The organism is Streptomyces sp. 4F14, assembly GCF_048159485.1.
In the GTDB taxonomy this organism is placed as follows: domain Bacteria; phylum Actinomycetota; class Actinomycetes; order Streptomycetales; family Streptomycetaceae; genus Streptomyces.
Genome location: NZ_JBLRVY010000006.1, coordinates 1 through 56,968, shown reverse-complemented (window position 1 = coordinate 56,968; position 56,968 = coordinate 1). Strand labels below are relative to the sequence as shown.

Annotated in this window: 49 protein-coding genes and 1 pseudogene (1 of these 50 cut by a window edge); 27 read left to right on the top strand and 23 right to left on the bottom strand. The window is 71.8% G+C overall.

Translation table 11 applies throughout. The annotated features are described in order from the left end of the window. The 5 genes from ACLZOT_RS11640 to ACLZOT_RS11620 all read right to left on the bottom strand — a co-directional run. Positions 1–130 carry the 5' portion of a ferredoxin gene (locus tag ACLZOT_RS11640; protein ID WP_416968737.1) on the bottom strand. It extends 62 nt beyond the left edge of the window, so only the first 130 of its 192 coding nucleotides appear in the window; it begins with the start codon at positions 128–130; its stop codon lies off the left edge, out of view. A 132-nt stretch (positions 131–262) separates the two neighbouring features. After that, positions 263–1,486 carry a cytochrome P450 gene (locus ACLZOT_RS11635; RefSeq protein ID WP_416968736.1) on the bottom strand — a complete coding sequence of 408 codons (1,224 nt, stop codon included), beginning with the start codon at positions 1,484–1,486 and terminating at the stop codon, positions 263–265. Between the two features lie 28 nt (positions 1,487–1,514). Further along, positions 1,515–2,471 (bottom strand): alpha/beta hydrolase, encoded by a 957-nt coding sequence (locus ACLZOT_RS11630; protein WP_416968735.1) that lies wholly within the window; start codon positions 2,469–2,471, stop codon positions 1,515–1,517. A 105-nt stretch (positions 2,472–2,576) separates the two neighbouring features. Then, positions 2,577–4,346: a sulfatase gene (locus tag ACLZOT_RS11625; RefSeq protein WP_416968734.1), complete on the bottom strand. Its 1,770-nt coding sequence runs from the start codon at positions 4,344–4,346 to the stop codon at positions 2,577–2,579. 46 nt (positions 4,347–4,392) lie between these two features. Then, positions 4,393–5,349 carry a formylglycine-generating enzyme family protein gene (locus ACLZOT_RS11620; protein WP_416968733.1) on the bottom strand — a complete coding sequence of 319 codons (957 nt, stop codon included), beginning with the start codon at positions 5,347–5,349 and terminating at the stop codon, positions 4,393–4,395. Positions 5,350–5,414: 65 nt separating this feature from the next. Here ACLZOT_RS11620 and araB point away from each other — a divergent pair, with 65 nt between their 5' ends. From araB to ACLZOT_RS11595, 5 genes are all read left to right on the top strand, one after another. Further along, positions 5,415–7,118: a ribulokinase gene (gene araB / locus ACLZOT_RS11615; RefSeq protein ID WP_416968732.1), complete on the top strand. Its 1,704-nt coding sequence runs from the start codon at positions 5,415–5,417 to the stop codon at positions 7,116–7,118. Positions 7,119–7,170: 52 nt separating this feature from the next. After that, positions 7,171–9,672 carry a glycoside hydrolase family 2 TIM barrel-domain containing protein gene (locus ACLZOT_RS11610; RefSeq protein WP_416968731.1) on the top strand — a complete coding sequence of 834 codons (2,502 nt, stop codon included), beginning with the start codon at positions 7,171–7,173 and terminating at the stop codon, positions 9,670–9,672. Then, positions 9,669–12,014: a hypothetical protein gene (locus ACLZOT_RS11605; RefSeq protein WP_416968730.1), complete on the top strand. Its 2,346-nt coding sequence runs from the start codon at positions 9,669–9,671 to the stop codon at positions 12,012–12,014. Before ACLZOT_RS11610 ends, ACLZOT_RS11605 begins: the two co-directional genes overlap by 4 nt. A 212-nt stretch (positions 12,015–12,226) precedes the next feature. After that, positions 12,227–12,874: a TetR/AcrR family transcriptional regulator gene (locus ACLZOT_RS11600; RefSeq protein ID WP_416968729.1), complete on the top strand. Its 648-nt coding sequence runs from the start codon at positions 12,227–12,229 to the stop codon at positions 12,872–12,874. 19 nt (positions 12,875–12,893) lie between these two features. Then, on the top strand, positions 12,894–13,808 hold the full coding sequence (locus tag ACLZOT_RS11595; RefSeq protein WP_416968728.1) for an alpha/beta hydrolase fold domain-containing protein: 915 nt from the start codon (positions 12,894–12,896) through the stop codon (positions 13,806–13,808). 22 nt (positions 13,809–13,830) lie between these two features. On the opposite strand, the gene ACLZOT_RS11590 is transcribed toward ACLZOT_RS11595, so the two are convergent. Continuing rightward, the gene (locus tag ACLZOT_RS11590; RefSeq protein ID WP_416968727.1) at positions 13,831–14,781 is read right to left on the bottom strand and encodes an alpha/beta hydrolase fold domain-containing protein; all 951 of its coding nucleotides are present in this window, start codon (positions 14,779–14,781) and stop codon (positions 13,831–13,833) included. Between the two features lie 190 nt (positions 14,782–14,971). Beyond that, positions 14,972–16,438, bottom strand: coding sequence for an MFS transporter (locus tag ACLZOT_RS11585; protein WP_416968726.1), 1,467 nt, complete (start codon positions 16,436–16,438; stop codon positions 14,972–14,974). Positions 16,439–16,567: 129 nt separating this feature from the next. On the opposite strand from ACLZOT_RS11585, the gene ACLZOT_RS11580 reads away from it, so the two are divergent. Together ACLZOT_RS11580 and ACLZOT_RS11575 are read left to right on the top strand one after the other, a co-directional pair. Further along, on the top strand, positions 16,568–17,719 hold the full coding sequence (locus tag ACLZOT_RS11580; protein WP_416968725.1) for a glycoside hydrolase family 1 protein: 1,152 nt from the start codon (positions 16,568–16,570) through the stop codon (positions 17,717–17,719). A gap of 121 nt (positions 17,720–17,840) precedes the next feature. Beyond that, positions 17,841–18,674, top strand: a complete 834-nt coding sequence (locus ACLZOT_RS11575) for an LLM class flavin-dependent oxidoreductase (RefSeq protein ID WP_416968724.1) — start codon at positions 17,841–17,843, stop codon at positions 18,672–18,674. A gap of 25 nt (positions 18,675–18,699) precedes the next feature. On the opposite strand, the gene ACLZOT_RS11570 is transcribed toward ACLZOT_RS11575, so the two are convergent. After that, positions 18,700–19,437 carry a class I SAM-dependent DNA methyltransferase gene (locus ACLZOT_RS11570; RefSeq protein WP_416968723.1) on the bottom strand — a complete coding sequence of 246 codons (738 nt, stop codon included), beginning with the start codon at positions 19,435–19,437 and terminating at the stop codon, positions 18,700–18,702. Between the two features lie 233 nt (positions 19,438–19,670). Here ACLZOT_RS11570 and ACLZOT_RS11565 point away from each other — a divergent pair, with 233 nt between their 5' ends. After that, positions 19,671–20,015: a hypothetical protein gene (locus ACLZOT_RS11565; RefSeq protein ID WP_416968722.1), complete on the top strand. Its 345-nt coding sequence runs from the start codon at positions 19,671–19,673 to the stop codon at positions 20,013–20,015. 293 nt (positions 20,016–20,308) lie between these two features. Here ACLZOT_RS11565 and ACLZOT_RS11560 read toward each other — a convergent pair whose 3' ends face one another. After that, complete coding sequence (locus tag ACLZOT_RS11560; RefSeq protein ID WP_416968721.1) at positions 20,309–21,772, bottom strand: family 43 glycosylhydrolase; 1,464 nt, start codon at positions 21,770–21,772, stop codon at positions 20,309–20,311. A gap of 47 nt (positions 21,773–21,819) precedes the next feature. Between ACLZOT_RS11560 and ACLZOT_RS11555 the strand changes: the two genes are divergently transcribed. From ACLZOT_RS11555 to ACLZOT_RS11540, 4 genes are all read left to right on the top strand, one after another. Continuing rightward, on the top strand, positions 21,820–23,601 hold the full coding sequence (locus ACLZOT_RS11555) for a flavin-containing monooxygenase (RefSeq protein ID WP_416968720.1): 1,782 nt from the start codon (positions 21,820–21,822) through the stop codon (positions 23,599–23,601). Further along, on the top strand, positions 23,598–23,915 hold the full coding sequence (locus ACLZOT_RS11550; protein ID WP_416968719.1) for a hypothetical protein: 318 nt from the start codon (positions 23,598–23,600) through the stop codon (positions 23,913–23,915). The genes ACLZOT_RS11555 and ACLZOT_RS11550 overlap by 4 nt, the downstream gene beginning before the upstream one ends. Next, complete coding sequence (locus ACLZOT_RS11545) at positions 23,912–24,673, top strand: SDR family NAD(P)-dependent oxidoreductase (protein ID WP_416968718.1); 762 nt, start codon at positions 23,912–23,914, stop codon at positions 24,671–24,673. The genes ACLZOT_RS11550 and ACLZOT_RS11545 overlap by 4 nt, the downstream gene beginning before the upstream one ends. A gap of 160 nt (positions 24,674–24,833) precedes the next feature. Next, entirely contained in the window at positions 24,834–25,832 is a 999-nt protein-coding gene (locus tag ACLZOT_RS11540) for an alpha/beta hydrolase family esterase (RefSeq protein ID WP_416968717.1), read from the top strand. On the opposite strand, the gene ACLZOT_RS11535 is transcribed toward ACLZOT_RS11540, so the two are convergent. Further along, the gene (locus ACLZOT_RS11535) at positions 25,786–26,976 is read right to left on the bottom strand and encodes a sensor histidine kinase (protein ID WP_416968716.1); all 1,191 of its coding nucleotides are present in this window, start codon (positions 26,974–26,976) and stop codon (positions 25,786–25,788) included. The two genes, ACLZOT_RS11540 and ACLZOT_RS11535, sit on opposite strands and share 47 nt — an antisense overlap. Before the next feature lie 156 nt (positions 26,977–27,132). Further along, on the bottom strand, positions 27,133–28,590 hold the full coding sequence (locus tag ACLZOT_RS11530; RefSeq protein WP_416968715.1) for an MFS transporter: 1,458 nt from the start codon (positions 28,588–28,590) through the stop codon (positions 27,133–27,135). 275 nt (positions 28,591–28,865) lie between these two features. Between ACLZOT_RS11530 and ACLZOT_RS11525 the strand changes: the two genes are divergently transcribed. Both ACLZOT_RS11525 and ACLZOT_RS11520 read left to right on the top strand, forming a co-directional pair. Continuing rightward, complete coding sequence (locus ACLZOT_RS11525; protein ID WP_416968714.1) at positions 28,866–29,519, top strand: TetR/AcrR family transcriptional regulator; 654 nt, start codon at positions 28,866–28,868, stop codon at positions 29,517–29,519. 54 nt (positions 29,520–29,573) lie between these two features. Then, positions 29,574–29,684 (top strand): annotated as a pseudogene (locus ACLZOT_RS11520) (hypothetical protein); the annotation flags it as partial. 53 nt (positions 29,685–29,737) lie between these two features. Here the strand turns inward: ACLZOT_RS11520 and ACLZOT_RS11515 are convergent. Beyond that, positions 29,738–30,850, bottom strand: coding sequence for an alpha/beta hydrolase (locus ACLZOT_RS11515; protein WP_416968713.1), 1,113 nt, complete (start codon positions 30,848–30,850; stop codon positions 29,738–29,740). Between the two features lie 402 nt (positions 30,851–31,252). Here ACLZOT_RS11515 and ACLZOT_RS11510 point away from each other — a divergent pair, with 402 nt between their 5' ends. The 4 genes from ACLZOT_RS11510 to ACLZOT_RS11495 are packed head-to-tail and all read left to right on the top strand — an operon-like array spanning position 31,253 to position 34,903. Beyond that, positions 31,253–32,128 carry an ABC transporter permease gene (locus tag ACLZOT_RS11510; RefSeq protein ID WP_416968712.1) on the top strand — a complete coding sequence of 292 codons (876 nt, stop codon included), beginning with the start codon at positions 31,253–31,255 and terminating at the stop codon, positions 32,126–32,128. Positions 32,129–32,170: 42 nt separating this feature from the next. Beyond that, positions 32,171–33,220 carry an ABC transporter substrate-binding protein gene (locus ACLZOT_RS11505; RefSeq protein WP_416968711.1) on the top strand — a complete coding sequence of 350 codons (1,050 nt, stop codon included), beginning with the start codon at positions 32,171–32,173 and terminating at the stop codon, positions 33,218–33,220. Then, the gene (locus ACLZOT_RS11500; protein WP_416968710.1) at positions 33,207–34,019 is read left to right on the top strand and encodes an ABC transporter ATP-binding protein; all 813 of its coding nucleotides are present in this window, start codon (positions 33,207–33,209) and stop codon (positions 34,017–34,019) included. The genes ACLZOT_RS11505 and ACLZOT_RS11500 overlap by 14 nt, the downstream gene beginning before the upstream one ends. Next, on the top strand, positions 34,016–34,903 hold the full coding sequence (locus ACLZOT_RS11495) for a TauD/TfdA dioxygenase family protein (RefSeq protein ID WP_416968709.1): 888 nt from the start codon (positions 34,016–34,018) through the stop codon (positions 34,901–34,903). Before ACLZOT_RS11500 ends, ACLZOT_RS11495 begins: the two co-directional genes overlap by 4 nt. Positions 34,904–35,215: 312 nt before the next feature. Here the strand turns inward: ACLZOT_RS11495 and ACLZOT_RS11490 are convergent, their stop codons facing one another. Further along, positions 35,216–36,133, bottom strand: a complete 918-nt coding sequence (locus ACLZOT_RS11490; RefSeq protein WP_416968708.1) for a helix-turn-helix transcriptional regulator — start codon at positions 36,131–36,133, stop codon at positions 35,216–35,218. Positions 36,134–36,260: 127 nt separating this feature from the next. After that, positions 36,261–37,412, bottom strand: coding sequence for an FAD-dependent oxidoreductase (locus ACLZOT_RS11485; protein WP_416968707.1), 1,152 nt, complete (start codon positions 37,410–37,412; stop codon positions 36,261–36,263). A 131-nt stretch (positions 37,413–37,543) separates the two neighbouring features. Between ACLZOT_RS11485 and ACLZOT_RS11480 the strand changes: the two genes are divergently transcribed. Next, positions 37,544–38,137: a TetR/AcrR family transcriptional regulator gene (locus ACLZOT_RS11480; RefSeq protein WP_416968706.1), complete on the top strand. Its 594-nt coding sequence runs from the start codon at positions 37,544–37,546 to the stop codon at positions 38,135–38,137. Between the two features lie 58 nt (positions 38,138–38,195). Here ACLZOT_RS11480 and ACLZOT_RS11475 read toward each other — a convergent pair whose 3' ends face one another. After that, positions 38,196–40,499 (bottom strand): glycoside hydrolase family 3 N-terminal domain-containing protein, encoded by a 2,304-nt coding sequence (locus ACLZOT_RS11475; protein ID WP_416968705.1) that lies wholly within the window; start codon positions 40,497–40,499, stop codon positions 38,196–38,198. Positions 40,500–40,688: 189 nt separating this feature from the next. Here ACLZOT_RS11475 and ACLZOT_RS11470 point away from each other — a divergent pair, with 189 nt between their 5' ends. Next, positions 40,689–41,693 carry a LacI family DNA-binding transcriptional regulator gene (locus ACLZOT_RS11470; protein WP_416968704.1) on the top strand — a complete coding sequence of 335 codons (1,005 nt, stop codon included), beginning with the start codon at positions 40,689–40,691 and terminating at the stop codon, positions 41,691–41,693. A gap of 97 nt (positions 41,694–41,790) precedes the next feature. After that, positions 41,791–43,593 carry an RICIN domain-containing protein gene (locus ACLZOT_RS11465; RefSeq protein ID WP_416968703.1) on the top strand — a complete coding sequence of 601 codons (1,803 nt, stop codon included), beginning with the start codon at positions 41,791–41,793 and terminating at the stop codon, positions 43,591–43,593. Here the strand turns inward: ACLZOT_RS11465 and ACLZOT_RS11460 are convergent. From ACLZOT_RS11460 to ACLZOT_RS11450, 3 genes are read right to left on the bottom strand one after another with little or no spacing between them, the layout of a single operon-like run. Further along, entirely contained in the window at positions 43,590–44,117 is a 528-nt protein-coding gene (locus ACLZOT_RS11460) for a hypothetical protein (protein ID WP_416968702.1), read from the bottom strand. The two genes, ACLZOT_RS11465 and ACLZOT_RS11460, sit on opposite strands and share 4 nt — an antisense overlap. Then, positions 44,114–45,526 (bottom strand): ATP-binding protein, encoded by a 1,413-nt coding sequence (locus ACLZOT_RS11455; protein ID WP_416968701.1) that lies wholly within the window; start codon positions 45,524–45,526, stop codon positions 44,114–44,116. The genes ACLZOT_RS11460 and ACLZOT_RS11455 overlap by 4 nt, the downstream gene beginning before the upstream one ends. Next, entirely contained in the window at positions 45,523–46,209 is a 687-nt protein-coding gene (locus ACLZOT_RS11450) for a response regulator (protein WP_416968700.1), read from the bottom strand. Before ACLZOT_RS11450 ends, ACLZOT_RS11455 begins: the two co-directional genes overlap by 4 nt. Positions 46,210–46,589: 380 nt before the next feature. Here ACLZOT_RS11450 and ACLZOT_RS11445 point away from each other — a divergent pair, with 380 nt between their 5' ends. Beyond that, complete coding sequence (locus ACLZOT_RS11445; protein WP_416968699.1) at positions 46,590–47,195, top strand: DUF3152 domain-containing protein; 606 nt, start codon at positions 46,590–46,592, stop codon at positions 47,193–47,195. 6 nt (positions 47,196–47,201) lie between these two features. On the opposite strand, the gene ACLZOT_RS11440 is transcribed toward ACLZOT_RS11445, so the two are convergent. Further along, complete coding sequence (locus ACLZOT_RS11440) at positions 47,202–47,738, bottom strand: VOC family protein (RefSeq protein ID WP_416968698.1); 537 nt, start codon at positions 47,736–47,738, stop codon at positions 47,202–47,204. Positions 47,739–47,933: 195 nt separating this feature from the next. Between ACLZOT_RS11440 and ACLZOT_RS11435 the strand changes: the two genes are divergently transcribed. The 4 genes from ACLZOT_RS11435 to ACLZOT_RS11420 all read left to right on the top strand — a co-directional run bounded on the left by ACLZOT_RS11435 (position 47,934) and on the right by ACLZOT_RS11420 (position 51,564). Further along, entirely contained in the window at positions 47,934–48,743 is an 810-nt protein-coding gene (locus ACLZOT_RS11435) for an IclR family transcriptional regulator domain-containing protein (RefSeq protein ID WP_416968697.1), read from the top strand. 85 nt (positions 48,744–48,828) lie between these two features. After that, positions 48,829–50,013: a CaiB/BaiF CoA transferase family protein gene (locus ACLZOT_RS11430; protein ID WP_416968696.1), complete on the top strand. Its 1,185-nt coding sequence runs from the start codon at positions 48,829–48,831 to the stop codon at positions 50,011–50,013. A 97-nt stretch (positions 50,014–50,110) separates the two neighbouring features. Continuing rightward, the gene (locus tag ACLZOT_RS11425; RefSeq protein WP_416969053.1) at positions 50,111–50,887 is read left to right on the top strand and encodes a citryl-CoA lyase; all 777 of its coding nucleotides are present in this window, start codon (positions 50,111–50,113) and stop codon (positions 50,885–50,887) included. Next, on the top strand, positions 50,884–51,564 hold the full coding sequence (locus tag ACLZOT_RS11420) for an alpha/beta fold hydrolase (protein ID WP_416968695.1): 681 nt from the start codon (positions 50,884–50,886) through the stop codon (positions 51,562–51,564). The genes ACLZOT_RS11425 and ACLZOT_RS11420 overlap by 4 nt, the downstream gene beginning before the upstream one ends. Before the next feature lie 11 nt (positions 51,565–51,575). On the opposite strand, the gene ACLZOT_RS11415 is transcribed toward ACLZOT_RS11420, so the two are convergent. The 3 genes from ACLZOT_RS11415 to ACLZOT_RS11405 form a co-directional block, all read right to left on the bottom strand. Further along, positions 51,576–53,942 (bottom strand): NACHT domain-containing protein, encoded by a 2,367-nt coding sequence (locus tag ACLZOT_RS11415; protein ID WP_416968694.1) that lies wholly within the window; start codon positions 53,940–53,942, stop codon positions 51,576–51,578. A 104-nt stretch (positions 53,943–54,046) separates the two neighbouring features. Continuing rightward, positions 54,047–54,793: an SDR family oxidoreductase gene (locus ACLZOT_RS11410; protein ID WP_416968693.1), complete on the bottom strand. Its 747-nt coding sequence runs from the start codon at positions 54,791–54,793 to the stop codon at positions 54,047–54,049. Between the two features lie 80 nt (positions 54,794–54,873). Then, the gene (locus ACLZOT_RS11405) at positions 54,874–55,755 is read right to left on the bottom strand and encodes an RNA polymerase sigma-70 factor (RefSeq protein WP_416968692.1); all 882 of its coding nucleotides are present in this window, start codon (positions 55,753–55,755) and stop codon (positions 54,874–54,876) included. A 142-nt stretch (positions 55,756–55,897) separates the two neighbouring features. Between ACLZOT_RS11405 and ACLZOT_RS11400 the strand changes: the two genes are divergently transcribed. Continuing rightward, positions 55,898–56,143: a WhiB family transcriptional regulator gene (locus ACLZOT_RS11400; protein WP_416968691.1), complete on the top strand. Its 246-nt coding sequence runs from the start codon at positions 55,898–55,900 to the stop codon at positions 56,141–56,143. Between the two features lie 282 nt (positions 56,144–56,425). Here the strand turns inward: ACLZOT_RS11400 and ACLZOT_RS11395 are convergent. Beyond that, positions 56,426–56,968: hypothetical protein (locus ACLZOT_RS11395; RefSeq protein WP_416968690.1), on the bottom strand; the 543-nt coding region annotated here is incomplete at its 5' end.

Below are 56,968 nucleotides of genomic sequence, written 5' to 3'. Positions count from 1 at the left end.
GATCCTCGGCGGGCTCCGTGTCGAGGAGGACGACGATGCCGTCCTCGTCGCGCTGGTCGAAGACCTCGGGGGCGGCGAGGACGCAGCTTCCGGCGCCGCAGCACTTGTCCTCGTCGATGGTGACCTTCATGGTCGTTCCCTTCTTCGGAAGGCTCTCGGTGGGGGATGCCGGTCAGGCCCTCGATCTTGCGCAACTCCTCGACGGAGACGGCGAGTTCGAGGCCAGGGGCTGGGCGTTGGGGCTGCGCGTGGGGACGGGTTGTCACCAGGTCACCGGAAGCTCGTAGACCCCGTACACGAGGCCGTCCTCCTTGAAGGGGAGCTTCTGGAGGTCGGTGGCCAGGCGGAGGGTGGGGACGCGGCGGAAGAGCGTGCTGTAGACGACCTGGAGCTCCAGGCGGGCCAGGGGCTGGCCGAGGCACTGGTGGATGCCGAATCCGAACGCCTGGTGCCGGCGGGCGTCGCGGGTGACGTCGAGCCGGTCGGGCTCGGGGAAGACGTCGTCCTGCCAGTTGGCGGTGGCGCTGGGGAGGACGACGCCCTCGCCGGCGCGGATCGTGGTCCCGCCGACCTCGATGTCCTCCAGGGCGATCCGGCGGTTGCCGATGTGAATGATCGTGAGATAGCGCAGGAGCTCGTCGACGGCGCTCGCCAGGACCTTGGGGTCGTCGGTGTCGCGGACGATCGCGAGCTGGTCGGGGTGCTCCAGCAGTGCCGCGACGCTCAGCGCGATCATGTTCGCCGAGGTCTCGTGCCCCGCGCCGAGCAGCAGCAGGCCCATGGTCGCGGCCTGCGGATGGGTCAGGTCGCCGTCGCGGACCCGGGCCGCCAGTTCGGAGAGGAGGTCGTCGCCGGGGGCGGCGAGCTTCTGGTCGAGCTGGTCCGCGACGTAGTCGAGCAGCGCCTTCCGGGCAGCCGTGGACGCCTCGGGCGAGACATCGTGGCGCAGGCCCACCTCGCTCTGGTGCTGGAAGAACGCGTGGTCCTCGTACGGCACCCCGAGGAGTTCGCAGATCACGAGCGAGGGCAGGGGGAGCGCGAGCGCCCGGACGAGGTCGGCGGGGTTGGGCCCGGCGAGCATCGCGTCGACGAAGTCGTCCGTCATCCGCTGGACGGACGGGCGCAGGGCCTCGACGCGCTTGATGGTGAAGGCCCCGCTGAGCATGCGGCGGATCCGGGCGTGCTCCGGGTCGTCCAGGTTGAGGAAGGACGGCTGGACGTTCCGGGAGCCCGACTCGCGGAACGCCGGGTTCATGTACGGGAAGCCGGGGCGCCGCAGGTCGACGCTGCACCGCTGGTCGGCCAGCAGGGCGCGCTGGTCCTCGAAACGGGTGACCAGCCAGGGCGTGCTGCCGTCCCAGATCCGGACCTTCGAGATCGGGCGCCGCGTGTGCGCCTCACGTAAGGCGGGCGGCGGCGCGAAGGGGCAGCCGGAATCCCTGGGCATGGGGAAGTCGGGGACTGTCCCGGTGGGGGTGGTCGTCATCTAGCTCTCGATTCTCTCGGTGAGGGGCTCAGAAACCGGTGAGGGCGCGCAGCCGGTCGGCCCTGGCCCGGGCGACGACGTCGATGTCCGGCGCGAGGTGGTCGAAGGCGTGCGGGCAGCCGGGGTGGACATGGAGTTCGGCGGAGCTGCCGGCGGCGGCGAGGCGGCGGGCGTAGGAGACGGCCTCGTCACGGAAGATGTCCAGCTCGCCGACCTCGACGTAGGCGTCCGGGAGCCCGGTCAGGTCGCTCGCGCGGGCGGGTGCGGCGTACGCGGGGACGTCGGGGCCTCCTACGGCGTCGCCGAGCAGGGCGTGCCAGCCGGTCCAGTTGTCGTCGTACGTCCAGACGGCGAACGGCAGCAGGGCGGGGTCGGGTTCGGTGGTGCGGTCGTCGAGCATCGGGTACACGAGGATCTGCTTCGCGACGGGGAGGCCGCGCTCCCGGGCCAGCAGGGTGACCCCGGCCGCGAGGCCGCCGCCCGCGCTCTCGCCCATCACCGCGATCCGCGCGGGGTCCACGCCCAGCTCGTCCGCGTGCGCGGCCAGCGCGACCAGGCCCGCGTAGGCGTCCTCGACCGGGGTGGGGTGCGGGTGCTCCGGTGCGCGGCGGTAGTCGACCGAGAGCAGGGGGACGCGGCTGTCGGCCGCGTATCCGGCGACCAGCCGGTCGAACAGGTCGACCGAGCCCGAGACCATCCCGCCGCCGTGCAGGTAGACGGCGGCGGGTCCCCGGCCGGTGGGGTCCTGCCCCTCGGGTGCGTACCAGCGTGCCGCCACCTCCGCGCCGTCGTACGAGACGGCGTGGAGGTCGGTGCGGGTCACCGAGGGGTGCTCGGGCTTGCCCGCGTCGATCGCGGCCAGTTCGGCTTCGCCGTCGCGCAGGGCCTGCCAGTCGCCACGGGCCGGATGCCGCGACGACGCGTCCACGCTCGCGCGGCGGGCGGTGAGGGCGTTGAGGAGTTCGGCGTCGAAGGCGTACGGCACGGTGGCTCCGGAGGGGAAGACTTAATTCAAGCGGTTGATTTAATTTAGCTCCAGCGGATCCCGGATGCAAACACAGGGCACCTGAGGACCAGGGCCGGCGGAGTCCTACAGCGCTGCCAGCTCCTGCGCCAGGACCCGCAGCGTGACCGTGGGGAAGCCGCCCCCCGACAGCGCCGCCAGCGAGATCAGCGACGTCGAGCCGATCGCCTGGAGCAGTTCCGTGTCGACCAGGCTGGGTGCGTGGGTGCGCAGCACCTCGACGGCCTCGGGGTCGGCGACCAGGGCCGTGATCGGGGTGCGCAGGGAGAAGCGCCCCGCCGGGAAGTCCTCCGGCCTCGGCAGCGGTTCGGCGGCCTGCCGGGCCTGCTCCCGCTGGGCGCGCACCAGGAGGTGGGCGTCGGTGACCGGGCCCTCGGCGGGCAGACCGAGGCGCTCGTACTGGCTCGGCGGAGCGTCGTTCGCCCGCATCAGCTCGACCAGCAGGCCCGCCATCCGTAGCTCCACCTCGTCGTCCACGAACGGGGCGCGCTGCTCGGGGTCGGTGGCGAGGTCGAAGAGGAGGGTGCCGAAGCGGTAGGGGTTGAAGAAGGTGCGGCCACGGGTGCGCAGGGTGGGGACGCCCTTGGTGAAGGTGAACGGCTCGGCGAGTTCGGCGTCCTTGAGCTCCTCCGGGGTGAACCGGCCGCGCATGTGGGTCGGCATCAACGTGTGCTCGTACAGAGGGGAGTTGTCGGCGTTCGCGGGTGCGCGCATGTAGACGTACCGGCCGTCGGTGACGTTGACGTGACCGCCGTGGATCCCGAACAGGGCCGCCTCGCGCACCGGTTGCTCCTCGGCGACCGGCAGCGGGACGCCCTGCGTGTCCAAGGGCCGTTCCACACCGAAGAATTCGAGGAGCGTCGGCGCGAGGTCGATCGTCTGCACCAGCGCCTCGCGCCGCTCGCCCGCCGCCTGCGGGTGGCGGGGGTCCCACACGAACAGGGGCAGGTGCACCAGCTCGTCGTACCAGGGCTGGACGGACTTGCCCCACCACTCTTTCTCGCCGAGCAGCAGCCCGTGGTCGGTGTTGACGATCAGCAGCGTGTCCTGCCACAGGTCGTGCTCGTCCATCAGGTCCAGGACCCGGCCGAGGGAACGGTCGCACATCGACAGCAGGGCGGCGTACTCGTAACGGGCGTGCTCCACCTGCTCGTCGGTCTCGGTGACCTGGCGGTAGTCCGGCCAGTCGAAGTGCGGTCCTTCGTAGGCGTGCGGGTAGAGGTCCTTGTAGTGCTGGTGCGAGAAGAACGGCTCGTGCGGGTCGAAGGTCTCGATCTGGACGAACCAGCGGTCCTCGGCGAGGTTGGTGCGCACGAAGTCGAGGCCGGCGTCGAAGGTCAGCGTCTGATGGTGGAGATCCTCGGTCGGCATGTACGAGCGGTTGACCCAGTCCTGGCGGTATCCCTCGGCCCGCAGCTCCTTGACGTCCGCCTCCGGCATCGGCGGGTCGGCGACGTGCCCCTTCCACGGGTCGCCCTCCTGTCCCCGGAAGAACTCCCAGGTGCTGTACCGGCCGTGGTAGGTCGCGCCGCCGTCCTCCCAGTAGTGCGGGTGGTCACTGGCGAGGTGCGTGTGCACCCCCGCCCTCTTCAGCAACTCCGGCATCGAGTCGTCGAACGGCTCCATCGGACCCCAGCCGCGGTGCAGGAAGTTGTGCCGCCCCGTGTGGAGTTCACGCCGGGCCGGCATGCACGGCATCGAACCGGCGTACGCCTTCTGGTAGGTGACGGTCCGTTCGGCGAGGCGGGCGAAGTTCGGGGCGTGGGTCCAGTCGCAGCCGTACGGGGGGAGCATGTGCCGGTTCAGGCTGTCGAACATGACCATGATGGCTCTCATGGGGTGCGGCTCCTTTGGCAGTTGAGGTTTCTGGGCGTCCCGCGTTCTAGGCGTCCCGCGCGCACCGGAACCCGGTGTGGCCGCTCGCGCCGTCCGGCGAACTGGCCGTGCGGGCGGCGACGCGGTAGCGGTTGCAGTAGGACCGGTGACACAGGTGGGACCCGCCCCGGATGACCTTGTCCGTGCCCCGCGCCGGTCCCTTCGGGTCGGTCACGGTGTCCGGCGCGTGGCGGGTGGTCCACCAGTCGGCGCACCACTCCCAGACGTTGCCCGAAGTGTTGTGCAGGCCGAAGCCGTTGGGCTCGAAGGCGTCGACGGGAGCGGTGCCCCGGTACCCGTCGGCGGCGGTGTTCTCGTCAGGGAACACGCCCCGCCAGATGTTGCACCGGTACTCCCCGTGGGGGTCCAGCTCGTCCCCCCACGGGTACCGCTGTTGCTCCAGCCCGCCGCGCGCCGCGTACTCCCACTCCGCTTCGGTGGGCAGCCGCTTCCCCGCCCAACTCGCGTACGCCGCCGCGTCGTTCCAGGAGACGTGGACGACGGGATGGTCACCGCGATCCGCGACCGAACTGCCGGGACCCTCGGGCCGGTCCCACCGCGCCCCACCGATCCCGCACCACCAAGGCGTACGGTCCGGCCGGGGCGCCCCGCGCCGCAGCGAGGCGGGCAGGAACCCGGCGAACACATAGGACCAGCCGATGAGCTGGGCCTCGGTGACGTACCCCGTGTCGGCCACGAACCCGGCGAACCGGTCGTTGCTGACGGCGTGCACGTCGATGCGGAACGGGCTCAGCCGCACGGGCCGCACCGGCCCCTCCCCGTCGCCGGGGAACCCCTCGCTGTCGGCCGCGCCCATCAGGAACTCGCCGCCGGGCAGGAGAACCATGCCGTCGAGGTCGTCGCGGCGGGTGAGGCCGGGGAGCGCGACCGGGGGCGACGTCGCGGCCGTCCGCTGTCTCCGGGGTGCGCAGCAGGCGGGAGGCGGGGTAGAGCTGAGGTGCATGGGGCGACCCTAGCTACTAAAATTTTGCATGTATAGATTTACACTCTGTCGACTGGGAGAAGCGCATGGCCGGTACCCCCGAGCAGTACACCGTCGGCGTCGACTTCGGGACGCTGTCCGGCCGGGCCGTCGTCGTACGGGTGCGCGACGGCCGGGAGATGGGATCGGCCGTGCACGAGTACCGGCACGGCGTGATCGACGAACGCCTGCCCGGCGGCGGCTCCCCGCTGCCCCCCGACTGGGCCCTGCAACACCCGCGGGACTGGTGCGACGTCCTCGCCGCGGCCGTACCGGAAGCACTCGCGGCGGCCGGTGTCTCCCCTGCCGAAGTGGTCGGCATCGGCACGGACTTCACGGCGTGCACCGTCCTGCCCACCCACGCCGACGGCACGCCCCTCGCGCTGACACCCGAGTTCGCCGGCCGGCCGCACGCCTGGCCGAAGCTGTGGAAGCACCACGCCGCCCAGGACCAGGCCGACCGCATCAACGCCCTCGCCCACGCACGCGGGGAGACGTGGATCCACCGGTACGGCGGGAAGATCTCCGCCGAGTGGCAGTTCGCGAAGGCCCTCCAGGTCCTCGAAGAGGATCCCGAGGTCTACCACGCCTGCGTCCGCTGGATCGAGGCCGCCGACTGGATCGTGTGGCAGCTCACCGGCGAGGAGTCCCGCAACACCTGCACCGCCGGCTACAAGGGCATCCACCAGGACGGCGGCTACCCCTCCGAGGAGTATCTCGGCGCCCTGCACCCCGACTTCGCCGGGTTCGCCCGTACCCGCCTCGAACACCCGCTGGCGCCGCTCGGCAGCAGGGCCGGCTCGCTCACCGCCGAGGCCGCCGCCCTGACGGGCCTGCCCGAGGGCATCGCCGTGGCCGCGGGCAACATCGACGCCCACGTCGCCGCACCCGCCGCCCGCGCGGTGGACAACGGCCGACTCCTCGCCATCATGGGCACCTCGACCTGCCACATCCTCAACAGCGACCGGCTCGCCGACGTCCCCGGCATCTGCGGTGTCGTACACGGCGGCGTCGTGGACGGCGCCTTCGGGTACGAGGCCGGCCAGAGCGCCGTCGGCGACATCTTCGCCTGGTGGCTGCGCCAGGGCGTCCCCGCCGACTACCTCGCGGAGGCCGAACGCAGCGGCGAGGACCTGCACGCGCTGCTCACCCGCAAGTGCGCCGCACAGCCCGTCGGGGCCCACGGGCTGGTCGCCCTGGACTGGATGAACGGCAACAGGTCCGTCCTGGTGGACCACAACCTCTCCGGCGTGATCATCGGCCTCACCCTCGACACCCGGCCGGAGGACGTCTACCGGGCCCTCCTCGAAGCCACCGCCTTCGGCACCCGCGTCATCGTCGAGGCGTTCGAGAACGGCGGCGTCCCCGTCACCGAGTTCGTCGTCGCGGGTGGCCTGAAGAAGAACGCCCTGCTCATGCAGATCTACGCCGACGTCCTGCGCCGCCCGGTCTCCCTCGCCGCCTCGGAACAGGGCCCCGCCCTCGGCTCCGCCATCCACGCTGCCGTCGCCGCCGGGAGCCATCCGGACGTACGGACCGCCGCTGCGGCGATGGGCAGGGCCCACCGGCACGCCTACCTGCCCGACCCCGGCCGCGCGGACGCGTACGACCGCCTCTTCGCCGTCTACCGGGACCTGCACGACCACTTCGGGACACGCGGTGACCTGCTGCACCGGCTGCGCAGGCAGCGCAACGAGGCGAGGACCTCGGAGTTCGAGGGCGCGGGCATGGCAGCTAAATTTGTTAGGTGATAGATTTTCAATCACCGAAACGCCATGCCGAGCCGACACTCATGGAGTCCGTATGTTCCGCACGTCCTTCAATGACGCTTGGCAGGTCCGGGAGAAGGTCAACCCCTTCGCCGAACTGGCCGGGGCGACCGCTCCGTTCACACCGGTGACGGTTCCGCATGACGCCATGCTCGGGCGGTGGCGGACCGCGCCGGAGGGTGAGGTGACGATGGAGGGGGCGGCCGGGGCGTATTTCCCGGGCGGGGTCTTCGAGTACCGCAAGACGTTCGCGGTGCCCCAGGAGTGGCGGGGGAAGCGGATCCTCGTCGAGTTCGAGGGGGTCTACCGGGGCGCGATGGTCTACATCAACGGGGACTACGCCGGTCAACGCCCCTACGGCTACTCGCAGTTCAGGATCGACGCCGACCGGTTCCTCAGGTTCGGCGAGGAGAACGAGATCCGCGTCGAGGCGCGGGCGCATCGGGACGCCCGGTGGTACACGGGGGCCGGGATCTACCGGGACACCTGGCTGCTGGTCGGCGAGACGCTGCGGATCGAGCCCGAGGGCGTCACGGTCACGACACCGGACGTGGACGCGGAACGGGCGGTGGTCGAGGTCGTCACGCGGGTCGTGAACGACTCGATCGAGGTGCGCACAGTTCCCGTGACCACCGAACTCCGGGACCCGACGGGGGAGTTGGCGGCGCGTGACATATCGAGGGCGACCGTGCTTCCCGGCGAGGGCGCGACCGTACGGCAGCGGCTGTACGTCGTCGGCCCCGACCGCTGGAGCCCCGAGTCACCGGCGCTCCACACCTGCCACGTCGCCCTGGGGGATGTGGACGAGGAGACGGTCACCTTCGGTATCCGCACGCTGCAACTCGATCCGCGGCACGGTCTGCGGATCAACGGCGAGCGGGTGAAGCTGCGCGGCGCCTGCGTCCACCACGACAACGGGCCCTTGGGCGCGGCGACATACGCCCGCGCGGAGGAACGCCGGATCGAGATCCTCAAGGACGCGGGGTTCAACGCCGTCCGCATGTCCCACCAGCCGATGAGCAGGGCGATGCTGGAGGCGTGCGACCGGACCGGCATGCTCGTCGTGGACGAGGCGTTCGACGTGTGGACGGGCGGCAAGAGCGAGTTCGACTACAGCCTCGACTTCCCCGAGTGGTGGGAACGCGACATCGAGGCGATGGTCGCGAAGGACGTCAACCACCCCAGCGTCATCATGTACTCGATCGGCAACGAGATCCCCGAGACCGGATCGCGCTTCGGCGCCGCCTGGGGACGCCGACTCGCCGAGAAAGTACGGGAGTTGGACCCGACGCGGTACGTCACCAACGCCGTCAACGGCATGCTCGCCGTCATGTCCGAACTGGGCGCGCTCCAGCAACAGGCCCTGGAACAGGCCGCATCGGACGGCGCCGGCATCAACACGCTGATGGCGGACGCCGGGGACGCGATGAACGCCGTCAGCGCGTCGGAGCTGGTCACCGAGCGCACGGCGGAGTCCTTCGCGGTCCTCGACGTCGCCGGGCTCAACTACGCGGAGGCACGGTACGCGCTCGACCGCGAACTCTTCCCGAACCGGATCCTGCTGGGCACGGAGACGTTCCCGACGCGCATCGACGGGAACTGGCAGCTGGTCGGCCAACACCCGCATGTCCTGGGCGACTTCACCTGGACCGGCTGGGACTACCTCGGCGAGGTCGGCATCGGACGGCCCCGGTACGCGGACAGTGACACCCCGGGGCACAACGCCCCGTACCCCTACCTCGTCGCGGGGTGCGGCGACATCGACATCACCGGCCACCGCAGGCCCGCCTCCTACTACCGGGAGATCGTGTTCGGCCTGCGCGCCGAGCCCTACATCGCCGTCCGGCGACCCGAGTACCACGGCAAGCGGTGGGCGGGCTCCCCGTGGGCCTGGAGCGACAGCCTCGCCAGCTGGACCTGGCCCGGCTTCGAGGGCGCACCGGTCACCGTCGAGGTCTACTCCGACGCCGACGAGGTCGAACTCCTCGGCAACGGCAACTCGTTCGGCCGCCGGCCGGTCGGACCCGGGCACCGGTTCCGCACGGAGTTCGAGATCGTGTACGTCCCCGGCGAACTCGTCGCCGTCGCCTACAAGAACGGCACCGAGAGCGGCCGCACAAGCCTCGCCTGGGCCAACGGACCCCTACGGCTGAACGCCGAGGCCGACCGGGAGACGGTCCGTACGGGCGGGGGCGACCTCGCGTACGTCACGCTCACGCTGACCGACACGCACGGCACCGTCCACACCGCAGCCGACCGCCGGGTGACCGTGGAGGTGAGCGGGCCAGGGGAGTTGATCGCGCTCGGCAGCGCCGACCCGTGGACCGAGGTGCCGTTCGACGTGACGGAACGCCTCACCCACGAGGGCCGCGCACTGGCGATCCTGCGGCCGACCGGCGCCGGGAAGATCCACCTCACGGCGAGCGCGCCGGACTGCGAACCGGTGAGCGTCGTCGTCACCGCCGAGGGGGAGAAGTGGCCGGGGGAGAGCGCGAGTTGGAGAGGCGCGAGGCCGGGGCAGGGGAAACCGGCGTGATAGACCGCGAAGCCCTCGTCCGACGCCACACCGTCGAACTCACCCGGCCCGACCCCGCGCACGTCCTGACCGTCGGCAACGGTGACTTCGCCTACTCGTGCGACATCACCGGCATGCAGTCCTTCCCCGAGTACCACGACCAGGCCGCCGCCTTCGCCGAACAGCGCCTCGCCGTCCACAACGCCACGCTCTCCAGCTGGGGTTGGCACGAGATGCCCAACCCCGAGGGGTACGTCCTCGACGACGCGATGACGACGTACGACACCCCGCGCGGACCCGTCCGCTACCCCGACAAGTTCGACATGGCGTCGATGATGACCGGCGAACCCGCCGAGGAGTACCGCGCCGGAGCATGGCTGCACGCCAACCCCCAGCGCCTCGACCTCGGCCGCATCGGCCTCACCCTCGGCACCGACCCCACCGCGCTGGAACACCCGTACCAGTGCCTCGACCTGTGGACCGGCGTGCTCACCAGCACGTTCACGTACGCCGGTGAGGAGGTCACCGTCACCACGGTCGCCGACCCGCACCACTCCCGCGTCGCCTTCAGGATCGAGTCGCAGCTGCTGGCCGACGGCCGGGTCGGCGTCGCGCTGAGGTTCCCGTACGCCAGCGACGGCTTCTTCCAGACGTCCGACTGGGCCTCTCCCGCGCGGCACACGTCCGTACTCGAACAGCAGGGAGAGCGAACAGCCTTCGTCCGGCGCTCACTTGACGAGACGTCATATTCCGTACGGCTCGACTGGACCGACGGCGAGCTGACGGCGGCGGACGCGGCGCACGAGTTCCGGCTCAACTCCCGTCGCGCGCAACTTGAGTTGGTGGCCTCCTTCGCCCCGGACGACGAGATCGGCGGCTGTGACTTCGCGTCCGTCGTCGCGGCGTCCACCACCTGGTGGCGCGACTTCTGGACCTCCGGCGCGGCGATCGACTTCAGCGGTTCCACCGATCCGCGTGCGGCGGAGCTGGAGCGGCGCGTGGTGCTCTCGCAGTACCTGACCGCCGTGCACAGTTCGGGGGTGCTGCCGCCGCAGGAGTCGGGACTCGTCGCCAACTCCTGGTTCGGGAAGTTCCATCTGGAGATGCACTGGTGGCACGGGGCGCACTTCGCCGCATGGGGGCGCCCCGAACTCCTCGCGCGCAGCATGGAGTGGTACCTGTCGATCCTCGACTCCGCGCGGGAGACAGCTCGTCGGCAGAGCTACGAGGGCGCCCGCTGGCCCAAGCAGACCGGTCCCGACGGGCGGGAAAGCCCCTCGGACATCGGGGCGTTGCTGATCTGGCAGCAGCCGCACCCGCTCTATCTGCTCGAACTGCTCCACCGGGCGCGTCCCGACGCCGAGTTGGTCACCAGGTTCGCCGAACTCGTCGACGAGACCGCGACGTTCATGGCCTCCTTCGTCGAGGAACGCGACGGCGTCTTCCACCTCCCCGCCCCCGTGATGCCGGCACAGGAGTTCTACGACGCCCGCACCACCGAGGACCCGACCTTCGAACTCGCCTACTGGCACTGGGGCTTGGAGATCGCCCAGCGCTGGCGTGAACGCCTCGGACTCGAACGGCACAAGCGGTGGCAGCACATCCAGGACCACCTCGCCCTGCCCCACCGCGACGGCGACCGCTACACCGCCGTCGCCACGGAGCCGTACCTCCGCCGCGACGACCACCCCTCCCTGCTGTGCGCGCTCGGCGTCGTACCCCCAACTCCCCTGATCGACCCGGCAGTCATGACCGAGACCCTCGAAGACGTCCTCGCCGACTGGGACTGGAACAGCGCCTGGGGCTGGGACTTCCCAGTACTGGCGATGGCCGCCACCCGCCTCGGACGACCCGACCTCGCCGTGGACGCACTGCTGATGGACACACCGAAGAACACGTACACGGCAGTCGGCCACACCCCCCAGATCGACAGCCTCCTGCCGGTCTACCTCCCCTCCAACGGGGCGTTGCTCGCGGCAGTCTCCCTGATGGCGGCTGGGTGGGACGGTGCGCCGGGGTACGCCGGGGCCGGGGGCAGAGCCGAAGCAGCCGTCGGAGCCAGGGCGGAAGGCGAGCCGGCGGCGGAAGCTGGGGCCCGGGGCGGCCCCAGAGCCGGAGCCGAGGCCGAAGCAGATACCGCTGACGACACGGATACCGACTCTGGTCCCGGTCCCGACTCCGGTCCCGGTCCCGACCCTGGTCCCGGTCCCGACTCTGGCCTCGGCTTTGGCTCCGGCCTCGGCTCCGGCCTGGGCTTCGGCCTGGGCTCCCCCTCCGACCCCGCTCCCGGCCCCAATTGCCCCGGCTTCCCCAACAACGGCCGCTGGCGCGTCCGGCACGAGGGCTTCACCGTCTGGCCCTGACCCTGCACCCCCGACCCCACGAACAGGCCACCCCCGCAGGGGGAAATGCCCCAAACCGCCGGCCGCCGGTGCCCTGACACACCGGCGGCCGGTCCCGAAGAACACACCGACCTCTCTCCCTCCCTCCCCCCGACCTCGCACCCCTTCCCGCCCCGAACCCCCGCCCCCACGGTCACCCACCCCCTTTCCCCTCGTGAAGTACGGTCTGTCGAGTGACGGAGCAGCGAAAGGCCCCCCGAGTGACCAGTCAGCGCAAGCCGCGCGGGCCGTACCGCAAGAGCGCGGAGCGGCGGGAGCAGATTCTCCAGGCCGCGTACGAGGCGATCGACGAGCACGGCGAGCGCGCCTCGCTCCAGGACATCGCCGACCGGGTCGGGGTGACGCAGCCGGCGCTGACGTACTACTTCCCGACCCGCGACGACCTGCTCCTCGCGGTGCTGGAGCGGCGTGACGTGCTGGGCAAGACGTTCGTCAAGGAACGTCAGGAGACGAACGAGACCCTGATCGAGGGCATGGTCGCGAGCACCCGGCACACCACCGAACACCCCGGCCTCGCGAAGCTGTACGTCACGCTGTCCGCGGCGGCCACCGACCCCGAGAGCCCCGCGTACACGCACTTCCGCGACCGCTACCGCGGCCTCGCCGCCGAGGTCACCCGCGACTTCGAGGAGCAGCAGCGCACCGGCATGCTGCGGGACGACGAACCCCCGGCGCACCTCGCCCGTGCCCTCCTCGCCGTGCTGGACGGCCTCCAGATCCAGTGGATGCACGACCCGACCGTCGACATCGCGGCGATCGCCGAGACGTTCACGCGTCTGTTGACCCCCTCGGCCGCTCCCGAGCAGGAGACGGCCGACTGAACCCTACGGAGGAACCCTCGTGCCGCTCGACCCCTTCCTCGCCGCGAAGACGCACCTGCTGGACGGCGTCACCTGGGAGGACGCCCAGTCCGACCCGGAGGTCATGAACCGGCTCGCGGAGTTCTTCCGGGACCCCGGTGAGTGGACGATCCCGGACGGCGTCCAGGTCGAGGACCGTACGGTGCCCGGCCCGCACGGCGACATCCCGGTCCGCGTCTACACCCCCGCCGACCCCCGCCGCACCCTGCTCTGGCTGCACGGCGGCGGTTTCATGGGCGGCGACCTCGACATGCCCGAGGCGCACCTGGTCTCCGCCGAACTCGCCTCCCGTGCCGGGGCGTCGGTCGTCTCCGTCGGCTACCGCCTCGCCGTGGACGGTGTCCGTTACCCCGTCCCGGTCGACGACGCACACGCGGCCTGGCGCTGGCTCACGCAGACCTACGACGGCCCCACAGCCCTGGGCGGCGCGAGCGCGGGTGCCGCCCTCGCCCTCTCCACAGCCCTGCGCGCCCGCGAAGACTCTTGCCCGGACGCCCTCCTCCTCGCGTACCCCTTCGTCCACTTCCCGACCCCGGCTCTGGACGACGAAACGGCCGCTGTCATGTGGGAGTTGCCGCCGCTTCTGCGTTTCACGACCGCGTCGATGGAGCACATGGTCCGCAACTATGTCGGCCGGCTGACCGCGCTTCCCGCGGAGGCGCTGCCGGGCGCGGCCGACCTCACCGGCCTGCCCGCCACGGCGGTTCTCCTCTCGGAGTACGACGACCTGCGGCCCTCCGGTGACCTGCTCGCCCTCCAGTTGGAGGAGACGGGTGTGCCGGTGCGGACGTATCGCGCCGCCGGGATGCTCCATGGTCACCTGAACCGCACCCCGAGCCTCAAGGAAGTCGACCGGTCCCTGGACTTCTTCGCGGAGGCGCTGGCCCTGGGGTGAACACGGCGGTGCCGTGACGTGCTCAGTGCGCTCGCAGGAACCGCCTCGCCTCCTCCTCGATCGCCCGGTCCTCCGGCGCGAGGCCGAAGAAGCCGCCGTGCGGGGCCGCCTCCGTGATGTGGAGGTCGGCTCGGATGCCCGCGTTGCGCAGGGCGCGGTGCATGCGGACCGCGTTGGAGAGGAAGAGGTCGCGGGTGCCGGCGGTGAGGAGGGTCGGGGGGAAACCCTTCGTGAAGTCGCCGAACAGGGGTGAGAGATAAGGGTCGTCGAGGTCGTGGCCCGCCGCGTACAGGAGGTTCGCGGGCAGCAGGCTGCGGGGGAGCACCGGGTCCAGCCCCAGGTTCGTACGGAACGAGTCGCCGGACTCGGTGAGGTCCAACTCCGGGGAGAAGAGGAGGGCGGCGGCAGGGAGGGGGAGCCCTTCGTCGCGGGCGCGCAGGAGGAGGGCCGCCGCGAGATTGCCGCCGGCCGAGTCGCCGCCCACGACGATGTCCTCGGGGCGGTGGCGGGTGAGGAGGTGGCGGTAGGCGGTGAGGCAGTCGTCGAGAGGGGTGGGGTAGGGGTGGTCGGGCGGCATGCGGTAGTCGACGGCCCAGGTGGGGGCCGTGTAGCGGACCGCCATGACGATGCCCATCGCCCGGCAGCAGGCGCTACCGCCCGTGGTGAGGCCGCCGCCGTGGAGGTAGAGGTGGACGGGGGTGGGTTCGTGGGACCGGCGGGGAGTGGCGACGTACACGGTGGGGCCGTTGTCGAGGCGGGTCTCTGCCACGTCGACCGGCATCCGGGAGGTCGGTTTCTCCAGGTGGGCCAGCATCTGCCGGTCCTGGGCGGCGGCGCGGGCACGCCAGGCGGGGTGGTCATCAAGTGCCGGGTAGGGGACGGGGGTTGGGGCGGGGCGGGCGAGCGCGGCTCGGGCTTCGGGGCTGATGGAGGCGGGGACGGGGATGGCGCGGGAGGGGAGGTGGATGGTCATGGGGGTCCTTACGGGGGCGGTGGCACCCCGGGGCGGCTCCGGCTGGGGGGGGAAGTCGCCTCGGGGTGCGGTCAGTCGGGGTGAGGGCCGTCGAACTCGCCGGGTGATGCGTACGGGCCGGGGCGCGGGGTGACCCGTATCGGCTTACGGCGCGGGGTGACCCGTACGGATCACCCCGCCCCCGTACGCCTCACCCCGCCGCCTGCCCCACCTCCGCCTCGTCCAGCCGCTTCGCCTTCGGCACCACCGCGACCAGCAGCGTCGCGACCGCCACGACCCCCGCGAAGAGCAGGAAGCCGTTGGTGTAGCTGTCGTCCACGTAGAAGGCCGTGCCCTGGACGACGTTGCTGTTCTTGGCGACGACGACGAACGCGATCTGCGTGAGGACGCCTTGCAGGACGCCCTGCATCATGTTCTGCGCGCCGTTGCCCAGGGCCTGTTCCTCGGGGCGGACCGACTCGATGATCATGATGGGGACGAGGGCGACGAGGATGCCCATGCTCAGGCCGCTGACGACACCGACGCCCATCAACTGGCCCACCGAGTGGTGGAACTGGGAGATCAGGGCGACGCCGATCGTGACGAGCGTGCCGCCGATCGCGAACAGCAGCCGCGTGTCGACGCGGCGGGCGACGATGCCGGTGACGACGGACGTCGCGATGAGCAGGACGCTGTTGGGCGCGCTGACCCACGCGTTCTTCGTGGCCGTCCAGCCGAGCCCCTCGGACACACCGGGGATCTTCGGCATGAGGACCAGGAGGTTCATGACGATGCCCTGGGCGAAGACCGCGCCGAGCGCCAGGCCCGTGACGAGGAACGTCGACCACACGCGCCGCCTGCCGAGCAGGGTGATCGGGAACATGGGGTGCGGGACCCGCTTCTCGACGAGGACGAAGGCGACGACCGAGAGGAGGCCGCAGCCGATGAAGGCGACGGTCTGTCCGCTGGTCCACCCCCAGTGCTCGCCCTTGCCGACGCCGTACACGACCGACGCGAGGCCGCCGCCGAGGAGCGCGCCGCCGGTCCAGTCGACCGGCGTACGGGGTTCGCGGACCTGGCTCTCCGGGACGACGAACAGCAGCGCCAGCAGGCTGATCGCCGTCGCGATCACCATGAACCACAGGACGCCCCGGAACCCGAACTCGTCCAGCACCCAGCCTGAGAGGAAGGGGCCGCCGAGCGCGAGTACGCCCATCCCGCCGCCGAGGAAGCCGCTCGCGGGGCCGACCAGGCGCGGCGGGAACACGTCCCGGGCCAGGGCGTACACCAGCGCGAGCGACGGGCCGTAGAAGCCGGCGACCGCGCGGCCCGTCAGCAGGGTCGCGAAGTTCGTGGACAGCGCGGCGATCAGGTCACCGGCGAGACCGAGTGCCGTGATGATCACGAGGAGCCGCTTCTTGCCGAACATCCCCGCCGATTTCACGATGAACGGCGTCGAGAACACCCCGACCAGCAGGCCGATCTGGCTGAACCAGGCGATCTCCGTCGTCCTGTAGTGGACCGCGATCTCGGCCTGCGCGTTGGACCCCATCAGTCCGATCAGGCCGTTCAGCTGGGACGCCCACAGCAGCGCGATCAGGATCAGAGCGAACCGCGCGCCGAAGCCGGACCTGCCGGCCTCGTCTTCCCGACGCGGTGAGTCGACGTTGACAGTCATGTGGCACCCCGGGCCTTTCCTGAGGGGGGTGGAGCCCCTCGTGCTTTGTTGGCCGCAGGCTAGCCCTCAAATTTTGTGAATGATAGATTTTCAACACCGAAACATTTCCGTGATCTTGGGACGGTGTCCATGAGCGCTCTGCCGCGCGACTTCCTCTGGGGTGCGTCCACCTCTCCCCACCAGACCGAGGGCAACAACACCGGCAGCGACTGGTGGCGGATGGAGCACCTCGCCGGCGACCGGCTGGAGCTGAGCGGCGACGCGCTCGACAGCTATCACCGCTACGGCGAGGACATGCGCCTTCTCGCGGACGCGGGCCTGAACGCGTACCGGTTCGGCGTCGAGTGGGCGCGCGTCGAGCCCGAACCCGGGGAGTTCTCGCGCGCCGGACTCGCCCACTACCGGCGGATGATCGAGACCGCGCGGGAACTCGGGCTCGAACCCGTCGTCACGTTGCACCACTTCAGCAGCCCGAAGTGGTTCGCGGACGAGGGCGGGTGGACCGGGGACACCGCCGTCGACCGCTTCACCCGGTACGTCGAGGAGGTCTGCGTGATCCTCGACGGCGTCGAGTGGGTCGTCACGATCAACGAGCCCAACCTGCTGGCGGTGATGGCCAGTTACACACAGGGGGAGGGGAGCCCTGTGCCCGACACCGGCATCGGTGAGCGGCTCGTCCACGCGCACCGGGCCGCCGTCCGCGTCCTGCGGGAACGCACCTCCGCGAAGGTCGGCTGGTCGGTCGCCCAGCAGGCACTGGTCCCCGCGCCGGGGGCGGAGGTGGTCTGTGCCCAACTCCGGTACGCCTGGGAGGACTTGTACCACCACGGAGCCCGCGGCGACGACTTCCTCGGCGTCCAGTCGTACACGAGTCAGACGGTCGACTCGCGCGGCGTCGTCCCGCATCCGCCGCACCCCGGCAACACGCTCACCGGCTGGGCCTACCGCCCCGACGCCCTCGGCATCGCCCTGCGGCACGCCTGGGAGGCCGTCGAGGGGCGGGTGCCGCTGCTGGTGACCGAGAACGGGATCGCGACCGCCGACGACGCGCGGCGGATCGCGTACACGGCCGGGGCGTTGGAGGCTCTGTACGGGGCGGTCGCGGAGGGGGTGGACGTGCGCGGGTATTTCCACTGGTCCGCGCTCGACAACTTCGAATGGGGGCGCTGGGAGCCGACGTTCGGGCTCATCGAGGTGGACCGGGAGACGTTCGTGAGGACACCGAAGCCGAGTCTGGGGTGGCTCGGGGGAGTGGCACGCAGGGGCGGAGGGCTGGAATGACGCCGGCCGTGGGATGCCGGTGACCCAATTCAGGTGCCTCGAACCGCCTCCGCCACACTGACCCGGACGGACCGCCGACCGGTCCGCCGCGTTCCAGCACCCGGCCCTGGAGAAGGTTCCCGTGCACGAGAAGCTGCGCTTCGGTGTCTACCTGCCGCCGTTCGGTCCCTTCGGCGACCCCAACGTCCTCGTCGAACTGGCGGTGCGCGCGGAGGCCGCCGGGTGGGACGGCGTGTTCCTGTGGGACCACGTCGTCAGCGCGACGATGCCGATCGCCGACCCGTGGACCACGCTCGCGGCGATCGCACAGGCCACCGAGACCCTGCTGCTCGGTCCGGCCGTCACGCCGCTCGCGCGGCGCCGGCCCTGGACGGTCGCCCGGCACGCGTCCACCGTCAGCAGGCTCTCCCGGGGACGGCTCGTCGTCGGGACGGGCGTCGGTGTCGACGAATCCGGCGACTTCAGCGGCTTCGGGGAACCGGCCGACCTGGCCACCCGCGCGTCGATGCTGACCGAGGGGCTCGGGCTGATGCGGGCGATGTGGGGCGGCGAGGCCATCGAACACGCCGGCCCGCACTACCGGGTGAACCTGCCGGCCACCGAGCCCGAGCCGTACCGCATCCCGGTCTGGATGGCCAGCTCCACCGACCACCCCCGGGTGATCCGCCGGGCCGCCGGCTGCGACGGGATCTTCCCGAACCCCGAGGACCACGAACTCACGCCGGAGGACGTCGCAGGCATCCGCCGGGCGCTGCGCCGCGCGGGCCTGCCCGCCGGCCGGCCGTACGACATCGCCGTACGCGGCAACGCGAGCCCCGCGTGGGAGGAGGACAAGGACGTCGACCTCGCGGGGCTCGCCGAGGCCGGTGCGACCTGGTGGCTGGAGTCGCTGATCCACTTCGACCCGCTGGAGCTGTCGATGCGGGTCGTGGACGCGGGGCCGCCCCGGGGGTGAGCCGGGCTCTCAGTGGTCCGGCGGCTCAGGACGGCTTGCGCCACACGGAGACGTGCTTCGTGGAAGCGTCCGTGAACGGCTCCCCGCTCCAGTCCGCCACCCGCCGCTCCAGCTCCAGCCCGGCGATCCGCGCCATCAGGTCCAGCTCCGCCGGCCAGGCGTACCGGTGCCGGGAGGCGCCGCGGCGGTAACTGCCGTCCTCCTCCCGCGTGAAGTGGTGCGATACGAGGAGCTGCCGGGCCAGGTCGAACGTGTCGAACCCGAGATGCCCCTCCGACACGTCGAACGGTACGGCGACCTGCCCCGGCGGCAGGAACCGCAGCGGCGGCACTTCCAGCTCGATGACGAACCGCCCGCCCGGTACGAGATGCCGGGCGGCATTGCGGAAACACTCCACCTGCTCGTCCTGCGTGAGGAGGTTCGAGATCGTGTTGTAGACGAGGTACACGAGGCTGAACTCCCCGGGGACGACGGTCGTTGCCATGTCCCCTATGACCACCGGCAACGTCTCCTCATCCACCTTCCGCCGCAGCACCCTCGCCATGTGCTCGGAGAACTCGATCCCGACGACCGCCACCCCCCGCTCCCGCAACGGCACCCCCACCCGCCCCGTCCCGATCGCGAACTCCAACGCCCGTCCGTCCCCGGCGAGTCCGGCGAGAAAATCGAGAGTCGGCCCGAGAAAAACGGCCGAGGACCTCTCGGCTTCCTCGACGTCGTACCGTTCGGCGCTGTCCCGGCTCCACAACTCGCTGCTCGTCATGGACGAACACTCTGCCGAGGGGGGACGGGGGTGTCGACGCAATTAAGGGGACCGGGTCAGCCGAAGAGCGCGACGACCCCGTTCACCCACACCGCGAGAAACGCGACGACATACATCCAGCGGCCGGCCTCAGCGGCATGAACGCATGATCGAGCACGACTTCGGCCTACGTCGACCTCTTTCGGACGACAGCCGGACGCCGCTGTGTCAGTGGCGGCTGATAGACCCTGGCGATGACGTTTGTGGCGGTGGTCGAAGGGGACGCGCTGGCAGAGGCGATCAGCGCCCGGTGGCCCGAGGTGGAGACCGCCTCGACGGAGCGGAGTGAAGTACGCAGCCTCATATGGAGGTTCGAGGCGGAGTACGGCCCGGCTGAGGCGTACCTGCACGCGGACGGCATCTGCCTGTACATGGACGTCTGGCAGGAATACGCGATCTGGCTGGCGATCGTGTTCCGCAGGCTGACGCCCACGCACCTCGGCCTGGTGTTCTGCGACGAGGCGTACACCTTCGACGTCCGCCTGGGCGCAGGGACGACCGAGGCGGAACTGACGGACCTGGTGAATGCGGCTGGTTGATCCCCCGCTATGGGGCGGCCCAGCGGGAGGACGCCTCGTACGGCGGCACGGGTGGATGCGGACAGGTTGCGGAGATGACTGATACGGACCCGCTGGTGCCTGTGCTCGCCGGACTCGTCGTCGATGTCGTCCGGTTCCTCGACAGTTGCGGGGACGACAGTTTCTGATGGCCTTTCCCTGCTCCTGCGGTCTGGTCGAGGAGGAACCCGGGGGCTGGGGGCGGGCCGGAGGCTGATCGGGCGGAGAGGTGCCAGTGGTGTTCCTTCACCGGACTCCGTCCACCGGCCTGCCCCTCAGCGTGGCGTATACGCGAACCTCCCCACCACCGCCTCGCCCCCCAGCGCCTCCACCCCGACCACCCTCCCCGTGAACCCGCCCGCGACCTCGGTCGAGAAGTACCGCCCGTCGACAGTGGCCAGCACCCGGAACTGGTCCCCCTCCAGGTATCCGAGCTCGATGTCGTCCGGCCCCTTCGCGAAGCTGAACGCCTCGGTGTTGGCGACCGCGCGCACGGCGAGGGAACACTCCCCGGCGACCCCGGAGGCGCTGCCGAGGATCTGGTCCAGCGGCCCGATGACGACGCGCGCCGACACCACCCCGCCGACCCGCTGCACCCCGGCCCAGTGGGCGTCGTCGATGCGGACGACGAGGGCGGCGTCCCCGGCGAGGAGATCGGCCGTCGCTGTCCAGGACGCGTCGCGCGTACGGACGGCGAGGAGGCGTTCGGCGTCGCGGGCGGCGGAGTCCCGGCCGGCGGACAGGCGTACCCCGCCTCCTTCGCGAGGTGCGGCGAACGTACGCGGATCGACCCCCGGCGAGACCCACCGGGGATGCAGCGCGGGAGCGGTGAACCCGTCGTCGAACCCGGTCGCCGCCTCCGGCACCGCGTACCGGTCCTCGACGACCACGGGCCAGTCGTCCACCCAGTCCACCCCGGCGAGAAACGTCTCCCGCCCGTTGACGTGGGCCTCGGGGAAGGACCCCCGGGGCCGGACCCCGAGATGGACCATCGCCCAGGACCCGTCGGCGAGTTCGACGAGATCCCCGTGCCCGGCGTTCTGCACGGGATGCGGCGTGCTGCGGTGGGACAGGACCGGATTGGCGGGGTGTGCCTCCCAGGGCCCGGCCGGCGAGGAGGACCGCGCGACGCAGATTCCGTGCCCCGGACCGGTCCCGCCCTCGGCGACGAGGAGGTACCAGTACGCGCCGCGCCGGTAGAGGTGCGGCCCCTCGGTGTGCGCGAGTCCGGTGCCGCTCCACAGCGGGCGGGGCTCGGACAGCAGCTTCCCGGTGGCGGGGTCGACGACCGCCTGATGGATGCCGCCGGGGAAGGAGTACGTGAGGTAGCAGGTCCCGTCGGAGTCCCAGGCGAGATCGGGGTCGATCCCGATGGCGCCGGTCGTGTGGACGGGATCGCTCCAGGGGCCCGCGGGATCGCTCGCGCGGACGATGAGGTGCCCCTTCATGATGTCCTCGCGGGCGGTCGTGACCAGCCAGAACTCGCCGTCGTGGAAGCGGAGCGTCGGCGCGTAGATCCCGCAGCTGGCCCCGGCCCGCCCCGGCGCGACGCTCAACTGGCCGGGCCGGTCGAGGACGTTGCCGATCTGCTCCCACGTGACGAGGTCCCGGCTGTGGAAGATCGGTACGCCGGGGAAGTACTCGAAGCTGGAGTTGGCGAGGTAGTAGTCGTCCCCGACACGGCAGACGGTGGGGTCGGGGTAGAAGCCCGGGACGACCGGGTTCGTGTTGGCGTGCATGAGGGCACCCTAGCTTTGAAATTCTTTAGGTGATAGAAGTTGGGGTGATGAACCCTGACACCCTGGCCACCCTCAAGGCCCGCTACCGAGCCGAACGCGACCGCCGCATCCGCCCCGACGGCACCGCCCAATACCGCCCGGCGACAGGGGAGTTCGGCTACTACGCCGAAGACCCGTACACGGCACGGGAGTTAACCCGCGAGCCCCTCGCCGACCGGGTCGACACCCTGATCGTCGGCGGCGGCTTCGGCGGACTCCTCGCGGCCGTACGGCTGAAGCAGGCCGGCGTCGAATCGGTACGGATCGTCGAGAAGGGCGGGGATGTCGGCGGCACTTGGTACTGGAACCGCTACCCCGGCATCCACTGCGACATCGAGTCGTACGTCTACCTGCCGCTGCTGGAGGAGACCGGCCACATCCCCGCGTGGCGGTACGCGCCCGGCGAGGAGATCCGCGCACACGCCCAGACGATCGCCCGCCGCTTCAGCCTGTACGACGACGCCTGCTTCGGCACGTCCGTCACCGAACTCCGCTGGGACGACGCCGAGTCGGAGTGGATCGTGGCCACCGACCGGGGTGACCGGATCCGCGCCCGGTACGTCATCACCGCGACCGGCACCCTCAGTCAGGCCAAGCTCCCCGGCATCCCCGGCATCGAGACCTTCAAGGGCCACACCTTCCACACCAGCCGCTGGGACTACGCCTACACGGGCGGCGGCCCCGACGGTGGCATGAACCAACTCGCAGGAAAACGCGTCGCGTTGGTCGGCACGGGTGCCACCGCGATCCAGGTCGTCCCCCATCTCGCCGCCGATGCGGGGCAGTTGTACGTCTTCCAGCGCACCCCGTCCTCCGTGGACGTCCGCGACAACCGGCCCACCGATCCCGACTGGGCCGCCTCTCTGAAACCCGGCTGGCACCGGGACCGCCGGGACAACTTCCTGAAGGTCGTCACCGGCGTTCGTACGGACGAGGACCTGGTGGCCGACGCCTGGACCTCCAGCGCACGGCTCCAGGAGAAGCTGGTCCCGAGCAACGCCTATGCGGACACCCCCGCCGAGGAACGTGAACGAGCCTACGAGACCGCCGACTTCACGAAGATGGCCGAGATCCGCGCCCGCGTCGAACGCCTCGTCGAGGACCCGGAGACCGCCGAGAAGCTCAAGCCCTGGTACCGCTACATGTGCAAGCGGCCGACCTTCAGCGACACCTACCTCCAGTCCTTCAACCGCCCGAACGTCACCCTCGTCGACACCGCCGACACCCACGGCATCGAGCGCGTCACCGAGACCGGCGTCGTCGTCGGCGACACCGAGTACCCCGTCGACTGCCTGATCTTCGCCACCGGCTTCGAGACCGGCGTCTCCGGCATCCTCTCGGGCCGACTCCCTGTCCACGGAAGGGGCGGCGTCCACCTCTTCGAGGCATGGGCTCAGGGCCCCGAGACCCTCCACGGCTTCACCACCCACGGCTTCCCGAACCTCTTCCAGCTCGGCCCGCTCCAGAACGCCGCCGCCGTCAACTTCGTCCACATCCTCGACGAACAGGCCCTCCACGTCGCCGAGTTGATCGCCGAGGCGGACCGCAGGCGAGCCCCGTACGTCGAACCCACCCGCGCGGCCCAGGAGTCGTGGGTCGCCTCCCTCCGCGAGAGCGCCCCCGACCTCAATGCCTTCCGCGCCGAGTGCACGCCGGGCTACTACAACAACGAGGGCAAGGTTCCGGAGCACAACGAGGCGTACGCCGACGGCCCGGTCGCCTTCCACGAACTGCTCGCGCGCTGGCGTACCGAGGGCGGCATGGACGACGTGCTCGGGGCGGACCAGTGACGGTGCCCCTCGGCCCGCCCAGCCCGCTGCGGGGTTCGAACGGCGTCACCGTCGCTCCTGTCGATGCCGCCTTCGACGCCGAAGGCCGCTGCCTGGTCGGCGACGACCACGCCGGGACGGTCGTGCGGATCGGCGCGGACGACCTGCCCGTCACCCCAGCCGCGCTCGGACCGCCCGCGCTCTTCACTCACGGCATGACCGGCTCTCCCCGCCTCTTCGCGGGCCTTGCCGCCGCCCTCATCCTCTCCGCCGACGGCGAAGGCACCGTACGGCGGTTCGACACCTCTACGGAAAGGCAGATCACCACTCCATGACCACTTTCGAAGGCCACGGCGTCATCGTCACGGGCGCCGCGTCCGGTATCGGCAGAGCCACCGCGCTGAAGTTCGCCGCGGAGTGTGCGAGGGTCCTGGTCGCCGACCTGGACCGGGCGGGCGCGGAGGAGACCGTCGGGGAGATCGGGGCGGCGGGCGGCCGGGCTCTCGCGGTCGTCGGTGACCTGAGCGACCAGAAGGTGGTGGACGAGGTCGTGGGGCGGGCCGTCGGCGCCTTCGGACGACTCGACGTCCTGGTGAACAACGCCGGGATCATGGACCGGATGTCCGCGCTCGGCGAGACGCGGGACGCCGAGTGGGAGCGCGTCGTCCGGATCAACCTGACGGCACCCTTCCTGCTGACCCGGGCCGCCCTGCCGTACATGCTCGCCGCCAAGCGCGGGTCGATCGTCTTCACCGCCTCCGAGGCGTCCTTGCGGGGCAGCGCGGCCGGTGCCGCCTACACCGCTGCCAAGCACGGGGTCGTCGGGCTGGTGAAGAGTCTCGCGGTGATGTACCGGGGACAGGGCATCCGGGCCAACGCGATCGCACCGGGGCCGACCATCACGAGCATCGAGGTCGACGCGGGCCCGGACGCCTACGGCCCCACCGTCATCGGCCCGCTGATCGGCGCCGGCATCGGCCGCCGAGGTTCGGCGCGGGAGCAGGCCGCCGCGATCGTGTTCCTGGCCTCCGACGCCGCGTCCTTCGTCAACGGCGCGGTCCTCCCGGTCGACGACGCCTGGTCAGCCGTCTGACGAGCGCCGAGGCCACCGTCGCCGACGCTGCCCGCCAGTGCGACGCCGGTGAACGGCGGGTCCTGGTCTGGTCGGACGATTCCCGCGTCACGCACGATCCCCTGAGAACGGTACGCACCATCTGGCCCTCCCTGACCCTTCTTCCCGGAAGGCGACCACGATGCTCCGACGCCTCTCCCACCTCCTCCTCGTGCTGACGGCGGGGCTCGCCGTCACACCCCCGGCGCAGGCCGCGGCCGAGCCGCGCTGTGCCGCCCCCGCCGGTACCGTGACCGTCCCCGTCACCTCGGCCGGCACCACCTACCCGGTGTCGGTGTACGTGCCGCAGGGGTACACGGGGCGCCGCGCCGTCCCCCTGGTCCTCAACCTGCACGGAAGCGGCTCCAACGGCGAGAACCAGCTCGCGATCAGCGGCATGCGGCAGACCGCCGACCGCGGCGGCTTCCTGGTCGCCGTACCCGACGGCGGTGTGCCGCAGCCGGGAACCCCGGACGGACACACCTGGGTCATCCCCGGAGTCCCCAACACCTCCGGGCAGTTCCCCTCCCCGGACGACCGGGACGACGTCCGCTTCCTCGCCGACACCATCGACGCCGTCGCCGCCCGCCTCTGCGCCGACGAGAGCCGCGTCTACGCCACCGGGTTCTCGGGCGGGGCACGCATGGCCTCCCTGCTCGCCTGCCGGCTGCCCGACCGGATCGCCGCCGTCGCCCCCGTCGCGGGCCTGCGCGCGGGCAACCCCGGCCCCGCCGGCCCCGACCCCGCCACCTGCGCTCCGTCCCGTCCGGTTCCCGTCCTGGCCTTCCACGGACAGGCGGACACGGTGAACCCGTACGACGGGGGCGGTGCCGGCTACTGGCAGTACTCCGTACCGGCCGCCTACGGCCGATGGGCGGCGCTCGACGGGTGCCGGGGGAAACCCCGCGACCGCGAGCTGACCGAACACGTCACCCTCACGACCAGCCGGCCGTGCCGCGCCGGGGCCGAAGTGAGCCTGTACACGATCTCCGACGGTGGCCACACCTGGCCGGGTTCCCCTTATCCGGACGCCTTCCCGGAGCTGGGGAAGGTGTCCTACGAGGTGAACGCGAGCGACGTGATGTGGCGGTTCTTCACGCGGCATCCGCTGCGTCCGGATAAGGCAGCGGAAGGTCGCTGACGACCTCGAACCCGCCCTCGGGCCGGTGCCCGGCGCGCAGCCGGCCACCGACCGAGCGGGCCCGCTCGTGCATCCCGAGCAGCCCGTAGCCGGTGGTCGTCGGACCGGCGGGACGCCGGGTGCCGGAGTCGGCGACGGTGAGTCTCAGGTGCCCCTGCGCGAAGGCGAGCCGCACCTCCGCGCGGGCCGTGTCCGCGTGCTTGGTGACGTTCGTGAGGGCCTCCTGGACGATCCGGTACACCGCCAGACCGATGGGGGCGTGCACCGGCAGGGGCTCCCCCTCGGTGACGACGGTGACCGTCAGCCCGGCGCTGCGGAAGGAGGCGGCGAGGTCGGCGAGACGGTCGAGCCCCGGGCCGTCCTGCTCGTCCGGCACTGTGCCCGGGTCACGCAACAGGCCGACGGTGGCCTTGAGTTCGTCGAGCGCGAGCGTCGCGGTCCCGGCGAGATCAGCCGAGACCCGGCCGGCCTCCTCGGGCCGGGTGCGCACCAGGCGGGACACGGTCCGGGCCTGGAGATGAGCCAGCACCATGTGGTGCGCGACGACGTCGTGGAGGTCGCGGGCGATGCGCAGCCGCTCCTCGGCCACCCTCAGCCGCGCCTCCTCCTCCCGTCTGCGCTCGGCGTGCTCCGCGTGCGCCTCCACCAGGGCGAGGTACGCCAGGTGGTACCGCCGGGCGCTCCCCAGTGCCGTCGGCAGCAGCAGCCAGGCCGTCGGGCCGATCAGCCTGAGGAGCGGGGGGACTTCGCCGGGGCCGAACAGGAGTCCGGTCGCCGAGATCAGCGCGATCACGCAGAGGGCGTGGCCGTAGGCGACCCGGCGGGGGGCGGTGGCCGCCAGGGAGTGCAGGGCGACCACCAGGGGGCCGAGGAGCAGCACGGTGGGGATGTAGCCGAGGGCGGTCACCACGACCGCGCCCAGCGCGGTGAGTGCCACCGTGGCGCGCGGACGGCGCTGCCGACCGGCCAGCGCCGCACAGCCGAGGCCGGTCAGGACGACGCTGGGCCACCAGGAGACGTCCAGGTCGTCGCTCGGGATCGTGATCATGCTGCCGGGAAAGGAACAGGCGAAGAGCGTGACGAAGAGCGCGGCCTCGGCGATGCGGGGGTGGGCGTTCGGAGAGCGGTAGCGGGCGTCGAGCATGGGGAGTCCTGTCCGCGGGGCCGTCCGCAGGGAAGGACGGCGCGGTGTCCGTGCGTGGGGGGAGGGGACGGGGACGGGAGGGCCAGGTCGTGCGGGGATGCCGTACGGGCCGGCGCGCGGGCCCGTACGGGGAGCGCGCCGGCCGAGGGGGCGGGCCTATGCCTTCTGCGCGGGGGCGGGTGCGTGGGCGGCACCCGCGTCCGTGGCGAGGGACTGCCGCTGGCGCGGGAGGAGGGAGGAGAGCAGGAAGGCCACCAGGGCCGCGCCGCAGCCGATGCCCATGATCACCTTGAAGGAGTTCTCCGAGGGCAGTGCGTGCCCGGCGAAGTCGGTGGTCATCTGGGCGAGGATCACGCCGGTCGCGGCGCTGGCGATCGAGGTGCCGATGGACCGCATCAGCGTGTTGAAGGCGTTCGCCGAGCCGGTCTCGGAGACCGGGACCGCGCCCATGATCAGCATGGGCAGGGCGCCGTAGGCGAAGCCGATGCCGATGCCGATGACGCAGGAGATGAAGATCAGCTGCCAGATCTCGCTCATCATGAAGATGTTGAGCGCGTACCCGGCGGCGACGATGAGGGCGCCCAGCATCAGGGTCAGCTTGGGGCCCTTGGCCTGGGAGATCTTCGAGGAGAGCGGGGCGGCGACCATCACGATCAGGCCCTGCGGCGCGAGCACCAGGCCGACGGTGAGGAGGTCCTCGCCGAGGCCGTAGCCGGTCTGTTCGGGGAGCTGGAGGAGCTGCGGGACGATGAGCTGCATCGCGAAGAGCGAGAACCCGAAGGCGAGCGCGGCGAGGTTGGTGAACAGCACCTGCGGGCGGGCGGTGGTGCGCAGGTCGACCAGCGGCTGGCTGGTGCGCAGCTCCAGGAAGCCCCAGGCGAGGAAGATCACGACGGCGCCGGCGAACAGTCCGAGGGTGGTGCCGCTGCCCCAGCCCCAGTCGCCGCCCTTGGAGATCGCGAGCAGCAGGCAGACCAGCCCGCCCGCGAGCCCGGCGCTGCCGGCCAGGTCGAAGCGCCCGCCGCTGCGCACCTTCGACTCGGGCACCAGCAGCAGCACGGTCACCGTGGCGATCGCGCCCAGGACGGCGGACGCCCAGAACAGCATGTGCCAGTCGAAGTTGTCGGCTACGAACGCGGCGATCGGCAGTCCGAGCGCGGCGCCGATGCCGAGCGAGGCGCTCATCAACGCGGTGGAGGAGGCGAGCTTCTCGGCGGGGAGCTCGTCGCGCATGATGCTCAGGCCCAGCGGGATGACACCGGCCGACAGGCCCTGGAGCAGACGGCCGATGATCATCGGGGTGAGGGAGTCGCTCAGGGCGACGATCGTCGAACCGGCCGTCAGCATGACGAGGCTGGTCAGCAGCATCAGCCGCTTGCCGTACATGTCGCCGAGGCGTCCGGCGATCGGGGTGGCGACGGCGGCGGCCAGCAGGGTCGCGGTGACCGCCCAGGCGGTGTCGGAGGCCGGCGCGTCGAGCAGTTCGGGCAGCTCGGGGACGATCGGGATGACCAGCGTCTGCATCAGGGAGACGACGATCCCGGCGAAGGCCAGGACAGCCACGATCACGTTCGATGAGGGTGGCGCGGAGGACTGTGTGGGGGTCTCGGACATGGCTGGTCTCCGTCTGGACGGGTGATGGATGACCCGAAGGGATTAAGTCAACGGGTTGATTTAAAATGTACGCCTGGGGGTGGGCACGTACAAGTCGGGCTGGCTGAATCCCGTCGTAACGGAAGGTGTGGGGAGCGTGGAGAGCGCCGGCGTGAACCGGTCGCCTCATTGCGTAGGCTTTCGTCCGCTTGTCCTCGCCGCCCCGGCCGAGGGCCCGCACGGTCTGGGGGACGGGCCGGTGCGGAGTCGTGTGATGTCCCGAGCGGGTGGTGATGATGGCGAGCAGGACGAAGCGGGACGAGCAGGTCACCGCGACGCGTGAGGCGCTCCTGGACGCGGCGGAGCGGCTCTTCGCCGAGCACGGAGTGCACGCGGTGGCCAACCGCCAGATCAGTCTGGCCGCCGGGCAGGGCAACAACGCCGCGGTGAGCTACCACTTCGGCACCAAGATCGACCTGGTGCGCGCCCTGGTGCGACGGCACGCGGAAGGGATAGAGGCTTTCCGGCAGCGCATGGTCGCGGACGTCGGCGACTCCGCCGAACTGCGGGACTGGGTGGCCTGTGCGGTGCGTCCGGTCATCTCGCACGTGGAGTCGCTGGGCACTCCGAGCTGGTACGGCCGGTTCATCGCACAGGTCACGGCCGATCCGGCGCTGCGCGCGGTCGTCTCCGAGGAGTTCGCCGCGGCCTCGCCGTCGATGGATGGACTCCAGGAGGGCCTGTTCCGGCTGCTGCCCGAACTGCCGGACGGGGTGCACGAGGAGCGTTCCGCCATGACGCGGCACCTCATCACCCAGATGGTCGCCGAGCGGGAGCGGGCCGTCGCGGACGGCAGGGCGACCGCTCGGGCCAGCTGGCGGGAGGCCGCGAACGGGCTGATCGACGCGATCACGGCCCTGTGGCAGGCGCCGGTCGTGCGCGAGGACTGACGGGCGCGGCCGGCGCCTGCCGGGTTCTGTCCCGGGGCCCGGCCCCGAACGTGGATGACCGTCGCCGCCGACATCCTCGGCGAACGCCGTGCCTTCGCCCCGATCCCCTGCTTCTGGAGCGACCAGTACGACACCCGCATCCAGGCGTACGGCGTCTTCCCCGCCGACGCCGAGGCCACCGTCGTCAACGGCAGCCCGGAGAGCCGCACCCCGTTGCGTCAGGCGAGGTTCTTCGTGAAGAACGCGTCGAGCCGGTCGAACGGGATGACGTCCTTGCGGTCGTACAGGTCGACGTGGTCCGCGCCGGGGACGACCAGGAGGTCGACGGCTTCGGGGGCCGTCTTCTGGACGTCCTCGGAGTAGTAGCGGGAGTGCGCCTCGGAGCCGGTCACCAGGAGGGCCCTGCGGGGTGCGAGGAGGTCGATGTTCGTCATCTGCCGGTAGCCGAAGAACGACATCGGCGTGGTCCCGGTCCACGCGGTGGTGGAGTTGACCGAACGGGGGTGGTAGCCGCGCCCGGTGCGGTAGTAGTCGAAGAACATCGCCGTGATCGGGTCGGCGTCCGCCGGGAGGGTCTCGGGCAGACCGCGGTCGGAGGGAGCGACGTTGCCGTTCTCGTCGAAGGGGATCTCCGCGGAGAGCCGCGCGTAGGTGCCGTTCTCGGCGTCGATCCAGCGCTGCCGGCCGAGGTGGTCCACGATCTTCTGGCGCTGCTCACGCGTGTAGTAGTCCTGGTAGCCGCGGGACATGGCGCGCGACATGTCGTACATCGCGGCCGTGGCGACCGCCCTGATCCGGCTGTCCGCGGCCGCCGCCGTGAGGGCCATGCCGCTCAGGCCGCAGATGCCCTGCGCGCCGATCCGCTTACGGTCGACGAACTTCCGCAGGCCGAGGAAGTCGACGGCGGCGCTCCAGTCCTCGGTGTTGATGTCCGGCGAGCCCACGTCGCGCACCTTGCCGCCGCTCTCCCCGGTGAAGGAGGGGTCGAAGGCGAGGGTGACATAGCCGCGGCGGGCGAATTCGTTGGCGTACAGGCCCGAGACCTGTTCCTTCACCGCGCCGAACGGACCGCTGACCGCGAGGGCGGGCAGCTTGCCCCGGGCGTTCCTCGGCACGTACAGGTCACCGGCGAGTTCGATGCCGTAGCGGTTCGTGAACCGTACCGAGGTCCGCTTGACGTTCTTGTCCAGCGCGAAGGTGTAGCCGCCCTTGCCCCTTCCCTCTCCGGCGGCGCCCGCGCGGGCGGTCTCCGCGCCGAAGGCGGGCGTGGCCGTGAAAGTGGCGGCGGCGCCGGTGGCGGCGATCAGGCCGAGCGCTTTGCGACGTTCCATGGAAGGGACCTCATATCCGGGTCGGTACGGGGAAGATGCGACGGCCGGTGGTGTCATGGCCGAGGCACGGATTCCAGGAAACCGGCCCCGCGCCGGACGAGGCAGGTCGGGTTTATGGGGGGTACCGGCTCAACCTCCCTTTTCCGGCCCGCCCCTGAGGCCGCGCGAGGTGCGTTCCCCGGCCCCGCCGCCCCGCGTTCCGGAGAGTGGACGCCCCTTGGCGGCCCGCCCCGGTTGCTGTACACATGTGCCTCATGAATTCCGAGCCCTTGGTGCGACGCCTGGTCATCGACCTGTGCCGACGCCCGGGTTCGTGTTGTCGCTGACCCGGCCTCCGCCGACGCGCCCTGTCCGAGGGTGCGTCGTGTCTCCGTCCGGCACCACTCTCGCCCGGGGTCAGCCATGTCCACGATTCCCTCTGTGTCCAAGCCCGATGACACCACGTCGCCTGTCGACGCACCGCCCCCGTCCCGCAGGCCGTCACCCGCCGTTCGGGCCCGGCTGCGCCGTGCCGCGCTGCCGCTCGGCTCGCTCCTGCTCTTCCTCGCCCTGTGGCAGCTGCTCGCGGCCGGCGGGACGTGGAGCGAGACGCTGGTACCCCCGCCGGCCAAGGTGTGGGACGCGTTCGTCGAGGTCTCCACCACCCACGACGGCGTACGGGGCTACAACGGCACCACCCTCGTCGAGCACCTCGGCGTCAGCCTGCGGCGCATCGCGCTCGGCGCCGGCCTCGGCATCGCCGCCGGGGTCGTCCTCGGGCTGCTCATGGGGACCGTCGGCTGGGTGCGCTCCCTGTTCGAACCCTGGATCACCTTCCTGCGGACGCTGCCGCCGCTGGCGTACTTCTCGCTGCTCATCATCTGGCTGGGCATCGACGAGGAACCGAAGATCACGCTGCTGGCCGTGGCCGCCTTCCCGCCCGTGGCGGTGTCCACCACCGCGGCCGTCGCGGCCGTGCCGAAGAGCCTGACCGAGGCGGCGCGTGCGCTCGGGGCGTCGCGGTGGGACGTCGTCCGGGACGTGGTCCTCCCGTCGGCCCTGCCGGAGACGCTCACCGGGGTCCGGCTCGCCGTCGGGGTCGCCTACTCCTCCCTGGTCGCCGCCGAGCTGGTCAACGGGCTGCCGGGCATCGGCGGCATGGTGAAGGACGCCGCCAACTACAACAACACCCCGGTCGTGGTCGTCGGCATCATCGCCATCGGCGTCTCCGGTCTGATCATCGACGGGCTGCTGCTGTGGCTGGAACGCGCGGTCGTTCCGTGGCGCGGTCGCGCGTAGCACTTCCGGTTCCGTCCCCCCTCCCACAGAAACGGCCCCCTCATGCCCCCTGCCCTGCACGGCCCGTCCCGCCGGCTCCTCCTCGCCGGCGCCCTGGCCGCCGTCTCCGCCGCCGTCACCGGCTGCTCCTCGGACAGCGCGTCGTCGGCGTCCGGCGCCGAGCGGCTGCGTATCGGCTACTTCGCCTTCCCCAGCGGCGACCTGCTCGTGAAGAACGGGAAGCTGCTGGAGAAGGCGCTGCCGGACCACGAGATCAGCTGGATCAAGTTCGACTCCGGCGCCAGTGTCAACCAGGCGTTCCTCGGCAAGTCCCTCGACATCGCGGCCCTGGGCTCCAGCCCGTTCGCCCGTGGTGTGTCGGGGAGTTCACCCATCCCGTACAAGGTCGCCTGGATCCTCGACGTCGCGGGCGAGAACGAGGCCCTCGTGGCGCGCAAGGCCACCGGGATCACGGACGTCGCCGGGCTCAAGGGCAAGAAGATCGCCACCCCCTTCGCCTCGACCTCGCACTACAGCCTGCTCGCGGCGCTGGAGACGGCCGGACTCAAGCCGTCCGACGTCCAGCTCATCGACCTCCAGCCGCAGCCGATCCTCGCCGCCTGGCAGCGGGGCGACATCGACGCCGCGTACGTCTGGCTGCCGACCCTCGACGAACTGCGCGAGACCGGCACCCAGCTCACCAGCAGCAAGGAGGTCGGCGCGGCGGGCAAGCCGACCCTCGACCTCGCCGTCGTCTCGGACGACCTCATCGCCCGCAACCCCGCCGCGATCGACGCCTGGCGCAAGGCACAGGCCCAGGCACTGAGCCTGCTCAAGTCCGACCCCGACGGCTCGGTCAGGGCGGTGTCGGCGGAACTCGGCATCAGCGCGGCGGACGCCAGGGCGCAGCTCTCGCAGGGCGTGTTCCTCACCCCGGAGCAGGTGGTCTCCGCCGACTGGCTGGGCACCGACGGCAGCCCGGGCAAGCTGCTCACGTACGTCACCGACACGGGCCGGTTCCTGGCCGCCCAGAAGCAGGTCGACGGCGCACCCTCCGAGGACGCGGTCCGCGAAGCCTTCTACCTCAAGGGGCTGCCCGGTGTCCTCAAGTGACCTGACCGGAGCCGTCCGCCTCGACCAGGTCACCCACCGGTACGGCCGGGGCGGCGAGGCCGTCACCGCCGTAGGACCGGTCGACCTGACCGTACCGGCCGGGCAGTTCCTCGTCCTCGTGGGCGCCTCGGGCTGCGGCAAGAGCACGCTGCTGCGCCTGATCGCGGGCTTCGAGCGGCCCACGCACGGCTCGGTACGGGTCGCCGGCAGCGAGCCGCGTCCCGGTGACACGGCCGGTGTGGTGTTCCAGACGCCCCGGCTGTTCCCGTGGCGGACCGTGCGGGGCAACGTCGACCTGGCGCTGCGGTACGCCGGGGTGCCGCGCGCCCGATGGCCCGAGCGGCGCGGGGAGTTGCTGGCCCGGGTCGGCCTGGAGGGCACCGAGGCGCGGCGCGTCTGGGAGATCTCCGGCGGCCAGCAGCAGCGCGTCGCCATCGCCCGCGCCCTGGCCGCCGAGAACCCGCTCCTCCTGCTCGACGAACCCTTCGCGGCGCTGGACGCGCTCACCCGGGAGCGGCTCCAGGAGGACGTCCGCCAAGTCGCCGGACGGACCGGGCGGACCACGGTGTTCGTCACGCACTCGGCGGACGAGGCCGTGTTCCTCGGCTCCCGCATCGTGGTCCTCACCAAGAGCCCCGGCACCGTCGCCCTCGACCTGCCCATCCCCCTGCCGCGCGGCGACATCGACGCCGAAGAGCTGCGCGGCTCCCGCGAGTTCGCCGAACTGCGGGCCCGCGTCGCCCACGCCGTCAAGGCCGCGGCGTCGTCACCGATCCCTTCCGGAAGGACACCCAGGTGAGCATCCTCAGCGAGCGGCCCGCCCTGGCGGAACTGCCGATCACCGCACTCGGCCCGAACTTCGGCGCCGAGATCCACGGCATCGACCTCGGCCGGCTCGACGACGACCAGATCCTCGCCCTGCGCGAGGCACTCGTGGCGTACAAAGTGCTGTTCGTCCGCGGCCAGCACCACCTCGACGACACCGCGCAGATCGACTTCGGCCGGCGCCTGGGCGAGGTCACCGTCGGACACCCCGTCCACGACTCCGGCGACGTCGCCCCCGAGGTGTACTCCCTCGACAGCCAGGACAACGGCTTCGCCGACGTGTGGCACACGGACGTCACGTTCGTACGGCGTCCCCCGGCGATCTCCGTCCTGCGGGCCGTCGTCCTGCCGCCCAACGGCGGCGACACCAACTGGGCCGACAGCCAGCTCGCCTACGAGTCGCTCTCGCCGGGGCTGCGGGCGTACGTCGACACCCTCACCGCCGTCCACGACGGCAGCCGCGAGTTCGGCTACTACCTCGCCCAGCGCAGACAGGGCCAGGGCAACCTGTGGGAGGGCGAGGTCTTCACCGAACTGACCCCGGCCGAACACCCCGTCGTACGGGTCCACCCCGAGAGCGGACGCAAGGGCCTCTTCGTCAACCCCGGCTTCACCTCCCACATCACCGGCGTCTCCGAACACGAGAGCCGGGGCGTCCTCGACATCCTGTACGCCCACCTCACCAAGCCCGAACACGTCGTACGCCACCGCTGGCAGCCCGGCGACGTCGCCCTCTGGGACAACCGCAGCACGGCCCACTACGCCAACCGCGACTACGGCGACCAGCACCGGGTCATGCACCGCATCACCCTGCGCGGGGACGTTCCGGTGGGGCCGGGGGCGGCGCGCGCACGGTGAGAGCCGCCGCACGGGCGGATCAGTACCTCGGGAGTGCTGGACGAGGTACTGGCGCTGACGCCCTGGTGCTCGGCGAACCAGATCCGCCCCCGGCGGGAGCGGCTTGAGTTCGCCGCCGGTGAACCGCGTGTCGCCGCTCGGCCAGGGGGACACGTCGGCCCACTCCGGTGACGATGTAGCCCGGCTCCACCGCCGGGTTGCGGGACTCCGTACCTCGGCGACCGCGATCCCCGTGACCGGTTCGCCGGCCTTCGGGGGAGAACACGAGCGGGCGCGGCAGGACCTCGCCTTACCGGAGGTAGGTGCCCGGTGTCACCGGGACGGGCGGTGGGTCTCGGGGCTCTCGTCGTTCTGCCGGGCGGGGGTGGCCGCCCAGCTCGCGAGGAGCTTGAGGCGGTCCTCGTCGGGGGTCCCCGGCTCGGCGGTGTAGATGGTCAGGGAGTGTGTCTCGCGGGCCGAGATGGGCAGGTCCAGCGGCTGGTAGGTCAGCTCCAGCAGGCCGACCTCGGGATGGTGCAGGCGTTTGACGCCGCCGTGGTGGACCCGTACCCGGTGGGTGGCCCACTGGGTACGGAACTCGGCGCTGACCGTGGACAGTTCCCCGACGAGCTCGCGCAGCGCCTTGTCGTCGGGGTAGCGGCCCGCCTCGGCGCGCAGGAGCGCGGCAGTGGTGGCGGCGCCGCCCTCCCAGTCGTCGGCGAAGTCGCGGGAGGTGTCGTCGAGGAACCAGAACCGGGCGAAGTTGGGCCGTCCGCGCCGGTCCGTGGTGGGGCTGGCGTACAGGGGGGAGAACAGGGCGCGGGTGAGCGCGTTGGCGGCGACGATGTCCAGGCGGCTGTTGGTGACGTACGCCGCGGACAGGGTCATGGAGTCGAGGAGCCACTGGATGCGGGGCGGGACGTCGACGGCTTTGCGGCGGCGCCGGGTCGCGGGGCCGGGCTGCGCGGCCTTGGCGAGGTCGAAGAGGTAGGTGCGCTCGTCGTCGTCCAGCCGCAGCGTGCGGGCCACCGCGTCGAGGACGTCCTCGGAGACGCCGCCGATGTGGCCCTTCTCCAGCCGGGTGTACCACTCGGTGCTCACTCCGGCGAGGATCGCGACCTCCTCACGGCGCAGCCCCGGCACCCGGCGCCGGCCGCCGGCGGGCAGCCCGACCTCCTCCGGCGTGAGCTGGGCACGCCTGCGGGCCAGGAAGTCACGGATGTCGTCGCGGTTGTCCGGGCGAGGGTCCATACGTCCACGGTAGCCACCGTTCCCGGACGGAAGGGGGTCGAGCTTGTACCCCCCCATAACCTCGACGCGGTGGCCGATGCCGAGGGGCGAGCGGCCGAATCGGTACGCCGAGTCGCGGGGGCGCGGCTCAGCGTCCGGTGTCGAACTGCTCCAGCAACGCCAGGAACCGCCGGCCCCCGTCGGGGGAGATCATGAGGGCGAGATGGCGGGAGGCGGTCTCGGCCTCCGGGAGGACGTACGCGTGCATCGCCTCCTCGTACGCCGCGATCGCCGCCGCCGGGTCGCCCGGGTGCCGCGCGATCGTCAGGGCCAGTTCCGCGCCGTCCAGCATCGCGAGGTTCGCGCCCGCGCCGGCGAAGGGGGACATCAGGTGGGCGGCGTCGCCGATGAGGGTGACGCCGGGCCGGCTCTCCCAGCGCAGGCCGACGGGGAGTTGTGTGATCGGGCGGGGGAGCAGGGTGTCGTCGCAGTGCCGGATGAGGTCCGTGAGCCGCGGTGACCAGTCCGCGAAGTACGACAGGAGCGCGGCGCGGGCCTCGTCCGGGCGGTCGAAGGGGATGCCCGAGGCGGTCAGCCAGTCCTCGGGGGTGCGCAGGGCGACGTACGTACGGATCATGCCGTCGCCGTTGCGCTGCGGCATGATCCCCTTGTCGTCGCCCAGGGCGTAGAGGCTGCCCCGGCCGACCAGTTCGGCGATGGCCGGGTGCGTGCGGTCGGCGTCCGTGATGCGGAGTTCGACGAAGTTGACGCCGCTGTGGGCCGGGCGGGCGTCGGTGAGCAGGGGGCGGACGCGGGACCAGGCGCCGTCCGCTCCGACGAGGAGGTCGCAGGTCTCGGCGGTGCCGTCCGCGAAGCGCAGTTCGTGGCGGCCGTCGGGGAGGGGGGCGGCCTCCGTGAGGCGCTTGCCCCAGCGGATCGTCTCCGGGGCGACGGAGTCCATGAGGATGTCGCGCAGCGTGCCCCGGTCGATCTCGGGGCGGTCCATGTCGTCCGCCCCCGCGGTGTCCTCGCGCAGCAGCGTGCCGTGCTTGTCGAAGAGCTTCATGTCCTGGCCCTCGGGGCGGACCGCGTCGAGGAACCGGTCGGTGAGCCCGGCTTCCTTCAGGGCGCGCTGGCCGGACTCCGGGTGCAGGTCGAGGGTGCCGCCCTGGCTGGGGCGGGCGTCAGGGGCGGCGTCGGCCTCGTAGAGGACGGCCTCGATGCCGTGGACCGCCAGGACGCGGGCCAGAGTGAGGCCGCCGAGACCGCCGCCGACGATGGCGGTACGGGGGGAGGGCATGGGGGGGCTCCGATCTGGGCTGTCGGGGGAGGAGTGCGGCCACGAGGACCCCCACCAGAAAAACATGAGCGACTACAAAAGTGCAACCGATAGCCTTATCGAACCGCTGGTCCCGAAGGTAGAGTGCGGGCATGACGGAGACGGCGAAGACGGTCGGGCGCCGCGAGCGCAAGAAGGCCCAGACCCGCCAGGCCCTCGCGGACGCCGCGATGCGCCTGTTCACCGAGCGCGGCTTCGACCGGGTCGGCGTCCGGGACGTCGCCGAGGAGGCCGACGTCGCCGTGACCACCCTCTTCAAGCACTTCCCCTGCAAGGAGGCGCTGGTCTTCGACCGGGACGAGGGGCTGGAGACCGCGCTCGTCGACGCCGTACGGCACCGCGCGCCCGGCCGGTCCGTGCTCGCCGCGCTCCGCGAGCACCTGACACAGACCTACGCCTCGGTCGGCGACCACACCCCGGGCTTCGCCGCGTTCCGGGCCCTCGTCGAGGAGACCCCCGCGCTCCAGGACTACCGCCACCGCATGCGCCGCCGCCACGAGGTCGCCCTGGCCGCGGCCATCGAACAGGAAACCGGCGCCCCCCAGGGAGACGTCCGCGTCGCCGCCCTGTCCCGCTTCGCCATGGAGTCGATCAGCCTCCTCCACGGCCGCGAGGACCCCCGCCGGACGCTGGCCGAGATCTTCGACCTGCTGGAACACGGCTGGACGGAGCGCCCTGCCGGCTGATCACGCCCGGCGCCGCCGGATCACCGGCCCGCACCGCCGTGCCCGGCACGCCCCGGTGTCACGGGGCGAGGGCTGCGCCGTCCCGGTCCGGTTCCGTCACCTCCAGGCGAGCGGTCAGCGGAGTCGTCGAGCTGCCGCCCACCCAGATGTCCAGGGCCGTCGCGTCCTGTACGAACCCGCCGGTCGCCGCGGACCAGTACCGCAACTGGTCCGGGCCCAGCTCGAAGGTCACGGTCACCGACGCGCCCGCCCCGACGGTGATCCGCTCGAACCCCTTCAGCTCCCGCACGGGCCGGGACGAGGTCCCGTACCGCTGGTGGACGTAGAGCTGGACGACCTCGTCGGCGGTACGGGCGGAGGTGTTGGCGACGTCCACGGAGACCTTCGCCGTGCCGCCGACGGGGATCGACGCGCTGTCGACGCGCAGGTCCGTGTACCGGAACTCGGCGTAGGACAGGCCGTGTCCGAAGGGGTAGAGCGGCGTGCTCTCCTCCTCGAAGTAGCGCGTGCCCCGCTGCTCGGGCTCGAACGTCCGCAAGTGCGCGTAGATCATCGGGAGTTGACCGACGTGCCGGGGCCAGGAGAACGGCAGCCGGCCGGCGGGGGAGACGTCCCCGAGGAGCACGGAGGCGACGGCCTCCCCGCCCCGCGTCCCCGGGTACCACGCCTGCACGATCGCCGGGACGTTGCCGTCCGCCCACCGCAGGTCGACGGGGCGGCCGGTCATCACGACCAGCACGACGGGCGTACCCGTCCCCGCGATCCGCTTCACCTGTTCGAGCTGGCGGCCGGGGAGGTCCAGCGTCGAGGTGGACGCCTTCTCGCCGATCTGGTTCTGCCGCTGGCCCACCACGACGACGGCGACGTCCGCGCCGGCCGCGAGGGCGACGGCCCGCTCGATCTCGGCGTCCTCGTCACGGTCGGCCGGCGTCGTCTCGACCGTCTCGTCCAGCGCGTCGAACGGCGAGGGGAAGACGCGCTCGACGATCCCCGCGCCGGGGGCGTGCTCGACACGGACGCCGTCGCCGAGGCGGGCCCGCAGCCCCTCCAGGACGGTGACCGTTTCACGCGTGTCGTGGTCGAAGACCCACGGGCCCAGCGTGTCCCGCTTGCTGTCGGCGAGCTGCCCGATCACCGCGACCGAGGCCAACTCCGCGGCGTCCAGCGGCAGGACGCCGTCGTTCTTCAGCAGCACCAGCGACTGCTGCGCCGCCGTGCGCGCGGCGTCCCGGTGCGCGGACGCGGCGAGGATCCCGGGAGCGGCACCCTCGTCGACGTACGGATCGTCGAACAGGCCCAGCCGGAACTTCGCGGTCAGCACACGGCGTACGGCCGCGTCCAGCTCCTCGACGCCGAGCCGCCCTTCGGCGAGGGCCTGCGGGAGGTGGTCGTACGCCGGGTCGAACGTCGTCATCTCCATGTCGAGACCGGCGTGCAACGCGCGTACGGCGGCGTCCTGTCGGTCGCGGGCGAAGTGCTGGGTCTCCAGGGAGCGTACGGCGCCCGCGTCCGAGACGGTCCAGCCGGTGAAGCCGAGTTCGCCGCGCAGGACGTCGGTCAGGAGGCGGCGGTTGCCGGACGCGGGAACGCCGTTGAGGTCCATGTAGGCGCTCATGACGTTCGCCGCGCCCGCCTCGATCGCGGCCCGGAACGGCGGCAGGTAGACGTTCCACAGTTCGGCGTCCGAGATCTCCGCGTCCTCGTAGTCCCGGCCGCCGCGCGCCGCGCCGTACCCGACGAGGTGCTTCGGTCCGGCCAGCACCCGGTCGGGGCCGAAATCGCCCTGGAAGCCCCGTACTTGGGCCGCCGCCAGGGCGGACGTGAGGAACGGGTCCTCGCCGGAGCCCTCGATCATGCGGCCCCAGCGCGCGTCGCGGGCGACGTCGATCATGGGTGCGAACGTCCAGTGGATGCCCGCCGCGCGGGCCTCGCGGGCGGCGACGGTCTGGGCGGCCTCCATGACGTCCGGCGACCAGCTCGCGCTGAGGGCGACCGGCACCGGGAAGATCGTCCGCAGGCCGTGGATCACGTCGTACCCGAACAGGAGCGGGATGCCGAGGCGGCTCTCCTCGACGGCCCAGCGCTGGAGCCGGTTCGCGAGGGCCGGGTCCTTCACGAAGAGCACCCCGCCGGCCCGGCCGCCCGCCACGGCCGCCTCGACCTGGCGGGGCTGGTCGACGAAGGCGCGGTGCTCGGGCGGCAGGGACTCGATGTCGAAGTCCTCGGGCAGCGGCCGGCCGGTGCCGAGGTAGAAGTACATCGTGAGCTGTCCGGCCTTCTCCTCGGGGGTGAGACGGGACAGCAGGTCCTCGGCGCGCTCCTCGGCGGACAGCGCGGTGTCGCGGTAGGGCAGGTCGGTCATGGGGGTCCTTTGCGCGGCGGGGCGGGTGTCGGACCACTCTAGCTTCTAAAATCTATCAATAGAAGAATTTGGGAAGCGGGCCGGCGCGGGCGAACCGGTTCGCGGGTCCCGGCCGGAGGCATTGACAGCGATGCCGGGTGCTTCTAACTTCCCTCACGCGAACCGGTTCGACCCAGACGGAGGAACCCCGTGAACATCGGTGAGATCGCCCGCCGGGCCGGTGTCTCCCGGAGCACCGTCTCCTACGCCCTCAGCGGCAAACGCCCCGTCTCCGACGACACCCGCCACAAGATCCAGCGCGTCATCGACGAACTGGGCTACCGCCCCAACGCGAGCGCGAGGGCCCTCGCCAACGGCCGCACCAACACCATCGGCCTCGCCTTCCCGCCCGCCGGCGACCACTACACCGGCATGCAGCTCGACTTCATCGGCAGCGTCGTCGAGGCCGCCGCCGCCCACGACCACGACGTCCTGCTCTCCCCGGGAGGCGCGGACAGCGACCGCTCCTTCCAGCGCCTGCTGGGGGAGCGGCGGGTCGACGGCGTCATCCTCATGGAGATCAGGCTGGAGGACGACCGGGTCGGCCACCTGGCCGCCCTCGGCTTCCCGGCCGTCACCATCGGCCGTACGGCCACCCCGGAGCGCGACTGGTGGGTGGCCCTCGACCACACGGCCCTCGCGGCGGCCTGCGTCCACCACCTCGCCGACCTCGGCCACCGCCGCATCGCCTTCGTCAACCGCCCCGAACACCTCCTGCGCACCGGCTACGAGTCCGCGCACCGGGGCCTGGAGGGCTTCACGAAGGCCGCCGCCGAACGCGGTCTGACGGTCCGTTCGTACTGCTGCGGCGACGACGCGGCCTCCGGCGAGGCGTGCCTGGAGCGGATCCTGTACGACGACCCCGCGACGACCGCGCTCGTCACCCTCAACGAGGCCGCGCTCGGCGGCCTGTACCGGGGCCTCGCGCACGCGGGCCGCCATGTCCCGCGCGACTTCTCGGTCACCGGCATCGTCGCCGCGCGCTGGGCGGAGACGGTCACCCCGCAGCTCACCGCCGCCGACGTACCCGCCGCGCACATGGGCAGACTCGCGGTGGAGCTCCTCATCGAGCGGCTGGGCGACGCCGAGGCGCCCGCGCGCCACCACTTCCTGACGCCGCCGATCTCGCTGCGGGCGAGCACGGGTCCCGCCTGAGGGCTGGCGTGGGCCGCCCGGCCGGTCACGGGAGGCGTAGTCATGTCATGTCCATGACCATCAGTTCGACCGCTACGACGAGACAAGGAGTCCCGCCATGCACGTGCCCCGCACCCCGCTCACCGCCACCGCACTAGCCACACTCCTCGCCCTCGCGCTCCCCGCCACCCCCGCCCACGCCGCCGACACCACCCTGGCCGTCGACTTCGCCACGGCGGGCGGCGCCCCCGCCTACCGCGCCTCCGGCACCCTCTACGGCATGACCGAGAACGGCCGGCTCCCGCAGGACCACTTCTACACGGACGTGAAGTGGAAGTTCATGCGGGCCGGCGGCGCCCAGCTCGACAGCCCCGGCGGCTGGGTCGCCGGCAAGTACGACCGCCGCTGGAACGCCACCCTCGCCCAGTACCGCCGCACCAAGTCCCTCGGCGGCACCTTCGTGATCCTCCCGCACGACCTCTGGGGCGCCGACGGCACCACCGCCCCTCGCTTCCCCGGCGACGGCGGCAACTGGTCCGACTTCGACGCCTTCTACACCCGCCTCCTGAACGACGTGAAGGCCGCCGGCGCCACGGACATCCAGTGGGACATCTGGAACGAACCCGACTGCGGCATGTTCTGGGGCTCCGGCCAGCCCCAGTACCTGGAGATGTGGAAGCGCGCCTACCAGAGGATCCGTACGGCGATCCCCGGCGCGGTGATCGTCGGCGCCAGCACCTGCGGCCGGCCGACCTCGTCCAACACCTGGTGGAACACGTACCTCGACTACGTGAAGGCCAACAACGTCCAGCCGGACGTCTACAGCTGGCACGACCTGCCCGGCGACCCGGTCGCCGACGGCGACTCCCTGCGGGCCAAGCTCTTCGCCCGCTCGATGACGACGAGCCGCCCCTTCCAGGTCAACGAGTACGCCGGGAGCAACGAGCAGACCCCGGGACGCGGCGGCTGGTACATCTCCCGCCTTGAGCGGGCCGGCGCGGACGGGCTGCGGGCCAACTGGGCGGGCGGCGCGAACCTCCACGACTTCGCGGCGCGGCTGCTGACGAGGTCCGGGAGCCAGTACCTGCCGCTGGGGGAGTGGTTCCTGTACCGCTACTACGGCTCGCAGACCGGCAGCATCGTCAAGGTCACGCCGGGTGCGAACACCGACGCCCTCGCCACCAAGGACAACGCCGCCCGCAACGCGAAGATCCTCCTCGGCAGCAACGGCAACACCGGGAACGTCACGGTGAGCCTCGGCCGCCTCGACACCACGTCCCTCGTCGAGAACGGCCGCGTCCGCGCGGTCGTCCAGCGCGTCCCGAACAACGGGGGCGGCGCGGTCACCGGGCCCGTCACCGTCTCCGACCAGCAGCTCACCGTCAGCGGCGACTCCGCGTCGGTGACCGTGCCGTGGACCGACGCGGCCGACGGGTACACCGTCACCCTGCTGCCGCCGTCCGACACGACGATCTCGACCGTCGCCGTCGTCCAGCACAGCGGCCAGTGCCTCGACGACACGAACCTGTCCACCGGCGACGGCACGCAGTACCAGCAGTACCCCTGCGAGGGCGGGTACCAGCAGATGCTGGACTTCAAGCCGGTCGCCGGACGCGCGAACACGTACACCGTGGTGAACCGGTTGAGCGGCAAGTGCCTGGACGTCGCCGGTGCTTCCACCGCCGATGGTGCGGCTGTCCAGCAGTACGGCTGTAGCGGGGGGACGAACCAGATGTTCACCCTGCGGCCGGTCAGCGGCAAGGACCACCAGCTCGTCGCCGTGCACAGCGGGAAGTGCGTGGACGTGAGTGAGGTGTCCACGGCGTCCGGGGCGAAGGTGCACCAGTGGACGTGCGATCCGGCGAGCGCCCTCAACAACAAGCGGAACCAGGTCTGGCGTCTGCTGGGCCTGGGAGGCTAGGGCTGAGGGCACCGTTCGTCCGTCCGCTCGGCGAACCGCGCGTCCCCCGCGACCAGGTGGACCGTCACGACGTCGAGATACGGGGCCGCGACGCGGCGGGCGGCGGCGACCGTGCAGATCACCTGGTCGATCGCGAGGTCGGTCAACTGCCGCATCCTGTCCGGGAGCCGGACGGTCAGGTCGCCTTCCCGCTCCGACACGGAGGGGGTCGGCGGGGCCATGGACGCGTCCGGTGCGGGGGCCGCGGAACCGGTGGCGGGCGGTGCCTTCACCTGCGTGGTGAGCCCCTTCTCGCCGGGCGGCGGCGTGTACAGCAGCAGGGCCAGGGCCTCTTCGGGGGTGCCGGGGTACTCGGTGGGCCGCATGAGCGGGACGAGCGTGTCGCCCTGGACGTAGTACACGGCCGTGACCGGCGCGATGCCGCTCGCGGGACCGCCCGCCTCGACGACGCCGGTCGCGGGGATCCCGCAGGACGAGAGGGTGAGCAGCGCGGCCAGGGCCGGCAGGGCGCGGCGGGTGTTCATGGCTGCTCCGGGGCGGTGAGCGGAAGGACGACGGTGAAGACGGCGCCGCCCTCGGGGTGGTTGGCCGCGGTGACGGTGCCGCCGTGCGCGCGGACGTTCTCGGCGGTGATCGCGAGCCCCAGCCCGCTGCCCTCCGAACGGGTGCGCGCGGAGTCCGACTTGTAGAACCGGTCGAAGACGTGCGGCAGGACGTCGTCCGGGATGCCGGCCCCGCTGTCGCGCACCTCGACAACTGCCGTGTCCCCGGCGGCGGTCAGCCGTACGGTCACCGGCCGCGCCCCGTGCTTGAGCGCGTTGCCGACGAGGTTCGCGACGACGACGTCGACCCGCCGGGGATCGACGTCCGCCCTTACCGTGTACGGGAGTTGGGTCTGAACGGCGTCCGCCCAGCCGCGTGCGGCGAGGGTGCGCCGGATCGACTCGGCGAGGTCGATCTCGTCCCGGTGCACCTGCGCCGCGCCCGCGTCGAAGCGGGAGATCTCCATCAAGTCGTCGACGAGCGAGGCGAGTTTGACGGTCTCCGCGCTGATCAGCCGCACGGCGGTCGCCGTGTCCGGGTCGAGCCCGGCGGCGTCCTCGTCGAGGATGTCGGTCACCGCGGACATCGCGGCGAGCGGCGTGCGCAGCTCGTGCGAGACGTCGGCGGCGAAGCGCCGGGCCCGCGCCTCCATCTCGCGCAGCTCCGCCACGGACGCCTCCAGCGCGGCGGCCGTCTCGTTGAACGTGTGGGACAGGTCGGCGAGTTCGTCGGAACCGTTCACCGCGAGCCGCGTGTCGAGCCGGCCCTCGGCGATGTGCCGGGTCGCCTGCCGCAGCGCCCGCACCGGCACCAGCACCCCGCGCGCCGCGAACAGCGCGAGCGCCACCGCGAGCAACAGGGCGCCCAGCATGGCGCGTTGGACGCCGGTGACCAGGGCGTCGACGTACGCCTGCTCGACGGTCTGCGGGACGGCGAGGTAGACGTGGACGCCGGAGGCGGTGCCGCTGGGGTCGGTGAAGGTGACGGACATCCCGACGAGGAGCGTGGTGCGGCCGTTCGCGCGGACGCGCTGGAAGACGGTCGCGCGGCTGTTCGCGACCGACTCCCGTATCTGCGGGGTGAGTTCGTCGAGGCGGTCGCCCGCGCTGACGCCCCGGTACTCGGCGAGGACGCGCCAACTGCCGTCGTTGGCCGCGATGTCGGCGGCGAAGCGCCGCAACTGCGCCCGGTCCGGCGGGAACGCGAGGCCGGGTGCCCGCTGGCCGACGTGGCTGCGGAGCTGGCGGATCACGGCGTCCTGGCTCTGCTGGAGGATGCCGGTGCGGGCCTCGCGCAGGGTCAGCGCGCCGGTCGCGGTCGCGGCGACGGCGGCGACCAGGACGAAGGCGACGATCAGACGTGAACGCAGGCCGCGGAAGGGGCGGTTCACCGGTCGGCGGTGAAGCGGTAGCCGAAGCCGCGCACGGTGTGGATGAAGCGGGGCGCACGCGGAGGCTCGGCCAGCTTCGTGCGCAGGCGTTTGACACAGGCGTCGACCAGCCGGGCGTCCCCGTGGAAGTCGTGCTCCCACACCGCCTCCAGCAGCTGCTGCCGGCTGAACACCTGGCCCGGCGACGCGGAGAGCGTCAGCAGCAGCCGCATCTCGGAGGGCGCGAGCGCGACCGGCGTACCGGCGAGTGTGACGGTCACTCCGGCCCGGTCGACGGACAGGTCCCCGAACGAGTCGATCGCGGGCAGCCCCGTCCCCCCGCCGGCCCGGCGCAGTACGGCCCTGATCCGGGCGTCCAGGATCCGCGCGGTGACCGGCTTGACCACGTAGTCGTCGGCGCCGACCTCCAGGCCGACCACGATGTCGACCTCGTCGCCCCGGGCCGTCGCCATGATGATCGGCAGCGTCTCGTCGACCGCGCGGATGCCCGCGCACACCTCAAGTCCCGGCATGCCCGGCAGCATCAGGTCGAGGACGACGAGGTCCGGCCGGAACACCCTGAGCTGCGCGAGCCCTTCCTCGCCGGTCGGCACGGCGCACACCTCGTGACCCTGCCGGCGCAGCCCCAGGACGACGCCCTCGCGCACGGCCGGGTCGTCCTCGATCAGAAGTACTCGTGACATTGGTTCAGTAACCGCCCACAAACGATCAACAGGTCACCGGATTAAACACCCGTTATCGCTTCGTGACCAAATGGGCCAGGCTCGATCACATAACCCCAGCACGGTGAACTCCCGTGACACCGCACCGAGTTCCCGCATCCCATCGCCGCCGTCGTCGCCGTGCCCCGCGCCGGCGCCCCCTGCTGCCGGTGGCCCTCGTGACCCTCACGGCCGTCGGCGTGGTCGGGGCGCTCGCGGCGTGGCAGTCACGGGACGCGACCACGACGACCTCGGCCCGCCCCTCGAACTCCCCGTCGGTTAAACCGAGTTCGCCCACCAAGACGACCCCGGCACCCAAGCCGGCCCCGACCCGGAGCCCGACCCCCGGGCCGGCCCCGAGCGTGACACCCGCGGCCTCCCCGACCCCGACCCCGACCCCGATCCCGGAACGGGGCACGGGCGTCTACGCCACCGCCCCGGGAACCGGCCGCAAGTCGGGCAAGGGAACCCCGCTGCGCTACAAGGTGGAGATCGAGAAGGACATCGACCTCCCCCTCGCCGAAACCGCCGCGGAAGTCGAGGACGTCCTCGCCGACCCCCGCGGCTGGACCGCCGACGGCGACTCCGCCTTCCGCCGCGTCGCCACCGGCCCCACCGACTTCGTCGTCCGCATCGCGACCCCGAAGACCGTCGACACGGCCTGCGCCGAGTACGGCCTCGACACCCACGGCGACCTGAACTGCTCCGTGGGCCACAAGGTCATGGTCAACCTCGAACGCTGGCTGACCGGCACCCAGTACTACGCCGACGACATCCCCTTCTACCGCGCCCTCATCATCAACCACGAGGTCGGCCACTTCCTCGGCCACGGCCACGAGACCTGCCCGGCGGCGGGCGCCCCCGCCCCCGCGATGATGCAGCAGATCAAGGGACTCAAGGGCTGCGTCCCCAACGCCTGGCCGTACGACGGACAGGGCAGGCGCGTCAGCGGCCCGTCGGTGCCGTGAAGCGGCTCAGCGGTACGTGTTGTTGCTCGTGTGCTCCCCGCTCAGCCACGACGCCAGCTCCGCGCGAGCGGTCCGGCGGCGTTCCTCGTCGCTCTCGTGGATGCCCGGCGCGTCGAGGGTGAACTCCAGGAGGAGGCCGTTGGGGTCGCTGGTGTAGAGGGAGCGGCAGTAGCCGTGCTCCAGGACGTACGTCTCGTCGGGGCGCCAGCCCGCCTTCTCCAGCCGGCCGGCGATCGCGTCCTGGACCTCCTCCGTGACCTTCAGCGCGATGTGCTGGAAGGGGGAGTGCGGCATCTGAGGGCCGAAGAGCTTCTGGTCCTCGGGGTCGGCGAACTGGAAGAACGCGAGCGCGCTGCCGTCGCCGAGGCCGTAGAAGGTGTGGCAGTAGGTGCGGACCGCGCCGAAGAGCTCGTCCGACTCCTTCCAGGTCGCGATGAGCGGCAGCCCGATGACGTCCTCGTAGAAGGCGCGGGTCGCCTCCTGGTCCTGGGTGACGTAGGCGTTGTGGTGCAGGCGCGAAGGAAGGGCGGAGGGCTGAGTCATCGTCGACTCTCCTTCGGAGAGGTCAAGCGCGGACATGTGTCCGCTGTACGGTCAATGCTCGCAACCTTGATACGCGAAACCCCCAGCGTCAACCCTTGCGGAGTGAACCGTGACCATCTGCCGGAGGACGGACCGGGGTACGGACGGGCGGCGTAACCTGGACGCCCCAGCCGAACGACCTGAGAGGGGCGGCAGATGCCGCGTACGGGCACCGGGCCTGATTTCATCGAAGCGCTGGCCCGGGGGCTGGAGGTCATCACCGCCTTCGCTCCCCAGCGGCCGGACATGTCCCTGTCCGAGGTGGCCACGGCGACCGGCCTCGCCCGCCCCACCGCCCGCCGCATCCTCCTCACCCTGGAGGAGCTCGGCTACGTCCGCTCCGGCGACCGGGGTTACGCCCTCACCCCCCGCGTCCTCGACCTCGGCATGGCGTACGTCGGCTCGCTCGGCCTGTGGGACGTGGCCCGCCCGCACATGGAACGCCTGGTCGCCCGCACGAACGAGTCCTGCTCGATCGCCCAGCTCGACGGCGGCGACATCGTGTACGTCGCCCGGGTCGCCGTACCGAAGATCGTCACCCTGTCCGTGCGGATCGGCACCCGCTTCCCCGCCCTCCAGACCTCCCTGGGCAAGGTCCTGCTCGCCGCGCTGGAGCCGGACCGGCTCGACAAGGCGCTCGCGGAGCCCACCCGCTCCGGGCTCACCCCCCTGTGGCGGCCCGGGCCCGAGGAGCGGGACGCGGCGCTGCGCGAGGTGCGGGCGCGGGGCTGGGCCCTCGCGGACGAGGACCTCGCGCTCGGCATCCGCTCCGTCGCCGTACCGCTGCGCGACGGCGAGGGCCGGGTGGTCGCGGCGATCAACGTCAACGCGCACGCCGCCGAGACCTCCCTCGCCGACCTGCGCGACCGGCACCTGCCGCCGCTGCTCCAGACCGCCGGGGACATCAGCGGCGACTTCGCCCGCCTGACGGCCCTCCCGCGCGCGGTGGCCGCCGCCCAGGGCTGAGGGGGTCTCGCCGGGAACGGCCTCGGCGTGCCACAATCCGAAATCGGCGGACATGTGTCCGCTGTGCGGTCGGAGGGAAGATTCCATGGAGACACCCACACCGTCGGGCCCGAGCGGCGGCCCCCTTGCGGGGCTGCTGGTCGCCGACTTCTCCCGGGTCCTGGCGGGCCCGTACGCCACCATGCTGCTCGCCGACCTCGGCGCCGAGGTGATCAAGGTCGAGGCGCCCGCCGGGGACGAGACCCGCAGCTGGATGCCGCCCACCCGGGGCGAGACCTCGACGTACTACCTCGGCATCAACCGCGGCAAGCGCTCCCTCGCGCTCGACCTGCGCACCGCCGAGGACGCCGGGGCGGCCCGCGAACTCGCCCGCCGCGCCGACGTCGTGATCGAGAACTTCAAGCCCGGCACCCTCGCCAAGTACGGCCTCGACTTCGCCGCCGTCAGCGCCGCCAACCCCGGCGTCGTCTACGCCTCCATCACCGGCTTCGGCCCCGGCGCGGGCGCCCACGTCCCCGGGTACGACCTCATGGTCCAGGCGATCTCCGGGCTGATGAGCCTCACCGGCGACCCCGAGGGGGAGCCCTTCCGCGCCGGGATCTCCGTGTTCGACGTGATGGCCGGCAACCACGCCGCGATCGGCATCCTCGCCGCGCTGCGCCACCGCGACGCGACCGGCACGGGCCAGCACGTCGAGGTCAACCTCCTGTCCTCCGCGCTCTCCGGCCTCGTCAACCACAGCTCCGCGTACGTCGCCGGCGGCACCGTCCCCTACCGCATGGGCAACGCGCACCCCAGCGTCTTCCCCTACGAACCCTTCCCCACCGCCGACCGCGACCTCATCGTCGCCGCCGCCAACGACGGCCAGTTCCGGCGCCTGTGCGACGTCCTCGGCATCCCCGAGACCGCCGACGACCCCCGCTTCGCCCACAACAAGGACCGCACCGCCCGCCGCGAGGAACTCCGCCCCCTCCTCGTCGAACGCCTCGCCACGCGCGGCGCCACCGACTGGTTCGAGGCCCTCGTCGCCGCCGGGGTGCCCGCCGCGCCGATCAACACCATCGACGGGGGCTTCGCGATGGCGGAACGCTTCGGGCTCGACCCGATCGTCGAGGTGGGGGAGGGGGAACGGGCGGTGCCCATGGCCCGCCACCCCATCACCTTCTCGACGACACCGGCCCGGTACGAACTGCCGCCGCCGGAACTGGACGAGCACGGGCCGGAGTTGAGGAAGTGGCTGACGGGAGCCGAGGGGGAGAGCCGTGACTGACGAGACGCACGAGAGGACGGCGGTGCCGGACGGCACGACCGGCCGGCCTCCGGCGAAGACCCCGCGGACCTCCCAACTCCCCACCTATCCCACCGCCTTGGGCGCCTCCTCCCGCACCGCCATCACCCTCCTCGGCGACGACCTCGCCGACGACATCATGGGCACCGTCGGCTTCGGCGAACTCGCCTACCGGCTGGCCACCCAGCGCCGCCCCACCCCCGGCCAGACCCGCGTCTTCGAAGCCGTCCTCGCCGCCCTCGCCGACCACGGCTTCACCCCCACCGCGATCGTCACCCGCCTCACCTACCTCTCCGCCCCCGACTCGGTCCAAGGCGCCCTCGCGGCGGGCCTGTTGGGCGGCGGCTCCCGCTTCCTCGGCGTCACCGAGGACACCGGCGCCTTCCTGCACGACGTCCTGGAACGCTACCCGGGACCGCTCCCGCAGACCCCGGAGACCTGGGACATGGTGGCCCTGGACACCGTACGCGCGCAGAAAGCCGCCGGACGCCTCATCCCCGGCCTCGGACACCACGTCCACAAGGACGGCGACCCCCGCACCCCCCGACTCATGCAGATCGCCGAAGAGGAAGGCCAGTTCGGCCCCCACCTCGCCCTGTTCGCCGCGATCGGCCGCACCCACCCCCAGGTCCTCGGCAAGACCCTCCCCCTCAACGGCGCCGGAGTCTGCGGAGCCGCCCTCGCCGACCTCGACCTCCCCATCCCCCTCCTGCGCGGCTTCGCCCTCCTCGCCCGCACGGCCGGACTCATCGGCCAGCTCGCCGAGGAGATGCGCAACCCCGTCGCGAACGACATCTTCCTCTCCGTCGACCTCAACAACCGCCCCGTACCGCCCGATCCGGGAGACCACCCGTGACGCCCCACGTCCTGTTCGTGCACGGCGCCCACCACGGCGCCTGGTGCTGGGACGAGGTCAGAACCCGGCTCGCCTCAACCGGCTTGCGCACAGCCGCCGTAGACCTCCCCCTCACCTCCTACGCCGACGACACCGAGGCCGTCCGCACCGCCGTCCGCGAAGGCACCCTGTACGGCCCCGTCCTCCTGGTCGCCCACAGCTACGGCGGCCTCCCCGTCTCGGCGGCCGGCCACGCCGCCGACCGCCTCGTGTACATCGCCGCCCGCATGCCCCGACCCGGCCAGTCCCCGGCGGAGTTGACCCCGCACTGGAACGACCCCGCGTTCCGCACGGCCGTGAAGGAGGCGGCCGACGGCACCCTCACCCTCCTCCCACAGGCCCGCGACGCTCTGTACTCCGGCACCCCCGAGCCCCACGCCGAACGCGCGGCGGCCCGCTGGCGCCCCATGCGAAGCCGCGTACCCCGGCCGCCGGTCGACGACCCGGCGTGGCTCTCCGTCCCCAGCGCCTACGTCGTCTGCGCCCAGGACCGCACCGTACGCCCCGACGCCCAGCGCGAGTGCGCCGCGCACGCCTGCGTCCGCCTCGAACTCGACTGCGACCACGCCCCGTTCTACTCCGCGCCCGACGAACTGGCCCGGTTCCTGGGGGAACAGGCGGCGCTCATCGCGGGCTGAGCCGGCGCTGCTCACGGCTGGTTGTCGAGGTGGCGCCGCAACTCGATATGGCGGAATTCGTAGAGCGCGCCGTTCCTGCGGAGCACCCCGCGTCGATGAGCGTCTTCGAGGAAGCTCCGCAGGTGCCACGGCAGTCGGCCGCTGAGCGCCAGACAGGCTCTGGCAGGGAGATACACGAGGAGAAGGCGAACCGGCCGATAGGCCAAGGACAGGGCCAGCGGAGTCCAGGCCGCCACCAGCACAGCCACCCCGAGCACCTGCCAGTCGGGTTCCAGGCCGGACCCGAACCAGAGCGCCACCGGGAGAACCACCACCGCTTCGAGCCACCCCGCGCGCGGCACGAGAGGCGCCGGGACCCAACCGCCGTGCCAGTGGCGAAGGCCGTTGCAGACCACGACGGCGATGAGCCAGCACGCCGATGCCGCGACGAGCGGTGTGCGAGGCCAACCCGACAGCAGGTCTTCTCGGTCGAGGCCGTGCCAGTCGAGCTCCAGCGCCATGGCGAGAGCCACTCCGACGGCTCCCGCGAGAGGCGCCGGGGTCGCGAGCCACCCCCGCAACGGCGTGATTCGTGTCAGGAGCCGACGAACGACCTGGTAGGCCAGGCCACAGGCCAGACCCGTCAGCAGAGGGAGGCGGAGCGACCCCACGGACCAGGCGACGACACAGCAGACACCCCCGGCGAAGGACCAGGAGGCTGCGGACTCCAGGCGTGCGGACCCCCTGAGATACCCGAAGTGATTCTCCTCAGGTGCCGGGAAGAAAGGGAACGTCACACCGACGCAGCAGCCGATCGTCCACAGTCCCGGCAGGTCCAGCCACCAGCCGGCCACCACCGCGGCGACGACCGGCCAGCACCACCAGCCGGCCACCGAGTACACCGATTGCGCACGCTGGGACAGAAGGGGTGTACCGACGGATTGGACAAGGAGGTAGGCCAGCCAGACCAGGGGGACCCAGGAGAGCCAGGCCGGGAACGGACCGATCAAGCGGTCGACCGCGGACAGGAGTAGCCGGCACTCTCCCGCTGCGGTACCGGCGGTCACCGCGCCGGCCAGCCACCAGTACTCGATCGGCAGCCACCAGCGGCGCGTCCCGGAGACCCGCAGCAACTCGGTGTTCCTCGCGAGATGGCCGAGGATCTTCCCCGCGCTCCCGGCGTCCCAGCGGTGCCTCCCCGGGGGACCGGCGTCGCGATACGCACTGGGGAGGAAGTTCCGGAACAGATGCTCCTCGATCGCGCCGACGGAGGCGAAACGCTCCCGGTCGCACAGTTCGGCCGGATCGGGCAGCGGACCACCCCGGTCCCGGCCTGCGGTGCCATCGGGTCCGTAGACGCTGCGTGCCAGCCACGCCAGCAGCGGCACCCGCATGACCTCGGCCACCGGCTCGGGCCGCGAGGACCGGAGCCGTGCGATTACCGGGTCCCAGCGGCCGGCGTATCCCTGGTTCGGAGCGTCGCCGGTCAGGTACGCCTCCACCGCCGCGTCGTCGAGAGGGAGCAGTGTGACGGCGGCGGCACTACGGAGCCGTGCCGCGCGGGGATAGGGAGGGGAGGACACATCGAGACCGGCCGCGAGACGGTACGCCTCGGGACGGCTGGACAGCACCAGGGGGCGTGTGCTCCAGGGTGAGGCGTCGATTTTCTCCAGCGCCTCCCGCCAGGACGGTTCGGGGAGTTCGTCCAGCCCGTCCAGTACCAGGAGAAGCCGCCGCTCACTGAGCAGCGCACGCACGAGGGACGATCTCCCCGAGCCATGCGGCAGGGCTCCGCTCAGGCAGCGGTGCTGTGCGGGGAGTTGGGTTTCGAGCCACTCCTCGAACCCCGTCGACGGCACATCCCAGGACGCGAGCGGCACCAGGACCGGAACCGGTTCCGTACCGGAAGCCTGGTCGAGGAGGCTCAGGACCAGGTGCGCCAGGAGCGTCGTCTTCCCCGTCCCCGCCTCACCCAGCACGACCAGACGCCGCGTCGGTACCCGGTCGAGGACGTCGGCGAGACCGCCGCCCGCGACATACCCGCCGGCACAGACACCCGACAGACCCTCAAGGCAGCCGTCCGGACTCCCTGGCTCTGCCCGCCACCCCACGGACATCCCCGGATCACGGGAATTCCACAAGGCGGTCTGGCGGTCCCACCGGTCTCTGACGTCCCTGGCCAGCTCGTCCGCCACCTCCGACAGCGTCCGGGTACGAGGCTTGAACCTCTCTCCGAGCCACCCCGCGTACATCCCGACGAGCACGATCGAGACGGCCATCAGCCAATCCACCGCCGGGGCCGCCACACCCAACTCGAAGTCGAAGGCCAGGGCCAGCGCCGCCACGGCGATGACCACACCCGCCAGCAGGACCAGAACCCGTGCAGAGCGTCCCCCCATCGCTCCATGGTCCCGGCCGCTCCCCCCTTTCCGCCACCCTTTCGTCCCTATTGCGGTACGCGGAGACGGCCCCCGCCGACAAGCGGAGGCCGCCTTTCCCGTGCCTACCGCTGCCCTGCCGCCCACTCCCCGAACGTCACCGCACCGAGCCGCGCGTCCGGGCCCGGCAGCAAGGTCGTCTCCTCCAGCACGGTGCCGAAATACCGCGCGCCCGGGTCCGTGACGACCGTCCGGGCATCGTCCTGTGCGGCGAGCGCGTCGCGGACCAGTTCGTCGAGGCGGAGCGCCTCGGGGCCCGCGACCTCGATGTGAGCGTTCACGGGAGCGCTCACGGCGGCACGGGCCACGGCGGCGGCGACGTCGTCCGAGGCGGCCGGCTGGATGCGCACCGGGGCCAGCCGGACCGTGTCACCGTCGGTCGCCTCGGCGGCGATCGCGTTCACGAACTCGAAGAACTGGGTCGCGCGGACGATCGAGTACGGCGTGCCCGACTCCCTGATCAGCTCCTCCTGCGCCAGCTTGGCCCGGAAGTAGCCGCTCTCCTGGAGCCGCTCGGTGCCGACGACGGACAGGGCGACATGGTGGGTGACCCCGGCCTCCGCCTCGGCCTTGAGGAGGTTCGCGGTGGCGGTGCGGAAGAACTCCAGCACCGCCCGGTCCTCGAAGGACGGCGAGTTCGACACGTCGACCACGACCGACGCGTCCGTGAGCGCCTCGGCCAGCCCCTCCCCGGTCACCGTGTCCACCCCCGTGCCCGGCGAGGCGGCGAGCGCCTCGTGCCCCTGCTCGCCCAGCCTCGCGACCACCTTCGAGCCGATGAGCCCGGTGCCACCGATCACCACGATCTTCATGACGGTTTCCTCTCGGAGGAGTATCGGAGAAGTACGCGTTCCGTACAGGAGTGACCGGGCAGGGCACCGGAGTGTGACAGCTACAGCGACGCCATGTACGGCGCCAGCTTCTCCGGGCTCATCACCCACAGCAGCCGCTCCACGCCGCGCGCGGACACGTCGGCGTACACCAGCACCTTCGCGGCGCCGCCCTCCGTCACGAGCGCCGCCGGCCGGCCGTTCGCCTCCACCCACCGGACCTCCGTACCCGGCCAGAAGCGCGGCGCGAAGGCGGCCAGGTACCGGGAGACGTGCGCGAGTCCGACGACCGGGATGCGCGAAGCGCCGCGCATGCCGTTGCCGTCGGTGTAGCTGACCACGTCCTCGGTCAGCACCTCCTCCAGCACCGCCAGATCACCGGCCCGCGCCGCCGCGAGGAACACGTCGAGGAGCCGCCGGTGCTCGGCCCGGCCGACGGGTTCCCGGCGTTCGGCGGCCAGGTGCTTGCGCGCCCGCGTCACGAGCTGGCGAGCGTTCGCCTCGCTGGTCTCCAGGATCTCCGAGAGCCGTCGGTAGGGATACTCGAACGCCTCCCGCAGCACATAGGCGGCCCGCTCCACGGGGTTCAGCTTCTCCAGCAGGAACAGCACCGCGAGATCCAGTGCCTCGGCCCGTTCCGCGCCGACCTGCGGATCGGCCCCCGTGTTCACCGGCTCCGGCAGCCAGGTCCCGACGTACGCCTCGCGCCGTACCCGCGCGGACTGGGCGACGTTGATCGCGAGCCGGGTCGTCACCGTCGTCAGGAACGCGGCCGGCTCCTCGATCCGCGACCGCTCCACCCCCTGCCACCGCACCCACGCCTCCTGCACGACGTCCTCGGCCTCCGCCGTGCTCCCCAGCACCCGGTAGGCGATCCCGAAGAGCCGCCCCCGCACCGCGGTGAACTCCTTCGCAGCCACGTCCAGATCGTCCCCGACACCCATACGAACCCCTCCTGCCCCGACCGAACGGGACCAGCCTGTCACGCCGTGTCCGCAGGCCCGGACCACCTCCGATGTCACACCACGGCCGTTCGGATTGTCTCTTGGGCGAAGCACCGTGCGAGACAGGGACAGGAGTGGGCACATGGACTGGTCCGGATCGGCCGCGTGCCGGGGGATGGACCCCGAGTTGTTCTTCCCCATCGGCAGCGGCGGCGTGGCGGCGGTGGCACAGGTCGACGAGGCGAAGGAGGTGTGCGCCCACTGCCCGGTGGCCGGACAGTGCCTGGCGTGGGCCCTGGACGCGGGCCCGGTGGACGGGATCTGGGGCGGCACGACGGAAGGGGAACGCCGCGCGCTGCTGCGGGCCGGCTCAGGGGGCGGCGCCTGAAGCGCGGGTGAAAAGGCCCGAGGGCTCTGCGTCCCGGCCTGGTACACCAAGTCTCGGCCCGCCTCGGGGAGTTCGACGGGAGAGGCCCGCGATACGTACCTCGACGCACTGGGCTCCGCGAGCTTCGCAGGCCGCCCCGACGGCCGGACGGACGTACGACAGATGGCGAAGAGGGCTCGCCGAACGATGACGGAGGCCGGGACGGCGTACCGAGGGACGGTCGAGCCCCCTCGCCCAGCCGCGCCCCAACCCCTCACCGGCGCCCTCCTGCACGGGCCGGCGTCACATGTACTGGAAGTACCGGTCCCACCAGGCGAGCGGCAGTTCCTCGTCGTCCGGTTCCGCTCCGGGGATCTCGCCGTCCTCCAGGCGCGTCGGCCCGTCGTACGGCTCAAGCAGCAGCCCGACGGGGACGTACACGCACCCGAGGTCGGCGCAGACCCCGTCGAGCCAGGTCACGAACGGCTCGTCGAGGCCCTCCGCGCAGCCCGGCACGCCCAGGTCACGGCCGGTGCCGGCGGTGACGAAGGGGCCGAAGTTGCTCATCAGGACCCACAGGGGCCGGTCCGTGCCCGTCGCGGGGGCGGGCACCCTGACCTCCCCGTAGTAGCTCGTGTCCTGCGCCATCCCGGCCGACACGGACGGCCCGAACCGCTCCGTCAGCGCCGCGCCGAGCCGTTCGAACCGGCGCCGGGCGGCCGGCAGGTCGTAGCCCGGGGGGAGTTCCAGGTGTTCGGGGTCGTCCAGCTGGTCGATGACCCCGGCCTCCGTGACCCCCTCGGCCGGCAGGTGGAGCGTTGCCGGGGATGCCGAAGCGGTTGCGCG

Coding starts and splice junctions, on each gene's coding strand:
- ACLZOT_RS11635 (WP_416968736.1), bottom strand. CDS start 1,486: ATGACGACCACCCCCACCGGGACAGTCCCCGACTTCCCCATGCCCAGG.
- ACLZOT_RS11625 (WP_416968734.1), bottom strand. CDS start 4,346: ATGAGAGCCATCATGGTCATGTTCGACAGCCTGAACCGGCACATGCTC.
- ACLZOT_RS11620 (WP_416968733.1), bottom strand. CDS start 5,349: ATGCACCTCAGCTCTACCCCGCCTCCCGCCTGCTGCGCACCCCGGAGA.
- araB (WP_416968732.1), top strand. CDS start 5,415: ATGGCCGGTACCCCCGAGCAGTACACCGTCGGCGTCGACTTCGGGACG.
- ACLZOT_RS11610 (WP_416968731.1), top strand. CDS start 7,171: ATGTTCCGCACGTCCTTCAATGACGCTTGGCAGGTCCGGGAGAAGGTC.
- ACLZOT_RS11590 (WP_416968727.1), bottom strand. CDS start 14,781: ATGACCATCCACCTCCCCTCCCGCGCCATCCCCGTCCCCGCCTCCATC.
- ACLZOT_RS11585 (WP_416968726.1), bottom strand. CDS start 16,438: ATGACTGTCAACGTCGACTCACCGCGTCGGGAAGACGAGGCCGGCAGG.
- ACLZOT_RS11580 (WP_416968725.1), top strand. CDS start 16,568: ATGAGCGCTCTGCCGCGCGACTTCCTCTGGGGTGCGTCCACCTCTCCC.
- ACLZOT_RS11570 (WP_416968723.1), bottom strand. CDS start 19,437: ATGACGAGCAGCGAGTTGTGGAGCCGGGACAGCGCCGAACGGTACGAC.
- ACLZOT_RS11565 (WP_416968722.1), top strand. CDS start 19,671: ATGACGTTTGTGGCGGTGGTCGAAGGGGACGCGCTGGCAGAGGCGATC.
- ACLZOT_RS11560 (WP_416968721.1), bottom strand. CDS start 21,772: ATGCACGCCAACACGAACCCGGTCGTCCCGGGCTTCTACCCCGACCCC.
- ACLZOT_RS11555 (WP_416968720.1), top strand. CDS start 21,820: ATGAACCCTGACACCCTGGCCACCCTCAAGGCCCGCTACCGAGCCGAA.
- ACLZOT_RS11545 (WP_416968718.1), top strand. CDS start 23,912: ATGACCACTTTCGAAGGCCACGGCGTCATCGTCACGGGCGCCGCGTCC.
- ACLZOT_RS11540 (WP_416968717.1), top strand. CDS start 24,834: ATGCTCCGACGCCTCTCCCACCTCCTCCTCGTGCTGACGGCGGGGCTC.
- ACLZOT_RS11535 (WP_416968716.1), bottom strand. CDS start 26,976: ATGCTCGACGCCCGCTACCGCTCTCCGAACGCCCACCCCCGCATCGCC.
- ACLZOT_RS11530 (WP_416968715.1), bottom strand. CDS start 28,590: ATGTCCGAGACCCCCACACAGTCCTCCGCGCCACCCTCATCGAACGTG.
- ACLZOT_RS11525 (WP_416968714.1), top strand. CDS start 28,866: ATGGCGAGCAGGACGAAGCGGGACGAGCAGGTCACCGCGACGCGTGAG.
- ACLZOT_RS11515 (WP_416968713.1), bottom strand. CDS start 30,850: ATGGAACGTCGCAAAGCGCTCGGCCTGATCGCCGCCACCGGCGCCGCC.
- ACLZOT_RS11510 (WP_416968712.1), top strand. CDS start 31,253: ATGTCCACGATTCCCTCTGTGTCCAAGCCCGATGACACCACGTCGCCT.
- ACLZOT_RS11505 (WP_416968711.1), top strand. CDS start 32,171: ATGCCCCCTGCCCTGCACGGCCCGTCCCGCCGGCTCCTCCTCGCCGGC.
- ACLZOT_RS11490 (WP_416968708.1), bottom strand. CDS start 36,133: ATGGACCCTCGCCCGGACAACCGCGACGACATCCGTGACTTCCTGGCC.
- ACLZOT_RS11485 (WP_416968707.1), bottom strand. CDS start 37,412: ATGCCCTCCCCCCGTACCGCCATCGTCGGCGGCGGTCTCGGCGGCCTC.
- ACLZOT_RS11480 (WP_416968706.1), top strand. CDS start 37,544: ATGACGGAGACGGCGAAGACGGTCGGGCGCCGCGAGCGCAAGAAGGCC.
- ACLZOT_RS11475 (WP_416968705.1), bottom strand. CDS start 40,499: ATGACCGACCTGCCCTACCGCGACACCGCGCTGTCCGCCGAGGAGCGC.
- ACLZOT_RS11465 (WP_416968703.1), top strand. CDS start 41,791: ATGCACGTGCCCCGCACCCCGCTCACCGCCACCGCACTAGCCACACTC.
- ACLZOT_RS11460 (WP_416968702.1), bottom strand. CDS start 44,117: ATGAACACCCGCCGCGCCCTGCCGGCCCTGGCCGCGCTGCTCACCCTC.
- ACLZOT_RS11450 (WP_416968700.1), bottom strand. CDS start 46,209: ATGTCACGAGTACTTCTGATCGAGGACGACCCGGCCGTGCGCGAGGGC.
- ACLZOT_RS11440 (WP_416968698.1), bottom strand. CDS start 47,738: ATGACTCAGCCCTCCGCCCTTCCTTCGCGCCTGCACCACAACGCCTAC.
- ACLZOT_RS11435 (WP_416968697.1), top strand. CDS start 47,934: ATGCCGCGTACGGGCACCGGGCCTGATTTCATCGAAGCGCTGGCCCGG.
- ACLZOT_RS11430 (WP_416968696.1), top strand. CDS start 48,829: ATGGAGACACCCACACCGTCGGGCCCGAGCGGCGGCCCCCTTGCGGGG.
- ACLZOT_RS11415 (WP_416968694.1), bottom strand. CDS start 53,942: ATGGGGGGACGCTCTGCACGGGTTCTGGTCCTGCTGGCGGGTGTGGTC.
- ACLZOT_RS11410 (WP_416968693.1), bottom strand. CDS start 54,793: ATGAAGATCGTGGTGATCGGTGGCACCGGGCTCATCGGCTCGAAGGTG.
- ACLZOT_RS11405 (WP_416968692.1), bottom strand. CDS start 55,755: ATGGGTGTCGGGGACGATCTGGACGTGGCTGCGAAGGAGTTCACCGCG.
- ACLZOT_RS11400 (WP_416968691.1), top strand. CDS start 55,898: ATGGACTGGTCCGGATCGGCCGCGTGCCGGGGGATGGACCCCGAGTTG.